Below are 47275 nucleotides of genomic sequence, written 5' to 3'. Positions count from 1 at the left end.
CAACGGCAGCGCACCGAGCGTCTGCGCCAGCTCATCGCCACCCGCCGTCGAGTAGCCGGCTGATCCGACTTTGTCAGGAATGACCGACCCTTCGGCCCAAGGACCCCCCGATTTCAAGGAACGCGAGTGGACCAGCCCGGCCGCGCCGGCATCACCAAACGTCGAATGTTATCGATAACACAGGCCCCGTCGCGGGGCCGCGAGGTGAGCCCGTGGCCCTCGGGGGCGCTGGCTCATGAGCACTCGCGACGACCGACGGCCGGGCCAGAGGTCTGACCATGGGAGCGTGGCGGCTCGGTGATGTTATCGCCAACATCATCAGGCGCCGGTGCTCGGGCGACGTCGGGCGGGCGTCTCGTGGTGGGGGAGGTGCGGTACCTCCCGCCCGGCCGATCGAGGGGCGTGCGGTAGGGGGCCGGTCCGTGCGGTAGCCCTCGTCCGCCGCGCCCGATCGGTGGCTGACACCCGGATCCGCGTGCTTTGTGCCAGTCCGCCAGCGACGCGCCCGAGTCGGCCCGGCTTCCGCGTTCCGTTACGGAGCTGTTGCGCCTAGATGTCTTGACGAGGCTGGATGTGAGCGTTAACACTATCCCCGTTAACGGTGGAGGTGAACATGAACCGTGTGGACGGAGCTGACGACCGCTACGTCGTCGGTGTCGACTTCGGCACCCTGTCCGGGCGAGCTCTGGTGGTCCGTGTCGGTGATGGTGCCGAATTGGGGACCGCTGTGCACGAGTACGGCGACGGCGTCATCAGCACGGCGCTTCCGGGAGGCCGAACGCTGCCCCCGGACTGGGCTCTGCAGAACCCGGACGACTACCGCGACGTGCTGCGTCACGCCGTCCCGGCGGCGGTGTCCGCCGCGGGCGTGGACCCCGCCGCGGTGGTCGGCATCGGCATCGACTTCACCGCCTGCACGGTGCTGCCGACGCTCGCCGACGGCACCCCACTGTGTGAGACGCCCGAGTTGCGCGACCGGCCACACGCCTGGGTCAAGCTGTGGAAGCACCACGCCGCCCAGCCGCACGCCGACCGGATCAACGCGCTGGCCCACGAGCGGGCGGAGCCGTGGATCGGCCGGTACGGCGGCAAGATCTCCGCCGAGTGGCAGTACGCCAAGGGCCTGCAGATCCTCGAAGAGGATCCCGAGGTCTACGACCGGGCCGAGCGCTTCGTCGAGGCGGCCGACTGGATCGTCTGGCAGCTCTGCGGCACCGAGACCCGCAACGTCTGCACCGCCGGGTACAAGGGCATCCTCCAGGACGGCCACTACCCGTCCGAGAGCTTCCTGACCGCGCTCAACCCCGACTTCGGCGACTTCGTGACCAAGCTGGACGGTCCGTTGCTGCCGCTCGGCGCCCGGGCCGGCGCGCTCACCGCCCAGGCCGCCGCGTGGACCGGCCTGCCGGAGGGGATCGCGGTGGCCGTCGGCAACGTCGACGCGCACGTCACCGCGGCATCCGCGCAGGCCGTGGAGCCCGGCCGGCTCGTCGCGATCATGGGCACCTCGACCTGCCACGTCGTCAACGGCACGCAGGTCGCCGAGGTGGCCGGGATGTGCGGTGTCGTGGACGGCGGCATCAGCCCCGGCGCGTGGGGCTACGAGGCCGGGCAGAGCGGTGTCGGCGACATCTTCGGCTGGTTCGTCAAGCACGCCGCCCCGGCCGGCATCGACTCGCACGAACAGCTCACCGAGCTGGCCGCGAGCCAACCGGTCGGCGCGCACGGGCTGATCGCGCTGGACTGGTGGAACGGCAACCGCTCGCTGCTTGTCAACCACGACCTCAGCGGGATGATCGTCGGAATGACCCTGGCCACCCGGCCGCAGGACATCTACCGGGCGCTGCTGGAGTCCACCGCCTTCGGCACCCGGATGATCATCGAGGCGTTCGTCGAGGCCGGTGTGGCCGTGAACGACCTGGTGATCGCCGGTGGTCTCACCAACAACGCACTGCTGATGCAGATCTACGCCGACGTGACCCGGCGGCCGCTGAACATCATCGCGTCCGCGCAGGGCCCGGCGCTCGGGTCGGCGATCCACGCCGCGGTCGCCGCCGGTGAGTTCCCGTCGATCCACGAGGCGTCGCAGGCGATGGGCCGGGTGCACGAGGCCGTCTACCGGCCGGACCCGGACCGGGCGCGCGCCTACGACGCCCTGTACGCCGAGTATCGGACCCTGCACGACCACTTCGGTCGCGGCGGCAACGACGTCATGCTCCGCCTGCGGGCGATCCGCAACGCTGCGGCCGAGACCGCCGCTGCCACGCAAGAGCCCGCGCTGGAGGTGGTGGCGTGACGATCACGCCCGCCGGCATCGACGCCCTTCAAGACCGTTGCCGGAACGTCTACGGTCGACAACCAGTCCCACCGGCGGGTTACTGACCCTACGGCCAAGCCCGACCCGCCGGTCTGCACCACCCCGAAGTAGCAGCACGCAACACCCGCGTACGCCGCTCCTTGCACATCGGCGGTTGGCGCGGTTCCCCACCACACCGAGCCAAGGAGATTCGATGCGAAAGATGCGAATGCACTCCGCTCCGTGGCGCGCTGCCACGGTCCTCGCCAGTGTGCTGCTCATCGGCAGCATGGCGGCCTGCGGCAACAGCGACACCGGCGGCGACGGCGGCACCAAGGACGACGGCAAGATCACGATGGGCTTCTCGCAGGTCGGCGCGGAGAGCGGCTGGCGTACCGCGAACACCACCTCGATCAAGGAGTCCGCGGCCGCGGCGGGCATCGAGCTGAAGTTCGACGACGCGCAGCAGAAGCAGGAAAACCAGATCAAGGCGATCCGCAACTACATCCAGCAGAAGGTCGACGTGATCGCCTTCTCGCCGGTGGTGGAGTCCGGTTGGGACACCGTGCTCAAGGAGGCCAAGGACGCCGGCATCCCGGTCATCCTGACCGACCGCTCGGTGGACTCGGCCGACAAGTCGCTGTACAAGACGTTCCTCGGCTCGGACTTCGTCAAGGAGGGCAAGCTCGCCGGTGAGTGGCTGGTCGAGCAGAAGAAGACCGCCTCCGGTCCGGTGAACATCGTCGAGCTGCAGGGCAACACCGGTGCGGCGCCGGCGAACGACCGTAAGAAGGGCTTCGGCGAGGCGATCGCCGCCAACCCGAACCTGAAGATCATCGCCTCCCAGCCGGGTGACTTCACCCGCGCCGGCGGCAAGCAGGTCATGGAGCAGTTCCTCAAGGCCAACAAGCAGATCGACGTGCTGTTCGCGCACAACGACGACATGGGCCTGGGCGCGCTCGAGGCGATCACCGCCGCCGGCAAGGTGCCGGGCAAGGACATCACCATCATCACGGTCGACGCCGTCAAGGATGGTATGCAGGCCCTCGCCGACGGGAAGTTCAACTTCATCGCGGAGTGCAGCCCGCTGCTCGGCCCGCAGCTGATGGACCTGGCCAAGAAGGTCCACGCGGGTGAGACGGTGCCGGCTCGGATCGAGACCCAGGAGACCACCTTCACCCAGGCGCAGGCCAAGGAGGCTCTGCCCACCCGCAAGTACTGATCGACGTCGGGGGGCCGCCGCGCTCGCGTGGCGGCCCCGCCTCGTCGCCCCATAAACCCGAACGGACCGGGCATGACCCGCGATGACCCGCGCCACGCCCGCCCGAGCCTGCCCGCAGGGGCGGCCGGGCGGGTGCGGTGGGAGCGCAGCGGCCCTTCCGCGTCGACAACCCCCAGAAGAGGTCTGATGGGATGACGGATAGCCGTCCGGTCCTCACGATGACCGGGATCAGCAAGTCCTTTCCCGGGGTGCGCGCACTCCACGACGTCAACTTCCGGCTCTTCCCCGGCGAGGTGCACGCCCTGATGGGCGAGAACGGCGCCGGCAAGTCGACCCTCATCAAGGTGCTGACCGGCGTCTACGACACCGACGAGGGCACCATCACGCTGGACGGCGAGCCCGTGTCCTTCAGTGGGCCGATGCAGGCCACCGCGGCCGGCGTGAGCACCGTGTTCCAGGAGGTCAACCTCTGCACCAACCTTTCGGTGGCGGAGAACATCTTCATCGGCCGGGAGCCCCGGCTGCTGGGCGCCGTCCGCTGGGGTGAGGTTCGCCGTCGCGCCCGAGCTCTGCTCAAACGCCTCGACCTCGACCTCGACGTCAGCGCGCCGCTCGGCTCGTACTCGTTGGCGATCCAGCAGATGGTCGCCATCGCCCGCGCCATCGACATCCAGGCCCGGGTGCTGATCCTGGACGAGCCGACGTCCAGCCTCGACGCCGGCGAGGTGGCCCAGTTGTTCCGCATCATGCGGCAGCTGCGCGACGAGGGCATCGCGATCCTGTTCGTGACCCACTTCCTCGACCAGGTCTACGAGATCGCGGACCGCATCACCGTGCTGCGCAACGGTGGGCTCGTCGGCGAGTACCTGACCGCCGAGCTGCCCCAGCTCTCCCTGGTCGAGAAGATGATCGGTAAGGAACTCGACGTCCTCGAGGGCATCGAGGAGCACTCCCGACGGGACCTGGCAGCGGTGGAGGAGGGCACCCCCCTGGTGGCGGTGTCGAACTTCGGCCGGGCGGGTGCGGTCGAGCCGTTCAGCCTCACCATCCACGCCGGCGAGGTGGTGGGCCTGGCGGGTCTGCTGGGCTCCGGGCGTACCGAGGTCGCGCGGTTGTTGTTCGGCGCCGACCGGACCGACGGCGGTCAGGTCGCGGTCGACGGCACGTCGAGCAGCCTGCGGACCCCCGCGCAGGCCATCGACCACGGCGTCGGCTTCTGTTCGGAGAACCGCCGCGCGGAGGGCATCGTCGCGGACCTGTCGGTCCGCGAGAACATCATCCTCGCCATGCAGGCGGCCCGCGGCTGGCTCCGGCCCATTCCGCGTCGTCGCCAGGACGAGCTGGTCGACAAGTACGTCAAGGCGCTCAACATCCGGCCCGCGGACCCGGAGGTCCCGGTCCGCAACCTCTCCGGTGGCAACCAGCAGAAGGTGCTCCTGGCCCGGTGGCTGATCACCGAGCCACGGCTGTTGATCCTCGACGAGCCGACGCGGGGCATCGACATCGGCGCGAAGACCGAGATCCAGAAGCTGGTGACGCAACTGTCCGACGGTGGCATGGCGGTGCTGTTCATCTCTGCCGAGCTGGAGGAGGTGCTGCGCCTCAGCCACAAGGTGGCCGTCATGCGGGACCGCCAGATGGTCGCGCAGCTCGCCAACGACGACAGCCTCAACGCCGACCGCATCATGCAGACCATCGCGAGTGGATCCCACCGCGAGGAGGCAGACCGATGAGCGACACCGTGAGCCGCTACCGGACGATCACCGGTCACCGGCTGTTCTGGCCCGCCGCCGTGCTGGTCGCCATGCTCGCCGCAAACACGATCTACCGGCCCGGGTTCCTGTCCATCGAGCTCAAGGACGGGCACCTGTACGGCTCTCCGATCGACATCCTGCGGTTGAGCGCGCCGTTGATCCTCGTCGCGCTGGGCATGACCCTGGTCATCTCGACCGGCGGCATCGATCTGTCGGTGGGCTCGGTCTGCGCGATCAGCGGCGCGATGGCCTGCATGTACATCAGCAAGCAGCCCGACCAGAACAGTCTCACCGTGGTGCTGACCGCCCTCGCCATGGCGTTGGGGGTCGCGCTCGTGCTGGGCGTCTGGAACGGGGTGCTGGTGGCCGTGATCGGGATCCAACCGATCATCGCCACCCTGATCCTGATGGTGGCCGGCCGGGGCCTCGCCCAGCTCATCACCCAGGGGCAGATCATCACCATCAACTCCGGGCCGTTCCGGACGATCGGGCTGGGCCACCTGCTGACCCTGCCGCTGGCCATCTTCATCGCCCTCGCCGCGGCAGTGCTCGTCGCCGCGTTCACCCGGCGCACCGCACTCGGCATGATCATCGAGTCGGTGGGCGGCAACGCCGAGGCGAGCCGACTCGCCGGCATCCGCTCCGGCCGCGTCATCTTCCTCGCGTACGTCGTCAGCGCCGTGTGCGCGGCGGTCGCCGGCTTCATGATGACGGCAAACGTCTCCAGCGCCGACGGCAACGCCGTCGGACTCTGGGTGGAGTTGGACGCCATCCTCGCGGTCGTCATCGGTGGCACGTCCCTCGCCGGCGGCCGGTACTTCCTGAGCGGCACCATCCTCGGCGCGCTGATCATCCAGACACTGACCACCTCGGTGTACGCCATGAACATCTCGCCGCAGACCTCGCTGCTGTTCAAAGCGGTCGTCGTCATCGCCGTCTGCCTCATCCAGGCACCGGCCTTCCGGGCCCGGTTCGCCCGCCGCAGGCGCAGTGTTCCGCCGCCCGCCCCCATCGCCGACAAGCCGAAGGAGCAGGTGCCGGCATGACCACTGGAACGCTTACCGCCGGTCGGACCCGGTTCCGGCTGCCGAGGAAGCAGATACCGGTCCTGGCGACGCTCGCCCTGCTGCTGGTCATGTACGGCATCGGAGTGTCGCAGTACACGGCGTTCTCCAACGTGCAGGTCATCTTCAACGTCTTCATCGACAACGGCTTCCTGCTCGTCGTCGCGGTGGGTATGACCTTCGTGATCCTCACCGGTGGCATCGACCTGTCGGTCGGGTCGGTCGTCGCCATGACGGCGATGGTGTCGGCCGCGCTGCTACAGGACGGCATGCCGGCGGCGCTGGTGCTCGTCATCGCCCTGCTCATCGGCCCGACGCTCGGTCTGCTGATGGGTTGCGCCATCCACTTCTTCGAGATCCAGCCGTTCATCGTCACGCTCGCCGGGATGTTCTTCGCCCGGGGCATGTGCACGTTCATCTCCGGCTCGTCCATCCCGATCACCGACGGGTTCTGGACCTCGATGTCACAGGAGCGGATCGGCAACCCGCAGGGCAACTTCGTGTCGATCAGCGTGCTGATCGCCTTCGTCGTGGTCGCCGTCGCCGCGTACGTGCTGGCCTACACCCGGCTGGGCCGCAACGTGTACGCCATCGGCGGCAACCCCCAGTCGGCCCTGCTGATGGGCCTGCCGGTGGGCCGGACCCGGATCGCGGTCTACACGATCAGCGGTCTGTGCTCCGCGATCGGTGGGATCCTGCTGTCCTTCTACACCCTCTCCGGTGCGCCACTGATCGCCGTCGGCATGGAGCTGGACGTCATCGCCGCCGTCGTCATCGGGGGCACCGTGCTCACCGGGGGCGCGGGTTACGTCTTCGGAACGGTGCTGGGCGTGCTGGTCCTGGGCGTGATCCAGACCCTCATCACCTTCGATGGGAGCCTCAACTCCTGGTGGACCAAGATCGTGATCGGCGGCCTGCTGTTCGCGTTCATCCTCCTCCAGCGTCTCATCGGAATCCGTTACAAGTGACCGCCCCTCTCGCGGAAGGCAACTCCATGGCACCACAAAACGCACCCGAGATCTGGTTCCTCACCGGCAGCCAAGGCATGTACGGCGAGGAGACGCTCCGGCAGGTCGCCGAGCAGTCCCGTCAGATCGCGGCCGCGCTCGACGACTCGCCGCAGATTCCCGCCCGGGTGGTCTGGAAGCCCGTCCTGACCAACAGCGGTGAGATCCTGCAGGTCTGCCGGGACGCCGCCGCCCAGGGTGCCATCGGGGTCATCGCCTGGATGCACACCTTCTCTCCGGCGAAGATGTGGATCGCCGGCCTGGACGCGTTGCAGACGCCGCTGCTGCACCTGCACACCCAGGCCAACGTCGTGCTGCCGTGGAACGACATCGACATGGACTTCATGAACCTGAACCAGGCCGCCCACGGCGACCGTGAGTTCGGGTACATCCAGACCCGTCTCGGTGTGGCCCGCAAGACGGTGGCCGGGCACGTCAGCGACCCGCGGGTGTCGGCCCGGGTCGGGGCGTGGGCGCGTGCCGCGCTCGGCTGGTCGGCGATGCGGTCGCTGCGGCTGGCCCGCTTCGGTGACAACATGCGCGACGTCGCGGTGACCGAGGGCGACAAGGTCGAGGCGGAGCTGCGGTTCGGGGTTTCGGTCAACACCTACGGTGTCAACGACCTGGTCGAGGTGGTCGGCGAGGTCACCGACGCGCAGGTGGACGACCTGGTCAAGGAGTACGAGGACACCTACCGCATCGTCGGCGAGCTGCTGCCCGGCGGCGACCGGCACGATTCGCTGCGGTACGCGGCCCGCCTGGAGCTGGGCATGCGCGCGTTCCTGGACGCGGGTGGGTTCCGGGCGTTCACCACCAACTTCGAGGACCTCGGCGGCCTGCGTCAACTGCCGGGCATCGCCGTGCAGCGGCTGATGGCCGACGGCTACGGCTTCGGCGGTGAGGGCGACTGGAAGACCTCGGTCCTGGTGCACACGCTCAAGGCGATGTCGGTGGGCGTGGACGGCGGCACGTCGTTCATGGAGGACTACACCTACGACCTCACCCCGGGCGAGGAGTTGGTGCTCGGCGCCCACATGCTGGAGGTCTGCCCGACCATCGCGTCCGACGTCCCCAACGTGGAGATCCACCCGCTGAGCATCGGCGGGCGGGAGGACCCGGTCCGGCTGGTGTTCGACGCCGCGCCCGGCCCGGCGGTGGTGCTGGGGCTGGCCGACATGGGGGAGCGGTTCCGGCTGGTGGCGAACGAGATCGACGTGGTGGCGCCGCCGCAACCGTTGCGCCGACTGCCGGTGGCCCGTGCCGTCTGGCGTCCGCGGCCCGACCTGCCCGGCTCGGCCGAGGCGTGGATCACCGCCGGGGCGCCGCACCACACGGTGCTGTCGCAGGCGGTGGGCGTGGAGGAGTTGCACGACCTGGCCGAGATGAGCCGTACCGAACTCGTCGTCATCGACGCGGACACCAAGCCCCGCCGCTTCGCCGACGAGATCCGCTGGAACCAGGCCTACTACCGGCTGGCCCGCGGCTTCTGACCCGCGCCGTCGGGGGTTACTGAAACGGGTGGTCCATCCCTGCCTGCGGGCCGGGGTGGGCCACCCGTTCGCGTGCGCGTCAGCAGGACCACGGGGCGGTTGTGTTACGACTTGACGAACAGCATGTTATCGCTCACAGTCTATAGCCAAGATGGTCGATGTCGTTGGCTGGTCCGGCCGCGCGCGCGTCCTACCCCGCGGTTTCGACACCTCGTCACCGCGACGGTCGGACGATCGGTGTTAGCGATCACATGGCCGGGCGTGGTCAGCTCGGTACCCCGCCCGGTGCCGCGGACGCCGACCCAGACCGCACGGTTCGCGTCAGCAGAGGAGGATCATGCTTTCCATCGGTCGGGTTCCCCGGGGTGCGCCACGACGGCGCGGGTGGCTGTCGAGACTCGCCGTCGCCGCGATGGTGCTTGTGGTCGGTGGCGCGGCCGCGGCCGTCGCCTCGTCGCCCGCGTCAGCGGCAACGGTCGACACGAGCGCGTGGTACGTGTTGGTGAACCGCAACAGTGGCAAGGCAGTGGACGTGTACAACTCGGCCACGAACGACGGTGCGCGGATCACCCAGTGGACGCGCAACAACGGTAACCAGCAGCAGTGGCAGTTCGTCGACTCCGGAGGCGGCTACTACCGGCTCAAGTCGAGGTTGTCGGGCAAGGTGCTGGACGTCTCGGGCCGCTCGACCGCCGACGGCGGGGCGATCGTGCAGTGGTCCGACAACAACGGCACCAACCAGCAGTTCCGGTTGGCCGACTCGGACGGCGGCTACGTCCGGCTGATCAACCGCAACAGCAACAAGGTGATGGAGGTGCAGGGCGCCTCGACCGCCGACGGTGGCAACATCGTGCAGTACGCCGACTGGAACGGCACCAACCAGCAGTGGCAGCTCGTCCGCGTCGACGGCGGGACCGACCCCACGACGCCACCCCCCACCACGCCGCCCCCGTCGAACGGCACGTACTCGAACCCGGTGGTCTGGCAGGACTTCGCCGACGTCGACATCATCCGGGTGGACAACGTCTACTACATGTCGGCGTCCACCATGCACTACTCGCCTGGCGCGCCGGTGCTGCGCTCGTACGACCTGGTGAACTGGGAGTACGCCGGGCACTCCGTACCCCGGTTGGACTTCGGGTCTAAGTACGACATGAGCGGCGGTAACGCGTACGTCGACGGGATCTGGGCGTCGACCCTGAACTACCGGCCGAGCAACAAGACGTACTACTGGGCCGGGTGCATCGACTTCGCGCAGACCCACATCTACACGGCGTCCGCCGTCGACGGCACGTGGAGCAAGCACACCACGATCCCCAACTGCTACTACGACGCCGGCATGCTGATCGACGACAACGACACCATGTACGTGGCGTACGGCAACAGCACCATCAGCGTCGCGCAGCTCTCCGCGGACGGGAAGACCCAGGTCCGTAACCAGCAGGTCTACACGACGCCGTCGAGCATCGGGACGCTGGAGGGCGCGCGCTTCTACAAGCGCAACGGCGCCTACTACATCTGGCTCACCCGGCCGGCCAACGGCCAGTACGTGCTGAAGTCGACGAACGGCCCGTTCGGCCCGTACGAGCAGCGTCAGGTGCTGCTCAACCTGCCCGGCCCGATCTCCGGTGGCGGCGTGCCGCACCAGGGCGGTCTGGTGCAGACCCAGAACGGCGACTGGTACTACATGTCCTTCGTCGACGCGTACCCCGGTGGTCGGATGCCGGCGATGGCGCCGATCACCTGGACCGGCGACGGCTGGCCCGTGCTGCAGACGGTCAACGGCACGTGGGGCACCACGTACCCGAAGCCGAACCTGCCCGCGCCGCCGCGAGCGGTCAAGCCGCTCACCGGCACCGACACGTTCGCCGGCACCACCCTCGGCCCGCAGTGGGAGTGGAACCACAACCCCGACAACAGCAAGTGGTCGGTCAACAACGGGCTGAACCTGCAGACCGCCACCGTCACCGGCGACCTGTACAAGGCGCGCAACACGCTCACCCACCGCATCCAGGGCCCCACCTCGACGGCCACCATCGAGTTGGACTACTCCACGATGCGCGACGGTGATCGCACCGGCCTGGCGGTGCTGCGCAACTCGTCGGCCTGGATCGGAGTCCGGCGGGACAACGGCTCCACCCGTCTGGTCATGCAGAACGGGCTCACGATGGACGGTAGCTGGAACACCACGAGCACCGGCAGTGAGGTGGCGAGCACCGCCGTCTCCGGTGGCCGGATCTGGTTGCGCGCCAACGCCGACATCAGACCGGGATCCGGTCGGCAGGCCCGCTTCTCGTACAGCACGGACGGGGTCAACTTCACCTCGTTCGGCAACGCCCTGACCCTGGCGAACAACTGGCAGTTCTTCATGGGTTACCGGTTCGCCATCTTCAACCACGCGACGTCGGCACTCGGCGGCGCGGTAACGGTCCGCCGATTCGACCTGACGACACCGTGACCCCAGTCACACCGCGATCGGTGTGACAGGTGGCGCCGACGAGCATCTGCCCACCGGCACATGGAGTCGGCGCCACCACGTCATGTTCCACTCGACCTGCTCCACGCTCTGTCCAGGAGCGTGGAGCAGGTCGGCGCGCCACCGCGGCCGGTGGCCGCACGCCGGTTGGCTGCGTACTCCGGGTGGGAAACCCGTTGTGCGGCCTCGGCAGGTTCCACAGTCCGGCCACAGCCATGCCGTATTCGAGGCGGTTGCTGGCGTAGACTAACGGCGATTCAGCGCTGGTCACCTGGGATTCAGCACCGGCGTGGTGGCTGAGCGAGGGCGATCGGGCCGGGCCGGGCCGCTCCAGTCGACGTCGACGGGCCGCGGGCCGCAGACGTAGCGGGGAGAGTGAAATGGCCGTCCACGGTCCCGCGATGACAGACGTCGCTCGTCTGGCCGGTGTCTCCCACCAAACGGTGTCGCGGGTGCTCAACGGGCACCCCAACGTTCGTGAGCAGACCCGGCTTCGGGTGCGGGCGGCGATCGCCGAACTCGGCTACCGCCCCAACGGCGCGGCGCGTGCCCTGGTGACCGGTCGATCCCAGGTCATCGGGGTGGTCGCGCAGAACACGACGCTCTACGGTCCGGCGTCGATGTTGGCCGCGTTGGAGCAGACCGCCGCCGAAGAGGGTTTCGCGGTGAGTGTCGGCAGCGTCCGAAACCTGGACCACCGCTCCATCTCGGCCGCCGTCGAGCGACACCTGTCGCACCGGGTCGCCGGCATCGTGGTCATCGCGCCGGTGGAGTCGGCGGGCGAGGCGCTGGAACGCCTGCCCCAGGATGTCCCGCTGGTCACGGTCGACGGCGACCCGAGCCGGCCGGTGCCGTTGGTGACGGTCGACCAGGTGGCGGGCGCCCGGGCGGCGACCCAACATCTGCTCGACGCGGGGCACCGCACCGTCTGGCACGTCTCCGGGCCGTTCGACTGGTTCGACAGCGTCGGCCGGATCGACGGCTGGCGGGAGGCGCTGCTGGCGGCCGGGGTGGACCCGCCGCCGCTGATGCCGGGGGACTGGTCCGCCGCGTCGGGTTACCAGTGCGGGCAGATGTTGGCGAGGATGCCGGAGGTCACGGCGGTCTTCACCGCAAACGACCATCTCGCGCTGGGCGTGCTGCGGGCGTTGCACGAGTTCGGCAGGCGGGTGCCGCACGACATCAGCGTGGTCGGCTTCGACGATGTGCCGGAGGCCGCGTACTTCATTCCGCCGCTGACCACCGTCCGCCCCGACTTCGACGCGGTGGCGCGGGCGAGTCTGCAGATGCTGCTGACGCAGATCGAATCGGGCACGGGCGGGGCCTTGCGACAGACCATCGCTCCGACGCTCGTCGCCCGCGGGAGCGTCGCGCCACCGCAGCGCTGACAACCGGGGCCAACCAGAGGCTGCCGGGCGCACCGCTCGCGAGCGTCACCGCCGCCCCGGTGCCGACCTCACCTCGTCACCATACGGGCTGTGACGGTCGGTAAGACGTAGCTCAATAGAGCCGGGGCATTTTGTCATCGACCGGTGACGATGCAACTGCCGGGGAGGTATTGAACCTCGTGAAATCTCGCCGTAACATGATGGACGTCTCTGTTAACGCTAACAAGAATTGGCGTCCAACTTCCGGCCCACCAGTCAGATCGTAGTCGCGGGCGGGCGCCACCGACAAGGAGGCTCGATGAACCGCATCACCCGAGGTCGACGCTGGGGGAGCGTACTAGCGGCCGGAGTGCTGGTCGCCGGCGCTCTGGTCGGCCTCCGCGCCCCCGTGGCGCAGGCACTGGACAACGGGGTGGCACGCACTCCCCCCATGGGGTGGAATTCGTGGAACTCGTTCGGTTGCAACATCAGCGAATCCCTGATCCGGCAGTCAGCGGATGCGATCGTCAGCAGCGGGATGCGGGACCTCGGTTACCAGTACGTCGTCGTCGACGACTGTTGGTTCAACCCGAACCGGGACAGCGCCGGCAACCTCCAGGGCGACCCGGGCCGGTTCCCCAGCGGGATGAAGGCGCTCGGCGACTACCTGCACGCCCGGGGCCTGAAGTTCGGCCTCTACCAGGTGCCGGTCGACAAGACCTGCGCCCAGTACTTCAACTCCTACCCCGGTGCGACCGGCAGTCGAGGGCATGAGGCGCAGGACGCCCGCCAGTTCGCCGCCTGGGGCGTCGACTTCCTCAAGTACGACTGGTGCTCCCCGGAGGGCAGCATCAACGACCAGGTGACCACCTTCGCCCGGATGCGGGACGCGCTGGCCGCCACCGGCCGACCGATCGTCTACAGCATCAACTCGAACAGCATCCACGCCAAGACCGGCCCCCAGCGCAACTGGGGCGACGTGGCAAACATGTGGCGTACCACCGAGGACATCACGAACGCGTGGGACACCGGGCAGACCAACGGCTACCCGATGGGCATCCAGAACATCATCAACGTGACGGTTCCGATGGCCTCGTACGCGCGGCCGGGCGGCTTCAACGACCCCGACATGATGGAGATCGGTCGCGGCGGCATGAACGACACGGAGATGCGCAGCCACTTCGCGATGTGGGCGATCATGGCGTCTCCACTGATCGCCGGCAACGACGTCCGGAACATGAACACCGCGACGCAGACCATCCTGAAGAACGCCAACCTGATCGCGATCAACCAGGACTCGCTCGGATTGCAGGGGACGCAGGTCTCCTTCGACGGCACCCGTCGGGTGCTCGCCAAGCGGCTCGCCAACGGTGATGTCGCCGTCGCCCTGTTCAACCAGGGCGGCTCGACGACGACGATCTCGACCACGGCCGCGGCCGTCGGCAAGTCCGGAAGCTCGTTCACGCTCGTGGAGGCGTGGTCCGGTGCCACCAGCTCCAGCAGCGGCACCATCAGCGCCAGCGTTCCGGCGCACGGCACGGTGGTCTACCGGGTCAGCGGTGGCGGAACGACCCCGCCGACGACCCCGCCGCCGACCACCCCGCCGCCGACCACGTCGAGCGCGTTCGCCAGCGTCGCCTCCGGCCGCTGCCTCGACGTGCCGGCGAGCAACACCACCAACGGCACCCAGCCGGTGATCTGGGACTGCAACGGCGCCGCCAACCAGCGCTGGACCATCAACGGTCAGACCCTGCAGTCACTCGGCAAGTGCCTGGACGCGCCCCTGAACGCCACGGCCGGCACCAAGGCGCAGATCTGGGACTGCAACGGCGGGGCCAACCAGCAGTGGACCGTCAACACCAACGGCACCATCAGCAACGCGCAGTCCGGCCTCTGCCTCGACGTCAACAACAACGGCACGGCCAACGGCACCACGGTGCTCCTCTGGACCTGCACCGGGGCGGCCAACCAGCGGTGGACGCAGCGATGACCGACCTGGTCCGTCGACCGACCAGGTCGCGGCAGCCCACCTGATCCGACCGCCCGCCAGGTGCCCGCGGACGACACCCGTCGTCCGCGGGCACCGTCGCGTCAGCCGGCCGCGCCGCCCGGGCCGGCCGGCGGTGGTCCGCGTGACGGGCGGTCGCCTCCGGGCGGTGTACGGGCGCGGCGGTTCTGCCCCGTCCACGGTCCCGGCCGGCGGCCGTCCGCGCCGTCGTCGTTCGCCGCCGTCAGCCCAGGTCCGGGGCGCTTCGACCGCTGGCTTCGGGCGCCGGGACATCTCCGTTACGAGACCGTGACACCGGTATTTCGGATCAAGTGTTGACGTGCCGTATGTGAGCGCTAACACTACCCCGAAAGGTGACAGTTTTGGCCCCGGCACTCGACGGGGGAGTCCAGAGAGGAGAAGCCCGTGGGCAGGAGATTCCTGGTTGCTCTCGGCGGCGCGATTCTGACGCTGAGTATGGCAGCGTGCAGTGGCGGGGGTGCGGGCAGCGGCGACGACAAGAGCGCCGACAAGCCTGGCGACCTGACCATCGGTGTGTCGATGCCGACCCAGACCTCGGAGCGGTGGATCGCCGACGGCAACGCGGTGAAGTCGAAGCTCGAGGCGAAGGGCTACAAGGTCGACCTCCAGTACGCCGGCGACGACATCCCCACCCAGTCGCAGCAGGTCGACCAGATGATCACCCAGGGCGCCGACGTCCTGATCATCGCCGCGATCGACGGCACCGCGCTCAGCAGCCAGCTGCAGGCCGCCGCCGACGCGAAGATCCCGGTCATCTCGTACGACCGGCTGATCCGCGGCAGCAAGAACGTCGACTTCTACGTCAGCTTCGACAACTACAAGGTCGGCGTCGCCCAGGGCACCGGGCTGCTCGTCGGTCTCGGCCTGCTGAACAAGGACGGCTCGAAGGGCACGGCCAAGGGTCCGTTCAACATCGAACTCTTCGCGGGCTCGCTCGACGACAACAACACCCAGTACTTCTTCGGCGGCGCGATGGACACGTTGAAGCCGTACATCGACAACGGCACCCTTGTTGTCAAGTCCAAGCAGACCACCCCCGAGCAGGTCGCCATCCTGCGGTGGCAGCAGGAGACCGCGCAGAAGCGGATGGAGAACCTGCTCACCTCCAGCTACAACGACGGCTCGAAGGTCGACGGCGTGCTGTCGCCGTACGACGGCATCTCCCGGGGCATCATCACCGCCCTGCAGAACGCCGGCTACGGCACCGCCGCCAAGAAGCTCCCGCCGGTGACCGGCCAGGACGCCGAGATCGCCTCGATCAAGCTGATCAACGACGGCGTGCAGAGCTCCACGGTCTTCAAGGACACCCGCCTGCTGGCCGACCAGGCCGTGAACGCCGCCGAGGCGTTCCTGCAGAAGAAGGAGCCGCAGGCCAACGACACCAAGACGTACAACAACGGTGTCAAGGTCGTCCCGGCGTACCTGCTCCCGATCGTCACGGTCTACAAGGACGACATCAAGACCGCGCTGATCGACTCCGGCTACTGGACGGCGGAAGAGGTCGCCGCCGGTCAGGCCAAGAAGTAAGCCAATCGTCGGGCCCGGCGGTCACCGCCGGGCCCGACGTCTGGGCGTACCGTGTCCAGACCTGACGGAGGACAGTGACCATGGACGACACCATCCTCGAGATGCGTCGCATCACCAAGACCTTCCCCGGCGTGATCGCGCTGGAGGACGTCACCCTCGCAGTGCGCCGCGGGGAGATCCACGCCATCTGTGGTGAGAACGGCGCCGGCAAGTCCACCCTCATGAAGGTGTTGTCCGGCGTCTACCCCTCCGGGTCGTACGACGGCGAGATCTTCTTCGACGGCAAGCCGATGCAGTTCCGTGGCGTCCGGGACAGCGAGGCCAACGGCATCGTCATCATCCACCAGGAGCTCGCCCTGGTGCCGTACCTGTCGATCGCGGAGAACATCTTCCTCGGCAGCGAGCGGCGCAATCGCCTCGGGCTGATCGACTGGAACCTGGCGAACGCCGATGCGGCAAAGCTGCTGGCGTCGGTGGGGCTGCACGAGAACCCCGTCACCCCGGTCATCCAGCTCGGCGTCGGCAAGCAGCAGTTGGTGGAGATCGCCAAGGCGCTGTCGAAGAAGGTGCGTCTGCTCATCCTGGACGAGCCGACGGCCGCGCTCAACGACATCGACTCGGCGCACCTGCTCGACCTGTTGCGGGCACTGCGCGACCAGGGCATCACCTGCATCATGATCTCGCACAAGCTCAACGAGATCACCGCCATCGCCGACTCGACCACCGTCATCCGTGACGGGCGCGCGGTGGAGACCCTCGACATGAGGGCCGACGACGTGACCCAGCAGCGGATCATCCGGGGCATGGTCGGGCGCGACCTGGACAGCTTCTACCCCGACCGTGAGTCGTCCCCCGGCGAGGAGGTCCTCCGGATCGAGGACTGGACGGTGCGGCACCCCGTGCAGGACCGGATGGTCGTCGAGGACGTCGCCCTGTCCGTCCGCGCCGGCGAGGTCGTCGGCATCGCGGGCCTGATGGGTGCGGGGCGCACCGAGCTGGCGATGAGCGTGTTCGGTCGGTCGTACGGGCGCGACATCCGGGGCCGACTCTTCGTGCGCGGTCGGGAGGTGCAGGCACGCACCGTCGCCGAGGCGATCGACAACGGCATCGCCTACGTCACCGAGGACCGCAAGAGGTACGGGCTCAACCTCATCGACGACGTCCGCCGCAACGTCTCCGCCGCCGCGTTGGACCGGTTGTCCCGCCTGGGCTGGGTGAACGGCAACGAGGAGATCAAGGTTGCCGAGGACAGCCGGCGGGAGATGAACATCCGCACGACAAGCGTCATGGCGGTGGTCGGCAAGCTCTCCGGCGGCAACCAGCAGAAGGTCGTCCTGTCGAAGTGGCTGTTCACCGACCCGGATGTGCTGATCCTGGATGAACCCACCCGGGGCATCGACGTCGGTGCCAAGTACGAGATCTACACGATCATCAACCGGCTGGTGGCCGCCGGCAAGGCAGTAATCGTCATCTCTTCGGAACTGCCGGAGTTGCTCGGGATGTGCGACCGCATCTACACCCTCGCCGCCGGCCGGATCACCGGTGAGATGCCGGTGGCCGAGGCGACTCAGGAGAGCCTCATGGAGCTGATGACCAAGGACAAGGAGCTCGTGGCGTGACCACCATCAAGACCCCCCCGACGGAGAGCCCGACGCCCTCGGACAGCACACCCGCCGCCGCTCTGCACAGCGGCACGAACGACCTGCGGGCGCTGGTGTTGAACAACCTGCGGCAGAGCGGGATCTACGTCGCCCTGGTCGTCATCGTCGCGCTGTTCGCGATCCTGACCGACGGGGTGTTGCTGAGCCCCGGCAACATCACCAACATCGTCCTTCAGTACTCGTACATCCTGGTGCTCGCGATCGGGATGGTCATCCTGATCATCGGCGGGCACATCGACCTGTCGGTCGGATCGGTCGTCGCGCTGACCGGAGCGGTGTCCGCCGTCCTGGTGATCCAGCAGGGTTATCCCTGGTGGGTCGGCGTCGTGGCCGCGCTCGCGGTCGGCGTCGCGGTCGGCGCGTGGCACGGCTTCTGGGTGGCGTACGCCGGCATTCCGGCCTTCATCGTGACCCTGGCCGGCATGCTGCTGTTCCGGGGTCTCACCCTCCGGGTGCTCGACAACATCTCGCTGTCGCCGTTCCCGGCGGAATACCAGAAGGTCGCGGCGGGCTTCCTGAACGGGCTGCTCGGCGGGCAGGGCTTCGACGCCTTCACGCTGCTGATCGGTGCCATCGCCGTGGCCGGGTACGCGGTGAGCGGCTTCCGCACCCGCGTGGCGCGCATCCGCTACCAGCAGCCCGTCGAGTCGTTCCCGCTGTTCGTCGCCCGGGTCGTGGTGGTCGGCGCGGTCCTCATGTACTTCGCGTGGCAACTGGCGCACGCCCGCGGCCTGCCGATCGTGCTGATCATCCTGGCGGTTCTCGTGCTGGTCTACGGCCTGCTCACCCGGCGTACCGTCTTCGGTCGCCAGGTCTACGCGATCGGCGGCAACCTGTCGGCGGCGGCGCTGTCCGGGGTGAAGGTCCGCACCGTCAACTTCTGGATGTTCGTGAACATGGGCTTCCTGGCGGCGGTGGCCGGTGTCATCTACTCGTCGCGGTCGAACGGCGCTCAGCCCGCCGCCGGCAACATGTTCGAGCTGGACGCGATCGCCGCGGCCTTCATCGGCGGTGCGGCGGTCACCGGCGGTGTGGGCACCGTGGTGGGCGCGATGGTCGGCGGTCTGATCATGGCGGTGATGAGCAACGGCATGCAGCTTATGGGCATCGACCAGTCGACCCAGTCGGTGGTGAAGGGCCTCGTCCTGCTCGTCGCTGTCGCCTTCGACGTCTACAACAAGCGCCGGGCCGGCACGGCCCGCTGACGTCTCGACAGTACGTATGCGTGCCCCTGTCCGCCCTGCGGACAGGGGCACGTGTCGGTGTGGCCGGCATGCCAGCCACACCGGGTCGGCCACGCGCCGCCGCCCGTCGTGCCCCTTGCGCAATGAGCCTTTTCCAAGCTGATCTCGCAGCTCAGTGCGGGTGCAGCGAGCCCGGAGATCGATGAGGGCGAGGCTCCAGGTAAGACAGCCGGTCCGCCGCGGAGGAGCCTCGCCGCTCGCCACGGGGGCGGCCAACGGCGAGGCTTGTGCGGGGTGCGGCACTGCTCAGTGATGCGCCGGGGCGGTGGCCCGGTCACCGTTGCGGGACAGGATGAACCACAGCAGCAGTGCGCCCGCGAAGGCCGCCATGCCGGTGCCGGCCTGCCAGGTGAAGGCGACCCGGAAGGCATGATGCGGGCCGGCCGGCAGGGCGCGGGCCAGGACCACGGCGTAGATCGCCGCACCGAGCGCACCGCCGATGCGGACGATGATGTTGATCTGCGAGGTGGCGTCGGGCAGCCGGTCGCGGGGCACCGCGGTGAACGCCGACACCATGAGCGGGGTGGACGCCATGCCGGTGCCCATCCCGAGCAGGAAGATCATGGCCTGCTCGAGGACCGGCTGCTGGTCGAGTCCGAGGGCGAAGGCGCCGGTGGCGACGGCCGTGCACAGCGTGCCGATGGCGGCGATCGGGCCACCGCCGTACCGGTCGGTCAGCCGGCCGCTCGGCGGCAGCATCAGCGCCGTGCCGGCACCCAGCGCGAGCGTGCGCAGACCGGTCTCGACCACGCCCTCACCGTGCAGCAGCTGGAAATAGAGCGGGATCAGCAGCGCGCAGCCGAAGGTCAGCGCCCCGTTGAACACGAACGCCACGCTCGCCGCCGTGTAGACCGGCGCCTGGTAGAGCGTCACGTCCAGCAGCGGATCGGTGCGCCGCAGCGCGTGCACCACGAACGCGGCCATGCCGGCGCAGCCGAGAGCCAGCGGCAGCAGCACCCGGGCGGGCTCGGGCGTGCCGAGCGCCCCCCAGTTGGTGAGGCCGTAGACGGTCAGCGGCAGGCCGAGTCCGATGTAGGCGAACCCGGCCACGTCGAGTGGGCGGGTGTGGGTGCCCTTCTCGTGCGGGATCCACCTCAGCCCGGCCAGGATGGCGAGGATCCCGATCGGCACGTTGATCAGGAACAGCCAGCGCCAGGACAGGCCGTGCAGCAGCAGCCCGCCGAGGACCGGGCCGAGGGCCGGCGCCAGCACCACGGCGATGCCGATCCGAGCCATGACCCGTCCGAGCCGGCCGGGACCGACGGCTTGGCCGAGGATCGTCTGACCGGCTGGCACGAGCAGGCCCGCGGTCAGGCCCTGCAGCACCCGCAGGCCGATGAGCACCGGCATCGACGGGGCCGCCGCGCACAGACCGGAGACGACGGTGAACGCCACCAGCGCCCCGAGCCAGAGCCGGCCCACCCCCAGCCGCCGCCCCAGCCACGCGCACACGGGCAGGGAGACGGCCAGGGCAAGCAGGTACGCGCTCGAGATCCACTGAGCCAGCTCGAGATCGGCCTCGAAGTCACGCTCGATGGTGTTGAGCGCAATGTTGATCAGCGAGGTGTCGAGGCCGCCGGCGAACGCGCCGAACGCGATGACCCAGGCCAGGCGCCAGGTCTCGGGGCTGATCTCCAGCGGCGGCGCGGACCGGCTGTCGACGCGGGTCATACGAGGGCTGGGCTGCGCAGCGACTCCAGCGCAGTGGACCAGGCGACGATCTCGCCGAGCATGGTGACCAGGGTCGGCTCGTTGTGGGCCCCCGGCGTGAACGAGCCGGTCTCGGTCGGCGCCGACATGGTGAAGTCGTTGAAGATCGACAGAACGACCTGCGTGCGTACGGTCGGGACCTTGAGCTCGGCCAGGATGAGCCGCAGGTGCTCGACGGCGCGAGTGCCGCCGTGCAGCCCGTAGCTGACGAAGCCGGCTGGCTTGTGGTGCCACTCGGCGAACAGGTAGTCGAGGGCGTTCTTGAGCGCGCCCGGGACGGAGTGGTTGTATTCCGCCGTCACGAAGACGAACCCGTCATACGACGCGATCGTCTGCGCCCAGCGCCGGGTGTGGTCCTTGCCGTACTTGCCGAACAGGGCCGGATGCTCCTCGTCGAGGAGCGGCAGGTCGAAGTCGGCGACGTCGACGATCTCGTAGGTCACGTCGTCCTGCTGCTTGGCGGCGACCTCGGCCACCCACTCGGCGACCTGCTGTCCCCGGCGACCCGGACGGGTGCTGCCCAGGATGATCCCGATCTTGGTCATGAGGTGCTCTCTCTCAGTCGAGGACTTCCGCGAGGACCAGGTTACAACGAACGTTACTCAAACAACGACGATCGTTGTAATGGCGCTAGACTCGGGCCGTGACCGAGAAGTCGAACAGCAAGTCAGGCGGCGGTTCCCCGGACAAACGGCGGGCCATCATCGAGGGCGCGCTGGCGCTCTTCTCGCGGGACGGCTACACGCGATCCGGTCTGGACGCGATCGCCGCCGAGGCCGGCGTGTCCAGCCGGACGATCTACAACCACTTCAAGGACAAGGCGAGCCTGTTCGAGGCGGTGATCGAGGAAAGCTCGCGCCGGCTGGTGGAGACCCAGCTCGCGATCATCGATCGCCACCTGCACAAGATCGTCGAGCTGGAGGGCGACCTCGTCGCGTTCGGCATCGAGTGGATCTCAGTGCGCAACTCGGCCAACGCCCCGCATTTCGCGCTGGTTCGGCAGATCCACGCGGAGGCGGAGCACATCCCCGCCGCGGCCATCGCCGCCTGGCAGGAGAACGGGCCGCAGCGGGTACGCCGGGAGCTGGCCGACCGGCTGTGCGCGATCGCCGAGCGGCACCCGCTCAAGATGGACGATCCGGAGCGCGCCGCGGGCCATCTGATGGTGCTGATCTCGTCGGACAATCTGCCCTACCTGGTCGGTCCGCCGGCCGAGCGCGAGGTGGCCGCGATGGTGGCGGCCGGGGTGCGCACCTTCCTGCACGGCTACCAGGCGTGACCGGGCGGCGGCCTTCCCGCCGCCCGGTCACACGCGTCAGCCCACCGACCGGATGCCCGCGTCGGGGTCGATGTTGAAGCTCAGGATGCGGCGGGGGTGGATCCGGATGAGCGCGCCGGTAGGCTCGCCCGCCGCGTTCGTCGCCTCTGGCAGGGCCTCGGCGCTGCCGCGGATCTCCAGGCAGCGCACGCTCCACGGATTGGTCGAGGTCACGTCGTCCACCACCAGCGAGACGCTGGAGCCGGCCGCTACGTTGCGGAACTTCTGGCTGCTCTCCATGCCGTGGCCGTCGATGTCGATCGTGTGCAGCGCGGTGTTGTACCCGAACGTTACCGGGTTGTTCTGCACGGTGCCGTTCCGCTGGACGGTGGCCAGCCTGCCCAGAAGTTGTTCGCTCAGGAAGGCCAGCTCCCGCTCGGTGAACACGGTCATGTTTCCTCCGCTAGCTTGTCGAACGCCCCGTGAGGCGGTTGGCAGGTGTCCAGTGCGGACGGACAAAACGCTCGGACGGTCACCTGACGGGCGTCGGCACTGTACCCGATGTCACGAAGTCGCTCCGATCGCGAACTTCGGGCCGCCCCAGCAGTCAGGACAAGTCAAAGAACTGTCAAGGAAAGTCAAACCATCGACAATGGATTGTCATTTATCAAAGTCAAAGCACACTTGATTGAAACCCGGCGTTTGCCATACTGCGTGCGGGCGGTTTCGACGTGGTGCAGGACGAGGATGGCCGGCACGATCGCGGCTTCTGCTCTGCCACGCGGTCGATCGGAATCAGCGTGCCGTCAGGATCGCGTACGCCAGGCGGTGGCGACACCGATCTCGAACCCGGCGGCGAGCCGGGTGTAGGTGTCGCCGTTGCGCAGGTGGGCCACGGCGAGCAGCGTCTGCCGGCCGGGACCGATACGCCGCCAGCCTCCCCTCATCGATCTTCGTGCTCGCTGCACCGGCTCTGAGCTGCAGGATCAGCTTGGAAATGGCTCACTGTAGAGCTGCCCCAAATACGGACCACGACCTGCGGCGGTGACGAGGGTGCGTCCTGCCGGTCTTGGTCGCCGCCGGGCAGACCGTATGGGTAGGGTGCTCGCCATGATCGAGGATTCCGCATGCCGTTGACGAATCCTTGGCTGACCGAGCCCACGCCGACGAAGCGGCTCGATCGTGAACGGCTTGAAGAGCGCATTCTCAATCTGCTGTCGTCGCAGAACATGTGCGTGCTCGCGACCACGGGTCCGGACGGGCCGCTGGCCACTCCGGTGCGGTACTACTCGCTCGGCTTCACGGTGCTGTTCACGGCCGCGTCGCGTTCGCCGAAGATGCGCAACGTCGCTGCCGATGCGCGGGTGTCCGTCGGGATCTTCGCGCCGCTGGTCGGGCTGGCCAGCAGCCGCGGAGCCCAGCTGTTCGGAACTGCCAGGGCGCTTGATCCGGGGCATCCGGACCGTGCGCACTACTGGGAGGCATTCCGATGGGAGAACGAGCACGCCGAGCGGGGGCGATTGCTGTCCGAGCCGCCCGAGGACACCCCGGTGGTCGTTGAGGCCGAGCGGATTGTCTATACGGAGCACTGGCTGCGACGTGAAGGGTTCGCGCCCCGCCAGTTCTGGCGTCGCTGAAGCAACCAATCAAGATCGGCAGGACACGCCCTGGCGCCGGATGCACGCGACAACAGCGGTGGTTCCTGTGCCGGGGCCGCAGTGGTGCTGCCCGGGGCTGTGTCTGTGGCCTGGGTTGTGGTGGTGCTTGCACCCGGGTCCGCGGTGTCCATGGCCGAGGGCTGCGGTGGTGCTCGCGCCCGGCTCGCGATTGTGCCCCAGATCTCGGGCAGCTCTACAGGGAACCGAACAGGCAACCGAGGCTCGCCAGGGCGAGCGGTCGCCCGCGGCCCGGTCCGGTCCGGCCAAGTCCAGCCGACTCCAGCGCAACCCGGGGCGGGGCGGGTGGGAGAGATGGTCCCGCTGCGCCGCGGACGGCGCAGCGGGACCATCCGGTCAGTGGCAGGTACCGGTGCCGCTGTCGTTGTAGGTCTGCCCGGCCACCGGCACGAACTGCCAGTCGTAACTGCCGGAGTGCAGGGTGAACTTCAGGACTCCCCAGGCCGAGCTGTTGCGCGCCTCGCTGTTGGGCTGGATGGTGCCGAAGCCGTAGTGACCCGCGCCGCCCATGCCGGCGACGAAGCTACGCACACCCCGGCTGGTGTCGGCGCCCCCGGACGGGTTCATCGGCGCGAAGCGCTCGTACACGTGGTTGTGTCCCCACACCACGACGTCGGCGTTGTAGTCGTAGAGCGCCTGGTACAGCGGACGCGTGGACGTCGACGGCGCGTGGTTGGAGCTGGACGTGAACAGCGGGTGGTGCCAGTACGCGAGCGTGCACGGCTTGCCGCTGGCGGCCAGGTCCGCCCGCAGCCACTGCTCCTGCGTCGAGCCGGCCGACATGCTGATGTTCGAGTTCAACGACACGACATGCCAGTTGCCGAGGTCGAACGAGTAGTAACCGCGCCCGCTGGGGCCGGCGGACGTACCGAAGTAGTTGTAGTAACCGGTCGCGCCCGACGTGTTGTAGTCGTGGTTGCCCGGCGACGGACGGGTGCGCGTCTTGTGCCGACCCCAGGTGGGCTCGTAGTAGCTGGAGAACTGCGACGCGGTGCCGCTGTCGTAGACGTTGTCGCCGGTGGTGAAGACCGTCCCCGGGATGCTGTCGAGCAGCGTCGCGGTGGCGCTGTCACCGGAGCCGGAGTCGGCGATGTCGCCCGCCCCCACGAACACCGGGTCCCCGGACGTGGGCGGCGTGGTGGTCCCGGTGCTGACCACCAGTTGCGGGGCGTCCGCGCCGCTCTCGCGCGTGTCGTAGTAGGCGCCGTCGCCGCTGGCGGAGGTCGCACCGAAGCTGTACGTCCCGTTGCCGGTGACGGCGGCCGTGACGTCGACCTCGTACCAGGTGTCGCCGCTGACCGCGCCGAGGGTGCCGAGCGTGGCCCCGTCGATCGCCGGCTGGTTGTTCCAGGTGGTGCCGGTCTCCGACCACGTCGTGTTGGACACCCGGCGGAACGTGCCACCGGCATCGCTGCCGCTGTTGCCACTGATGGTGCGCAGTCGCAGCTTGGCACCGGTCACCGTGCCGCTGACACCGCTGACGGTGAAGCGCAGGAACGAGCGCCGTACGGGCGAGTTGTCGGCCACGATCTGCGTGGACGTGCCGTAGTTGGTGGAGGCGGTGTCACTCTGGACGTAGGTGTCCGCGACCGGCGTGAACGTCACGCTCGCCGCCGACGCCGCGTCGGCGCCGGTCACCACGACGGCGGCGGTCGCGGCGACGAGCACCAGCACCGCTCCCGTCGTGACCGTCGGACGGGGGAATCGAATGTCCATCCAGGACTCCTCTGCTGCGGGTGTGAAACCCAAGGAATGTAGGAAGGTCGATGAGCCGGCGGGCGACGAGCGGATGAACACCGCATCCCGGCAGGCAAACACCTCGATGTTCGCGGCACGTTCACCGGCACCTCGCCCGGCTGCCACGCGCGGTCCGTTGTGCCCTCCCCGACGAGTACGGACGATGGCTGACCGGCAGTTGTCGACCCGAGGAGATGCTCGTGTACCTCTCGACCGTTTCCCGGCCGGTCGCCGACCCACCCGGATCCGGACCACGACGTCGACGGCTCGCCCTGGTCAGCGGCAACGTCGTCGCACTCGGCACGGTCAGCCTGATCACCGACATCTCCGCCGAGATGGTGGCCGCTGTCCTACCGCTCTACCTGGTGCTGGGCCTCCAGCTCAGCCCGGTGGCCTTCGGCGTGCTCGACGGCGTCCACACCGGTGCCACCGCGCTGCTGCGGGTCGTCGGTGGGTTCGCCGCCGACCGGTTCCGGCGGCGCAAGCTGATCGCCGGCGTCGGCTACACCCTCTCGGCGGTCGCGAAGCTCGGTCTGCTGCTCGCCGGCCGGTCGATACCGGCGATCGGCGCGGTCATCGCCGTCGACCGCCTCGGCAAGGGCGTGCGCAGCGCCCCGCGCGACGCGCTGATCACGCTCTCCACGCCGCCCGAGGCGCTGGGCCGGGCCTTCGGGGTGCACCGGGCGATGGACAGCGTCGGCGCGTTCCTCGGACCGCTCGCCGCGTTCGCGGTCCTGCTGGTCGTCGGGCAGTCGTACGACGCGGTCTTCGTCACCAGCTTCTGCGTCGCCGCGATGGCCGTCGTCGTACTCGTGCTCTTCGTCCGGGAACGCCCCGCCGAACAGGCGGCGGACGGCCCGGACGACAAGGCGGTCTCCGTCCGGGAGGCGTTCGGCCTGCTCCGCGCGGGACCGGCCCGCCGGCTCGTGCTGGCCGCGGCGATGCTCGGGCTGGCCACCATCGGCGACGGTTTCGTCTACCTGCTGCTGCAACGCCGCGAGGACCTCGGCCTGCGCTGGTTCCCCCTGCTCGCGGTGGGGACCAGCCTGGCCTACCTGCTGCTCGCCGCCCCGCTCGGCGTGCTCGCCGACCGGATCGGCCGGCTGCCGGTGGTGCTCGGCGGCTACACCGCGCTCGGTGCCACGTACCTGCTGCTGGCCGGACCGGTCGACGGGTGGCCGCTGATCGTGCTGACCCTGCTGCTGTACGGCGCGTTCTACGCCGCCACCGACGGTGTGCTCATCGCGCTCGCCGGACCGGTGCTGCCGGCGCGGCTGCGGACCACCGGGATCGCGCTGGTGCAGACCGGGCAGGCCCTCGCGTACCTCGTCTCCTCGGTCCTGTTCGGTCTCGGCTGGCAGGCGTGGGGGCCGGAGGCGGCGATCCGCGCGGCGGCCGTCGCCGTCGCCTGCGTTCTGGTCGGCACGCTGCTCCTGCTGACCGCCCCGTCCCGTCTCGTCACCCGGAGGGTGTCCCGATGACCGTGTTGTCGACCCGAGCGAAGCTCGGCGTGGTGGTCGCCTCGGCCGTGCTGCTGGGCAGCGTGGCGGCCGGCTACGTGGCCATGGCGGCGGAACCTGCCCGGACACCGCCATCCACCACCGGCGACCAGGCGGTCACCCTGACACCCGGCCCGCGCCTGCTGGCCCTCACCGACCGGCACCTGTCCACCGTCGCCACCGCCGACCCCGCAGGGCCCCGCACCGTGTCCGGCCTGGAATGCCTACGGGTGTACGCCGCGGCCGGCACCGGTGTCTGCCTGAGACCGGAGACCGCCTGGTCCTACCAGGTCGTCGTGCTCGACGCGGCGCTGCGCCAGACGCGGACCGTCGGCGTGCCGGGCCTGCCGAACCGGGCCCGGGTCTCGGCCTCCGGCCGGATGGTCTCCTGGACGACGTTCGTCGGCGGCGACTCCTACACCGCAAGCGGCTTCTCCACCCGCACCGGGATTCTCGACACCGCCACCGGCACCACGGTGACCTCGCTCGAAGAGTTCGCGATCACGCGGGACGGCCGGAACTACCGCAGCCCGGACGTCAACTACTGGGGCGTCACCTTCACCGCCGACGACAACCGCTTCTACGCGACCATGTCCACAGCGGGCAAGCGGTACCTCGTCCGCGGTGACGTCGCCGCGCGGACGGTCGAGACGGTGAAGGAGAACGTCGAGTGCCCGTCCCTGTCACCCGACGGCACCCGGATCGCCTTCAAGGAGGCGATCGACGCCGACCCGGCGAAGGGCTGGCGGCTGTCGGTTCTCGACCTGGCGACCATGCGGGTCACCGCGACCGCCGAGACCAGCAGCGTCGACGACCAGGCCGCCTGGCTGGACGGCCGGACACTCGCCTACACGCTGCGCCAGAGCGACGGCCAACCCGACGTCTGGAGTGTCCCGGCCGACGGGTCCGGTACGCCGAAACTGACGATCCCCGGCGCGGAGTCCCCGGCACCGCTCACCTGAGGAACCGGCCGTCGGGCGGCCAGGACACCTGACCGCCTTGGCGCCGACAGCTTCCCGTCATGCGGGATTACACGCCGCACCCATCGCCGTTCATCGACGGTCTCAAGGCTGTTGACCATGACAAGGCTGAGCCGTCGCATTTTCGTCCTCAGTGGACTCGCCGCCGCTGGCGTCGCGGTGACCCCCCGCCAGGGTGCCCGCGCCGCGGTGCCGTATCCCTTCAAACTCGGTGTGGCGTCCGGTGATCCGGCGCCCGACAGCGTGGTCCTGTGGACCCGGCTGGCACCATCCCCGCTCAACGCCGACGGTCAGGGCGGCATGGCGAACGCCGACGTGACAGTCGAGTGGCAGGTGTCCACCACCGACCGGTTCACCTCGCTCGTCGCCTCCGGGTCGGTGGTCGCCCGCTACGCCGACGCGCACTCCGTACACGCCATCGCGGGCGGCCTCGCCGCCGACTCCGACTACTACTACCGGTTCCGGGCCCAGGGTCAGATCTCCCCGGTCGGACGGACCCGGACCGCCCCGGCGCCCAGTGCCTTCGGCCGCGACCTGGTGATGGCCTTCGCCTCCTGCGCCCACTACGAGGCCGGCTACTACACCGCGTACCGGCGGATGGCCGAGGACAACCCGGGGCTGATCCTGCACCTCGGCGACTACATCTACGAGGGTGGCGTCGGCACCTCCACGGTGCGGCAGCACGTCGGCGCCGAGATCGTCTCGCTTGCCGACTACCGCCGCCGGTACGCGCTCTACAAGTCCGACCCGGACCTGCAGGCGGCGCACGCCGCGGCACCCTGGCTGGTGGTGCCGGACGACCACGAGGTGGAGAACAACTACGCCAACATGGTCCGCAACGACAGCAGCCCCACGCTCACCGCCGCGCAGTGGACCGCCCGGCGGACCGCCGCCTACCGGGCCTACTACGAGAACATGCCGCTGCGGCCGGCCTCCGCCGCCAACGGCAACAGCATCCCGCTGTACCGGCGGGTCCGGTGGGGCCAGCTCGCCACCTTCCACATGCTCGACACCCGGCAGTTCCGCGACGACCAGGCGTGCGGGGACGGCTGGAAGGTCTGCGCGGACGCCGACCTGGCCTCCCGGTCCCTGACCGGCGCGACCCAGGAGGCGTGGCTGCTCGACGGGCTTGCCCAGCGCTACGGCACCTGGGACATCCTCGGCCAACAGGTCTTCTTCGCCCAACAGCTCGACGCGAACGGGGCGGCGAGCATGGACGCCTGGGACGGCTACCGGGCCTCCCGCAGCCGGATCCAGACCGGCTGGCAGCAGCGCGGGGTGCGCAACCCGCTGGTGCTCACCGGGGACGTGCACCGGTCGTGGGCCAACGACCTCAAGGCCGACTACGCCAACCCCGCCTCGGCCACCATCGGCACCGAACTGGTCTGCACCTCGATCACCTCGACCGGCAACGGCAGCGGCAGCACCACGGTCCCGAACGCGGCGGCCAACCCGCACCTGAAGTTCTACTCGGACCGGCGTGGCTACGTGCGTACCACGATCAGTCGCAGCCAGGTCCGCGCGGACTTCCGCACGGTGAACACGGTGACCGAGCACGGCGCGGCGGCGGCCACCGCCCGCTCGTTCGTCATCCTCGACGGCCAGCCCGGCCTGCAGGCCGGGTAGAAGGAGACCCACCATGACCGCATTCACGACACTGCTCGCCGCCTCCCTGCTGGTCCCGAACCTGGCACCGGCCCCCGTCGCGGTCACCGCCGAGGCGATCACCTGGACCACGGCGAACAGCGTGGCCACCGGCGACCAGGATCTGCCCGGCATCGCCATGAACCGCAACGGCCAGGTCGCCGTGGTGTGGGAGGACGACCGGGACAGCACCGCGCCCGAGGACGACACCCACAGCGAGATCTACCTGCGACTGTTCCGCGACGGCACGCCCGCCTACGAGCTGAAGCTCTCCGGCGGGGGCACCAGCGGGGCCGCCTGGCGCCACATCAGCCCCGACGTGGGGCTCGACGACAGGGGCAACGCCGTGGTGGTCTGGGCCGCCGACGGCGACGGTAACGGCGTCTACAACATCCAGTACCGGGTGGTGTCGCCAAGCGGCACGGTGCTCGGCTCGGGGCAGGCCAACGCCAGCGACGCCGGACAGCAGATCTGGCCGAAGGTGGCCGTCGACCCGGACGGCGCGCCGACCACCGGAGGAGTCGGCTTCACAGTGGTCTGGGAGGACGTCCAGGGGACCGCTCCGGCCACCGTCAAGGCCGCCGGCTACACAGCGGCCACCACCAAGGCGTACGAGGTGACCGCCTCACAGACCACTGGGACGCACCACCGCCCCGACGTGGCGGTGTCCGCCACCGGTGAGGCGCTCGTGGTCTGGGACGAGGACGCCGACGCGAACGGCTCGTACAACATCGGGTTGACCCGCCTGGCCCGGTCCAACGGCGCGGTGGTGCTGTCGCGGCGGACCGCCAACGTGCAGAGCGGCGGGCAGCAGCAACGCCCCTCGGTCGCGGCCAACGTCGCCGGGGACTTCACCGTCGGGTGGGAATCCGACCACACCGGCACCCGGGGCGTCTGGGCGCGGTCGTTCACCTCCGCCGGCACCGCCCGGCACGACGAGGTCCAGGTCTCCGCCGGAGCCGGGGCCGTCGCGCCCGGCGTCGGCATCGACGACCAGGACAACGTCGTGGTGGGCTGGACGGTGTCGGGCACCAACCCGGACGTCTGGGCGCGCGGCCTCAACCCGGACGGCACATCCACCGGCCGGCTGGCGGCCCAGGCGCTGAGCCAGACCACGACAGGTCGGCAGGAGCAGTTGGCCGTCGCCGCGTCTCCCTGGGGCGAGGTGAGCCTGTGCTACACCGACGACAACGACGGCAACGCCTTCGACCAGGTGCTCCTCGGGTTGGGCGCGACGAACTCGACCTGGCTGATGTCCGCCGATGAGCTGCGCCGGCTGAAGGCGCGGGCGGGCACCACGGCGCACTGAGCCGACCGGGCCCGGTCAGGCGGCGTGATCGGGCCCGCCGCCGCCCGTGGCCACCCCGTCGTCCCCACCGACGGACGACGGGGTGGCCACGGCGCGCAGGGTGACCGACTGGTCGGCGTGGTCGACCTCGAACAACGTCCCGGCCGGGAAGGCCGCGAACGTCTCGGGCGGCAACTGGATCGTGCCGTCGCCGGCCACCACGGCGAAGTCCCGGCCGTCACGCCCCTCGGCTCCGACCCGGCCGTCGCGGATGGTGACGGCGCGGCCCAGCCGGGCACCCACCTCGCCGTCGTGGGTCACCACGACCACCGTGGTGCCCCGCTCCGCGTTGACGGTGGCAAGCGCCGTGAGCACCTCGTCCCGGCCGGACGCGTCGAGCTGGCTGGTCGGTTCGTCGACCAGGAGCAGCCCGGGCCCGGCCGCGAGACCCTGCGCCAGGGCGGCCCGCTGACGCTGCCCCGGAGTCAGGTCGCCCACCCGCCGTGCGCCCGCACCGCCGAGGCCGACGAGGTCCAGGATCGCCTCCGGCGGGTCGAGCCGACGCCCGGCGATGCGGGCCGCCGGTCGCTGCGCCAACCAGACGTTGCGCGACAACGACACGTACGGCAGCAGGTTGCGTTCCGCGCCCTGGAGCACCGTGCCGACAGTGGCCCCGCGAAGGGCCGCCAGGCCCTTGGACGAGAGCCGGGACAGCTCGTGGTCACCCACCTGCACCCGCCCGGCGGACGGTTGCATGAGCCCACCGAGGATCGCCACCAGAGTGGACTTTCCCGAGCCGGACGGCCCCACCAGCGCCAGCATCTCGCCCGGTGAGATCCGCAGGTCCACGCCGGAGAGCGCGACGACGTCGCCGGTGCCGGTGGAGTAGATGTGGATCAGCCGGTGGCAGGTGACGGCCACACCCCCGGCCGGCCGGGCGACGGTCGGCGGCTCGGCGGTCGTCGGCCGCTCCGGCGGCGTACCGCGGCGGCGACGACCCGACCGAGGACGAGCGCGGTGACGGCGAACAGGGTGACCGTGGGCACCGCGAACACCAACAGACGGCCGACGTCCGGCCACTCGGGTATCGGAACCGGGGAGCGGCCGTCACCGAACAACCGCTGCCCGCTGCGGGTGAGCAGCCAGATCACCAGGGTGACGAGACCGCCCGACACGGCGGCGAACGCCACCGGCCACCCGTAGCCGCCACGGACGGCGCGTGGTGGCAACCCCTGCCGACGCAGCGCCACCAACATGGATACCCGGGCACGCTGCTCGGCCGCCGCCATCGCGATCAGGCCGGCCGCCCCGATCAGCACCCCGGCCAGCGCGGCGAACAGGTTGAAGCGCAGCGCCAACGCCGGAGCCTGTCGATCGAAGTCCTGGCGAACTCCGGTGATCGTCCGCTCACCGACGACCGCCAGACCCTGGGCGCGAAGCCGGTCGAGGACGTCGGCGGGCGCGGTCGCGGCCAGCCACACCTCCTTGGTGCCGCTCTGGCCGGAAACCGCGATCCGATCGGCGTATTCCAGGTCGACGATCAGGCCGGCACCACCGAGCTGCGGCAGACCGTCGGCCACGCCGGCAATCCGGGCCGTGGTCGGTGCCCCGTCGATGCCTTCGTGTGGATGAGTCCCGCCGAGCAGCGTCCCCTCCGACCGGGTCAGGTAGACGGGCAGCGGAAACGGTGAGTCGGCAACACTGATGCCGGCTGGCGTCGAACGCCCGTGCGACATCTGGACGGCCAGCGCCGGGGACGCACCGCCCGTGGCGCTGATCTCCGAGTCATCCGTCGGCACGGAGCGTCGCCACCGCTTCAGATCGGCGAACTGCGTACCGGTCAGCACCACCGTCTCGGCGTTGTCATCGCCGATCCGCAGCTCCTCGAAGTGCACCGTCAAGTCCTGCCACCTCACCGGAACGACGACTTCTATCTTGACCAGGCGGCACTGCGGTACGCACTCGGGCACCTGAACGACGTACTCGTCGCGCCCCGGCCGAATGTCCGGGCCTGCGGCTACCACCCGGGTGCCATTGGCGCTGGAGACGGTTACTGCGAGTTGCACCTGATATCCGCTGAAGGCCTCGGCGTCGAAGTTGGCCGACACGACGACGGTGAGCAGTCGCCCCCGTAGCAGCACCGGCTCTCCGGGCGGGGCGGGGCGGATGGCACGCGTGATGTCCGCGAAGGACACTCCGTAGGACGGATGCGGCGCGGCCACCGCCGCCAGCCGGGCGGAGTCCACGGCGAGCACCGGTGTGCCGCCGTCAGGGAGCCTTTTCGTCACGACCGCGGCCATCGCGAAGCGACCCTCGGGATCAGCCTTCCGCACGGCCGTCAACAGGTGCGAACGGGACGGCGCGTCGACCTCCACGACACGCGGCGCGCCGACCTCCACGACCGCCCGGTCGCGGTACGCGGCCGCGGCGACCTCGCTCGTCGCCGCCGTGAAGGCGAGCATGGCGACAGCGACGGTGAGCAGCGCGATCAGCGGCCGGAACCGTGGTTGCCGGGCCACCTGCACCAGGGCGAGGCCGACGGCGGTGCGCCCCCGCGCCAGCAGCGCCGCACCCACCGCGGCGCCGGCCATCATCGCGACCCGTGCCAGCACCACACCCGCGGCGAGCGCCCCGGCGACCGGTGCCACGAGCGCCAGCCCGCTGGGCGAACCCCCTGAGCGCAACTGCACCACGGCAGCCACCGCGATGGACACCGCGACGACGTCACCGATTGTCGCCCGCCATCCCCGTACCCGAGCCGGCACCCGACGCAGCAGGTCGACGACCGGTGCGGACAGCATCCGCGCCTGGGCCAGCAGCACCGCGGCGAGCGCGCCGGCGGCGCCGATGGCGGCGAATGCGACAACGCTGGCGTCAAGCGTGACGTCGGCGCGGGCCGGGAGGGTACGCGCGGCGAGCAGTGTGGCAGCGGCGAGGCCACCCAGGCAGCCGAGGGGGATCGCGACCAACGCGGGTACGGCGTGTTCGCCGATCGCCAGCGCCCACAGTCGTCGACGTTGCACCCCGCGGAGCAGGAGCAGGCCCTGCTCAGGTCGCCGCTGGTCCGCCGCCGAACCGACCGCGACGAAGAGCACCAACCAGCAGAGCAGCACGAGCAGCCCGGCGCCCAGCGTGACGCCGTCGGCCAGCTGCCCGCGTTGCCGCTCGATGCGATCAAACAGGGTGGTCGTGGTGGTGCCGGCCCCGAAGCCCTCGCGGTTTCCGTCCCGCTGCAACCGCATGACCGCGGCCCGCAGCTCCGGCATGGACCGGCTGTCCAGCAGCTTCTCGCTGACGTAGAGGTCGGCCGTCGACCGGTGCAGAATGACGTCGTCATCGGGCAGGGGAGAAGCCTCGGCGGTGAAGATGGCATCCTCGGCGCTGCCCGGGATCGACGTGCCGGGGGAGCCTCCGGTGGCCTGCCGAATGAGTTCCCCACCGAGCCAGAACGGATCTGTCACGTCCAGCGGTCGGTAGATGCCGGTCACCCGCACCGGCACCGCGCCGAAGGTGAACCGATCCCCGACGGCGACACCCAGCCGCGCAGCGGTGTGCGTGCTGACCATGACCTCGGGGGGCTGATCCCGCGAGGTGGCCCGGGGGCAGGCGCCGACCACGGCGACCCGCTCACACACCCCCGCTCGGAAGATCAGGCTGGAGGTCACGGTCCCGGCTCGACCGGCGGCGACGCCACCGCTCTGAGCGCCCAGGACGATGTCGAACCCGGCCGGCGTCAGTCGCTTGACCCTGGTGGTGAAAACGGTGCGGGTGGGGTCGGTGGGCAGCCCCGGATATTCGGCACCCTCGGCGAGCCGGACGCGCAGCTCGTTGGGCTCCGCGGTGGACATCTCATACCGGGCCAGGGCCTGCCCGGCCGCGGCGACGTAGCCCGGTGCGGCCGCCGCGGCGGCACTGGCGAGCACCGCGAGCAGGAGCACCGCCAACGCCTGTGCCCGGCGGGCCGCGATCGCACCCCAGATGACGGTCAGCATCGACGCCGACGGTATCGACCCGGCCGCCGGCCCGCCGCCCCGTGCGGGTGGACCGAGACCTGCCGGTTATCCGGGGCTCAGTCGCGCAGGATCTCCGCCCGCCCCTCGACGAGGTGCAGCTCCGCTTCGCAGGCGGCGGCCACCTCCGAGTCGTGGGTGGCGAACACGACGGCCGCGCCCCGCCGCGCCTCGTCGTGCAACAGGTTCAGAACCCGCTGCCGGTTACCCGCGTCCAGCTCGCTCGTCACCTCGTCGGCAAGCAGCACGCCTGCGCGCAGGGCCAGACCGCGGGCGACAGCCGTCCGCTGCTGTTGGCCGCCGGACAACTCCTCGACGAGTTGGTCGGCCTGGCTGGCGAGGCCCAGCAGGTCCAGCATCGCGGAGGTCTGCCGGCGGGCCTCGGGTGGTGTCACGCCGTCGGCCACGAGCGCGACCTGAAGGTTCTCGGCGGCGGTGAGGATCGGGGCCAGGCCGTTGTCCTGTGGGATGAGCACGATCCGGTGCTCGACGGCGTGATCACGGTCGCGCAGCGGCTGCCCGTCGACGGTCACCGACCCGTCCCGGGGTCGCAACAGCCCCGCCATGGCGTGGAGCAGGGTCGTCTTGCCCGCGCCCGACGACCCGGTCAACGCCAGGACCCGACCAGGTCGGACCGTCAGCGAGATCTCCCGGAGGACGGCCGGCGCGTCGCCGTAGCCGACTGACGCCCCGTGCATGCTCAGCATGTGCCACCGCCCCTTTTCCAGCACCCAAGGATCCGCAGACTGCCACGGCGGGCGGGACCCGCACAATCCCGTCGATGCGTCAGCGATCGCGAGGTGGTCAGTCGACCCGGGGTCGCCGCTCGTAGCCGACCAGGGCGGCGAGGAAGGCCGTCAGCAGCCCGAGAGCGGCCAGCGCGGGCAGGGTCCGGGCGAGGGGGATCAGGACCAGGACGATGCCGATCGCCACGAGGTGGCCCGGCGAGCTGCGTACGGTCAGCCGCAGGAACAGCAGGCGGCCGGTGAGATAGAGCGCGGCGCCGCCGTAGAGCACGAGGATCGCCGACCAGCTCATCGGCTCTCCGCTGGCGTGCCAGGGTCGTGTCTGCTCCGTCGGGTTCGCGAGGATCAGGTGGATGCCCAAGGCGAAGTAGACGACCCCGGCTACCAGCGGCAGGTGCGCCAGCGTGTACGCGTCCGACGCCAACTGCTGGCGACGCCGGGAGCGCGGCGAGGCCGAGGTCAGCACCTTCGCTGCGGCCGGCGCGACGCCCACGAAGTAGAGCCACCACAGGCAGACGGTCGCGGCGAAGCCGAACAGCGCAGCCAGCAGCACCGGCCAGGCGATCACGGCCAGACCCGCGCCGGCCCCGGCCGACAGCAGAGACTCACCGAGCACGATGATCAGCACCAGACCATGGCGTTCGGCGAAGTGCGCCCCGCTGCGGACCTCCCCGAAGCTGGCGGCGGTGGCGATCCGGCCGACGCCGTAGTCGACGAGGAACGCCACAGTCCAGAGCACGGTCTGCGCGGTCCCGCCGAGGATGGCGCCCACCAGCAGCGGAACCCAGGCGATCGTGGTGGACACGGCAAAGCGCATGGTCTGCCGGCGGTACTGCCGGTTGCCCGATGAGGAGTAGGTCATCAGGCCGAGATGCAGCCCGCGGACCACGATGTAGGCGATGGACAGGGTGAGGGGCGGGCTCAGCGCGCCGTCGTGGCGCTGCCACGCCTGCGGGATCGCCAGCGCGGCCACGAAGATGGCGCCCATCGCCGCGAGCATCCCGGCCAGCACCGGACCGTTGTCGGCGCGGACCTGATTGCCGAGCCAGGCATAGCAGCTCCACGCGTACCAGAACCAGAGCAGGAGCAGTAGCCCCTGGTAGAGGGTGAGCGGCCCCAGCGACTCCGCCATGAAATCGATGAGCCGGGTCAGCGCGAACACCAGGACAAGGTCGAAGAAGATCTCGAAGGTGGTGGCCCGGTGTGCCTCCTCGACCAGCACCGGCCGAGACCGGTGGACGCGGCTCATCCGCTCATCCTGGTCTGTTTCGCACCGCGTCCGAGGGGTAACGCCCAGCTCCGACGGAGTCAGCCGAAGAGCAGGTCGAGGTGGGCGTCCAACGCGGCCAGTGCCTGCTCGGCGGTGTACTGCCCACCCAGCAGGTAGACACCGAGCCCTTCCATCAGCGCCAGCAGGCCGGCCGCGGCGGCGTCGCCGTGCCGGTCGGGCAGGACGCTGGCGATGAACCCGGTGAGCTGCCCGGTGCCCTCGCGGAGGCTGGGCGCGGCGGCCGGACGCACCGCCGTGTAGGCGAGGAACGCGAGCGCCACCCGCCCGTCGTCGCGGGTCCCCTCGTCCAGGGGCAGCAGTGCGGCGATCATCGTCCGCAGCAGCAGCCGGGGCGGCGGGTCCGCGCCCAGTCGCGCCAGCGCCTCGGTGACCCGGATCTGGCTGCGTTCCCGCACCACGCTCAACGCGAACGCCATCATCTCGTCCTTGGTCCGGAAGTAGTGCTGGACCATGCCGGCGGACACGCCGGCCTCGGCGGCCACGTGGCGGAGGCTGACGGCCTCCAGGCCCTGATCCGCGGCGACCCGCATCAGCGCGTCCGCGATGAGGGTGCGTCGCTCCTGGTGATCGACCTTCTTGGGCATGGCCTCGATCGTTTCACAGTGGGTGACCCGGACAGTCCGCCAGCGGCGGCGGCTACCGGCTGGCGGCGGTGCTCGCGGGGGCGCCCCGCGCGCTGCGCAGGAGGCCGTCCGGGTCGTCGGCGTACAGGCGCAGCTCGTTCACGGGCAGAGACCCGGTCTTCGCCAGATCGAAGGTCAACGGCCGGCGCAGCAGGACGTCGATGCTTGTCTGGCTGCCGACCGAGATGGACACCACCCGGCGCTCACCCTCCTGCTCGACCTGCACGGACCTGCTCGACGGCAGGGAGCGGTACCGCTTGCGCAGGGCCTCGATGTCCGTCCACGGGATCCAGATGTCGATGCCCCAGCTGAGGCGGACGCGCAGGCCCCGGTCGCCCACCACGTGGGGGTGGATCGTCATGCTGGCGAACAGGCCGATCATCCAGAGCAGCCCCCAGATGCCGAGGCCGAGCACGATCCAGCGGGCTGGCCGCCACGGCACCACGTGGGTGACGACGACGTCGAAGATCGGGATCTCCACGACCGACAGGCCGATGAAGATGCCCAGGATCGGCTTGACCACGCCGAGGTAGCCGAACGGTTCGTCGCCCGGCCCCAGTGGCAGGGGGCGGCGTCGGGTCCAGACGTACAGGCTGCGCCACGTCGCGGCCTCGGCCTCGGCGGCCCGGCGCAGCAGTGGGCCCACCCGCGCCCCGGTCGGTGCCTTCGTGTCGGTCATTGTCATCCTTCTCGTTAGCGGGCCGACGGTCAGTGGACGGTGATGGTTCCGGCGCCACCGTCCACGGTGACGAGCTGCCCGGTGGAGATCGTCCGGGTGGCGTCCGGGACGCAGATGACGGCGGGGATGCCGTACTCCCGGGCCACCGTCGGGCCGTGCGCCATGATCGCGCCGGTCTCGGTGACCACCGCCGCGGCGGTGAGGAACAGCGGGGTCCAGCCCGGGTCGGTAGTCGCGGCGACCAGGACGTCGCCGGGTTCGACGTGGGCGGTGGCCGGGTCGTGGACGACCCGGGCCGGGCCGGTCACCCGGCCCGCCGACGCGCCCACGCCGACAAGCGTCCCGTCGGCGGCGGGAACCGCCGGCAGGACTGTCTCGACGTCGGTGCCGTCGGAGAGCAGTGCCACCGGCACGCTTCGGCGGCGCAGCTCCCGGTGGTGCGTCGCCCGTCGGGAGGTGACCGTCGCGCGCGGGTCGACACCCTGGTGTACGGCGGCGTGCACCTCGTCGAGGGTCAGGAACATGATGTCGTCGGGCTGGTCCAGCAGCCCGGAGTCGTGCAGGTCGGCGCCGACGAGCAGCAGTTGGCGGCGCGTCTCGCGCAGTGGGTACAGCCCGGCGAACTTGCCTGCCTCGCGCAGGCCGGCAAGTGCCCGCGCCCGGCGCAGCAGGAACCCGGCGATGGTGCCCCGCACCGGCCGCCGACGGCGGGCTCGCCCGACCAGCTTTTCCAACGCCACCTCCGCTGCCGCGCTGGCCCGTTGGAAGCGCTGGTCGGGGCCCTGCTCCGGATCGGTGACCCGCAGGTAGTTGGCAACCGCGGCGAAGACCGGGGTGGGGTCCTCCGCCCAGCGCGGCACGCCGAGGTCGACCTCGGCGACGCCCCGGTGACCGTAGGCGTCCAGGAAGGCGGTCATGCCGATGTCGGGCAGCGTGCCGTGGAGGTGGCGCGCGGCCAACTCGGTGGGCGGGGTGTCGAGCAGGAGTTGACGGTGCTCGCCCGCGTCCTGGGCGAGCCGCCAGAGGGCCAGGTCCATCTCGATGGTGACGTTGTGCGGCATCCCGCCCAGCACGGTGTGGATCTCGTCGGGGCCGGCGATTCCCTTGAGCAGCGCGCCCGGCAGCGTCGCGGCGAGCATTCCCGCGACGATCGGCCACATGATCGCATCGGCGCTGTCGTCGGCGTCCCGCGCCTGCACGAACCTCAGCCGGTCGGCCGCGGTTCGCAGGTCGCCGGGGGCGGCTGAGCGCACCCTCATCTGCTCGATCGTCTCGAACATCCGGATCCGCGCTGCCTCCGGGCGGGCCAGGGCCCGCAGGATCCCCACCACCGCGCGACCGGCCGTCCGCAGCGACGCGGCGCCCTGTGCCCGGTCGCGGCTGGCGCGGCCACCGGTCGCGGCGAACCGGGGGTCCGCCAGCACGTGCTGCATCACCGCCTGGGCACGCGGACCGAAGTCGACAGCCATGAGCTTCACCAGTCGCCTGCGGGCCGAGGAGTCCCGCGCCAGGTCGGTCAGGTCGCCGTAGAGCCGGCCGCCGATGTCGACGATCTCGACCCGGATGCCGAGCGCGGCGAGCATCCCGGCGATCTGCGCCCGCAGGGTCGACATGCCCATCGGGGTGACCGGTTGCAGCATGCCCTGGACGTGACCGAACTCCAGGTAGACGCGGGGGAGGGGCTTTCCGCTCGCTGGCGGGAGGGGGAACAGGGTGGTGATCGGCCGCGACTGTAGAAGCCACCGGACGCCGTCCGCGTCGATCGCCCACTCCACGTCCTGGGGGCAGCCGAAGTGGGCCTGCAACCGTTCGCCGGTGGCGCGCAGGTCGGCCAGGTGTGCTGACGTCAGGCAGCCCGTGTCGGCTCGGGTGACCCCGTCGAGGATGTAGTGGTCCACGTTCGCCGCGCCGTCCACCACTGTCGTGCCGAGGCCCGCGGCGGCGTCGACGGCCATCTCGTCGCGGCGGCCGGTCAGCGGGTTCGCGGTGAACAGCACCCCCGCCACGGTGGGTGTGATCATGCGTTGCACGATGACTGCCATCCGTACCGTCTGGTGGTCGATCCGGCGGGCGTCGCGGTACGCGGTGGCGCGCTCGCTGTGCAGCGAGCCCCAGCAGGTCTCGATGGCCGCGATCAGGTCGGCGGTGCCCGTGACGTCGAGGATGGTGTCCTGCTGCCCGGCGAAGCTCGCGTCCGGCAGGTCCTCGGCGGTGGCGCTGGAGCGGACCGCGACCGGGCCCGCCCCGAGCCGCTCGTACGCGGCGACGACCTCGGCCGTGGGGATGACGCCGAGTCGGTGCGCCTCGGTGGTGACGCAGAAGCCCGCGGGCACCCGTTCGCCGTGCCGGATCAGCTCGCCCAGCCCGGCCGCCTTGCCGCCGACCAGGTCGACCATGTCGGCGGTCGCCTCGGACAACGCGATGACCTGCATCGGGGCCTTCTCTCTTTGCAATGCAATCGTATTGCATCCACCGTAACGCCTTTACGATGCAACTGCAATGTCACGGTGGTACGGGTGTGACCCGGCACCGGGGCGTTGCCGGCGTCTGCCATCCTCAGGACGGTGACGACCGGCCGCCCGACCACCGCCCGCTCCCACCGCCGCGCCCGCAGCCGCAGCGTCCGTGTCCTCGTCGCGCTCGTCGCGGCCGCTGCCGTCCTCGGCATCGCACTCGTCGTCGTGCCGATGCTGCGACCGGCCGGGCCGCGCCCGCTCTTCCAGTTGCCGGTCGCCTGCGGCGAGACGTGGCAACTGGGCACCTACCCCGGTCACGACGACTACGACGTCGACCTGTTCCCCACCGAGGGCGAGGCGTGGGGGCGGCCGGTGCTCGCGTCCTACGGCGGCACGGTCACCGAGGCGGGCATCAACGGGTCGCTTGGTGGCCGTACCCCGGACAACCCGGAAGGCCCGCGCGGGCGGGGCGGCGGTTACTGGGTGAAGATCGACCACGGCGGCAAGTGGGAGACGCAGTACCTGCACATGCTCGAACCGCCGCTGGTCACGGTCGGGCAGCGGGTCGGTCAGGGCGACCAGATCGGGCTGCTCGGCAGCACCGGCAACTCCGGCGCGCCGCACCTGCACTACGAGCAGCGGCGCGGCTGGGAGAAGGTCGAGACCCACTTCGACGGGGAGCCGTCGGGCATCACCACCGACGAACGCGAACACACGGTCAAGCGGACGAGCGGCAACTGTCGCCCGGGGGTCTCCTGAGGACGGCGTTTTGCCCGACCCGACTGCGGGCACTGAGGTGAGGAACACTTCGGACGCAGGGAGGAGCCGGCCATGGTCAAGGGTGACGTCGACACGTACCACGAGGACGGGCAGTGGAAGAACAAGGCGGAGGGCAACGAGCGGGCCAGCAGCACGCATGACGTGAAGGCGGACGCGCAGGCCCAGGGCCGCGAGATGGCCGCCGACCGGGGCGTCGAACACGTGATCAAGAAGCAGGACGGCACGATCGGGGAGAAGAACACCTACCCCCGCAGTCGGGACCCCCGCGACATCGAGGGCTGACCGCTTCCAGTCTCAGCGGACCGACCTCCTCGGCGTGACCGAGGAGGTCGGTCCGCTTTATGCGGTCGGACCAACCCAGCCTGTCCCCCCGGCAAGATGCCAGCTTGTCTCCTTGAGCGGCATATGCGCCCTTTGAGGAATATAGTCCGGATCGGGACTGGAGTGAACGTTGGGAGTGCGCATGTCGTTTCGGGGCCGTCGTCGGCCGATCAGGAGCGCGGGGCTGGTCGCGGCCGTGACCGCGGCGGCTCTCGCGTTCGCGCCGCTCCCCGCGTGGGCTGCCGGGTCCGTCCTGTTCGACCAGCCGTTCCACAACAACACCCCGGACGGCGTCGGCGCGGTGACGGTGCCGGGCGTGCCGGTCGCTACCGCGACAAACGTCGCCTGCCTGAGCGCCGCCGGCAACTCGACAACCGGCCCGCTGCTGAGCTGCCCGACGGCAACCGACCCACAAGGCTCGGGCAAGCTACGCCTCACCCCGGCCGTCGCGAACCGGCAGGGCGGCGTGTTCGGCGCGGTGAGCGTGCCCACCTCCCAGGGACTGCACGTCTCCTTCAACACCTATCAGTACGGCGGTATCAGCACCGGAGCTGACGGTCTGGCGTTCGCGCTGGCCGCGGTGGACCCCGCCAACCCGCGGTCCCCGGCGGTGATCGGCCAGTCGGGCGGATCGCTTGGCTACTCGGCGGCGTTCAACGGTGGCTCGGTGGGTCTGTCCAACGGCTACCTGGGCATCGGGCTGGACGTCTTCGGCAACTTCAGCAACAGCCTCTACCAGGGCACCGGTTGCACGAATCCGCCCTACATCTCGACCACGAACACGCGGGTCCCCGGCCAGGTGGTAATCCGGGGGCCGGGCCGCAACGGGGTCGGCTACTGCGCGATCAACAGCACCGCCACCACCACCTCGTCGCCCGCCGTGGCGTTGCGCGCCAGCACCAGGGCCGCCTCGGTGGTGCCGGTCGAGGTGGTTGCCAACACCACCTCGTCCTCGTTCACCACCGACACCGGCATCACCGTTCCGGCTGGGGAGTACCGCGTCCGGTTCACCCCGGTGGGCGGTACGGCGCGAACCTTGGCCGGCAGCCTCCCGGTCGTGTCGCCGAGCCTGTATCCGTCGCCGACCTGGTTGAACGCCAACGGATACCCCCGGCAGCTCGCCTTCGGTTGGGTAGGCTCCACCGGCTCGGTCACCGACTTCCACGAGGTCGACAACGCCCGCGCGGTCACCTTCAACCCGGTGCCGGACCTGAACGTGGCACAGACCAGCGCGGTGGGGGCCAGTCCGCAGCCCGGCGACCCCGTCACCTACTCGATCACCGCCGGGGTCGATCCCGGTGCGACCGAGACAGCGCCGATCTCGGTCACCCAGACCGTGCCGACCGGAGTCGTGCCACGGGCCGCCTTCGGCTCCGGCTGGGTCTGCGCCGTACCGTCCGGGCAGAGCATCACCTGCACCAACAGCAACGGGCCCTTCGCCGGTGGAACCTCCCTGCCGCCCATCACCGTCGTCGCAACCGTGACCGGGACCGGTGTGACGCCGGCACTGATCCAGACGGCCACGGTGGCGACCTCGTCCTCCATCGACGCGAACCCTGGTTACTCCACTGTCACCACACCCGTGGCACCGGCCGCCGCACCGAGCGGCGTCACCGTCACCCCCGCGCAGAGCGCCATCGCCGGGGGCGTCGCGGTCACCGTTGGCGGCAGCAACCTCACCGGCGCGACAGCGATCACCATCGGTACGGCCGCCGAGCAGCAGGCCGGCACCTCGGTGCTGCTGCTGCCCTGCACGTCCGGCCCGGCCGCCGGCTGCTTCACAGTGAATCCGGACGGCACACTCGGCATCTCCTCGATGCCCGCCCGGTCCAGCCCGGCGACCGTCACCGTCAGCGTCGTCACCCGGGGCGCGGCCGGATCGGCGACCTACGTCTACGCGTCCGCGCCGGGCACGCCGGCCACGCCCACGGCGGTCGCGGGCATCACCAGCGCCACCGTGAGCTGGACCGCGCCCGCGAGCAACGGCAGTCCGATCACCGGGTACCTGATCACCCCGATCCGGGACGGGATCACCCAGCCGACCCTCTCCTTCGACGCCTCCACGACCAGCCGCACGTTGACCGGGCTGACCGCCGGCGCCTCGTACGCCTTCCGGGTGGCGGCGGTGAACGCGTACGGCACCGGCGCGGCCAGCCCGGCGTCGGCGGCGGTGGTGCCGTACACCCTGCCGGGAGCGCCGACGATCACCTCCGCCACGGCGGGGACCAACGCCGCCACGCTGAGCTGGACGGCCCCGGCCAACGGCGGCTCGGCGATCACCGGCTACACGGTGACGCCGTACCTCAACGGGGTCGCGCAGACACCGCAGACCTTCACCGGGACCGCCACCACCCAGGTCGTCACCGGGCTGACCGGCGGCGCCACGTACACGTTCCGGGTGGCCGCGAACAACGCCGCGGGGACCGGCCCACAGTCGGCGCCCTCGGCGTCGGTGACCGTCAATCCGCCCCCGACGCTGACGTTCGCGCCGCCCCCGCCCGGCCGGGCGTACGACCCGTACCAGTACCAGCTCACGGTCGCCGGCGGCACGGGTCCCTTCGCCTGGTCGGTAAGCGCCGGAAGCCTGCCCGCCGGGCTGACCCTCGACCCGGTCAGCGGTCTGCTCTCCGGCACGCCCACCGCGTCCGGGACCTTCTCGTTCACCGTCCGGGTGACCGACTCGTTCAACCAGTCCGCGTCCCGGCCGGTCGAACTGGTCATCAGCCCGCTCGGCGGGCTCTCGATAAGCGTCCCGGCGATCTCCGCACTCGGCACCGTCACCTCGGACGCGACAGGCGTCTCCGGCCAACTCGGCCCGGTGACAGTGACCGACGACCGCGGGCCGTTCTCCGGAAACTGGGTAAGCGTCGTGTCCAGCACGAACTTCACAACGGGTTCCGGCTCGGGTGTCGAGACCATCCCCAACAGCAACATCACGTACGCCTCCGGGCCGGCCCTGGCCACCACCGGCGTCGGAACCTTCCTCCCGCAGCCCGGCGCGGTGCTGGACACCCCACGCACGGCCGCCGGGTGGTCCGGCCAGACCGGGGGCCCCAACTCCGCCACCTGGAATCCGACCCTGTGGGTGACGATCCCGTCCGGGGTGGTGGTCGGCGACTACGTGGCGGTCGTGACGCACTCGGTCATCTAGGGTCGGGGCGCTGCCGCTCGCGGACCGGTGGCCGCCGGGTAGGGACGGACCGGTGACACGTCACTGCCCGGCCGTACCCCTGACGGGGACGGCCGGGCAGTCTGTGCGGCCCGCCTCGGTCAGGCCAGCCGAGGGCGTTGCCGGCGGACGAGATACCAGCCGGCGAGGGCGATCAGCGCCAGCAGGGCGATCCCGCCGACCGCGTAGACCAACCAGTTCGGCCCGCTGGCCGCGACCGCCATCGGCGCCGCGACGGGCAGGCTGATCTTCCCGGTGGCGGTGCGTTCCACGATGCCGCTGGCGAGCTTCGCGTGCACGTCCCAGACGCCCGCCGGCAGGGCCTGGTTGATCTCGATCCGGACCCGGCCGCTCTGGCCGGGCAGGATCGTCACGCCGTTTGTCACCTTGAACGGTCCGGCCTGGACCGCCTCCTTGCGCAGCGACAGCGTGCCCGTCATGTCCAGCGCGCGCTGGCCGGTGTTGGTGACCTTCGCAATGACCACGGGAAACTCGCCGGTCCCGGGCTCCGCGACCAGCCCGTCGACGCGGAAGTCCGTTGGTGGCTCACCACCCGGACCGATGTCGAGGTAGACCCGGATGCCCACCCGGTGGACCTGGGTGACATTGCCGGTGCGCTCCTTCGCGCTGGTGACCTGCGCCCAGATCGCGCCGTACCGCTCGCCCTTCGATGCCTTCTTCGGTACGGCGATCTCGACCTCGACCGGCCGTCGCTCGCCCGGATCCAGCTCCATCGCGGCGGTCTTCAGCCGGATCCACCCGCTGAGTTCGTTGCCGGTGCGCCCGTCGGGCACGGTGAAGGCGTTGTTCTCGACCGACGCCGCGCCGGAATAGAACTCGATCTTCTGTGACTCACCCGAGGTGTTCTGCACCTCGACCCGGCGGTTGATCGTCGTTCCGGGCTTCAGGTGGTCCACGATGTAGACCCGGGCACGGGGGTCCTGCACCCGACTGGCCGGGATGTCCAGCATCCGGATACTGATCGCGGCTTCGTCGGCGGGCTCCTGGCGCTGCTCCCGCACGGCAACGGCTGGCGCTGCCGAAACCCCGAGCGCCACGAGGGCGACCGAGGCCAGCAGCACCAGCCGGCCGAGCGGGTCAGAACACCGAATGTGTCACCGTCCCGGTGTAGACACCCTCGACGGTGCCGACCGGAATGTTCACCGCCAGGGTGGGGTTCCAGGTGGCGAAGTTGTTGCCCGTGCCGCCGGTGTGGCTCATCGCCGTCCGGGGCACGTTGATGATCACCTGCTGGGCGGCGGTGGGCTGGCCCGGCGTGAAGGTGCCGCCACCGGCGGTCCCCGTCGCGGGGCCGGACCAGTACAGGACGTTGATGGCCGGGATCGTCTCCCCGGAGGTGCCACCGCCCGTGGTGAAGTCGGTGGAGACGACGGTGGCGGTCCAGTTGGGGGTGAGCGAACCACGCTGGTCCAGCACGGTGACCGGGCCGAGCTGACCGGTGACGGTGGAGCCCTCCACGCCGTGCCCGATGTTCGCGGTCGCCGGCACGGTGATCGAGAGGCCGCCGGCGGCGTCGACGGTGAGGGTCACGATCGTTTCGCCAGTGGTGTCCGCGGCGGCCGGCCCGGCGAGCGCCAGGACGGCGGCAACGCCGGCCAGGCCCGCGAGAATCTTTCTACGCATCGAGTCTCCCTTGTCCTAAATGCCCTTTGCTAGCAGCTCAGAGCCTATCTAGGGCGAAAGGGTCATATCGGACGAACAGCGCGATCGTTGCGATCTCCACCTGGGCTGACGCCTGGCTGCGGGCGACGCGTCGGTGGATCGCTCAGGCCGGCACCACGTACGGGAAGCTGGCGGCGCGGGCGGCCTTGGTGACCTCCGAGGTGAGGCCGGACGTGGTGCCCGTGTTGAGCACCAGGGAGAACATCACCTCGGGTGCGTTGTCGGCCATGCTGCGCCCGTTGCGGACCGCGAAGCCGTAGTTGGCAGCCGTGCCGACCTGGTAGGACAGCAGGTCGGGGTAGAGCTGTCGGGCGACGCTCCACCCGTACGCCTGCGGGTCGGGGGCGGTGCCGTTGGCGGCGACGACGCCCGCGACGGCGCTGGCGATCTCCTCGCCGTCCTCGGAGAGGTCCCTGCTGGGGTGCCGGAAGTTGGCGGGGTCGGAGAAGTCGGTGTCGTGGGGCCAGAACAGCGGCCACATCATGGGGTGGCCGGCGCGGTTGATCTGTCGCCACCCACCGGCGTCGGTGGCCAGCATCGTGCGGCACCAGACGCCGATGTCGGTGCCGTCGCGCAGCAGCGGCTCGT

General features: G+C 70.1%; 35 protein-coding genes and 1 pseudogene (1 of these 36 only partly in view). 21 read left to right on the top strand and 15 right to left on the bottom strand.

The genetic code is table 11. The annotated features are described in order from the left end of the window. Positions 1-613 precede the first annotated feature (613 nt). The 12 genes from araB (at position 614) to mmsB (ending at position 19098) form a co-directional block, all read left to right on the top strand. Positions 614-2296 (top strand): ribulokinase, encoded by a 1683-nt coding sequence (gene araB / locus AB0F61_RS04495; RefSeq protein WP_357803207.1) that lies wholly within the window; start codon positions 614-616, stop codon positions 2294-2296. A gap of 214 nt (positions 2297-2510) precedes the next feature. After that, positions 2511-3518, top strand: a complete 1008-nt coding sequence (locus AB0F61_RS04490) for an ABC transporter substrate-binding protein (RefSeq protein ID WP_357803205.1) — start codon at positions 2511-2513, stop codon at positions 3516-3518. Between the two features lie 191 nt (positions 3519-3709). Further along, positions 3710-5251, top strand: a complete 1542-nt coding sequence (locus AB0F61_RS04485) for a sugar ABC transporter ATP-binding protein (RefSeq protein WP_357803203.1) — start codon at positions 3710-3712, stop codon at positions 5249-5251. Then, complete coding sequence (locus tag AB0F61_RS04480; protein ID WP_357803201.1) at positions 5248-6318, top strand: ABC transporter permease; 1071 nt, start codon at positions 5248-5250, stop codon at positions 6316-6318. Before AB0F61_RS04485 ends, AB0F61_RS04480 begins: the two co-directional genes overlap by 4 nt. Beyond that, the gene (gene yjfF / locus AB0F61_RS04475; RefSeq protein WP_357803199.1) at positions 6315-7304 is read left to right on the top strand and encodes a galactofuranose ABC transporter, permease protein YjfF; all 990 of its coding nucleotides are present in this window, start codon (positions 6315-6317) and stop codon (positions 7302-7304) included. Before AB0F61_RS04480 ends, yjfF begins: the two co-directional genes overlap by 4 nt. A gap of 26 nt (positions 7305-7330) precedes the next feature. Then, on the top strand, positions 7331-8833 hold the full coding sequence (araA, locus tag AB0F61_RS04470) for an L-arabinose isomerase (protein ID WP_357803197.1): 1503 nt from the start codon (positions 7331-7333) through the stop codon (positions 8831-8833). A 337-nt stretch (positions 8834-9170) separates the two neighbouring features. Then, positions 9171-11291 carry a family 43 glycosylhydrolase gene (locus AB0F61_RS04465; RefSeq protein ID WP_357803196.1) on the top strand — a complete coding sequence of 707 codons (2121 nt, stop codon included), beginning with the start codon at positions 9171-9173 and terminating at the stop codon, positions 11289-11291. Positions 11292-11710: 419 nt separating this feature from the next. Continuing rightward, positions 11711-12697 (top strand): LacI family DNA-binding transcriptional regulator, encoded by a 987-nt coding sequence (locus AB0F61_RS04460; protein ID WP_357803194.1) that lies wholly within the window; start codon positions 11711-11713, stop codon positions 12695-12697. A 298-nt stretch (positions 12698-12995) separates the two neighbouring features. Continuing rightward, positions 12996-14666, top strand: coding sequence for a ricin-type beta-trefoil lectin domain protein (locus tag AB0F61_RS04455; RefSeq protein WP_357803193.1), 1671 nt, complete (start codon positions 12996-12998; stop codon positions 14664-14666). Positions 14667-15089: 423 nt separating this feature from the next. Next, complete coding sequence (chvE, locus tag AB0F61_RS04450; protein WP_357803191.1) at positions 15090-16232, top strand: multiple monosaccharide ABC transporter substrate-binding protein; 1143 nt, start codon at positions 15090-15092, stop codon at positions 16230-16232. Between the two features lie 80 nt (positions 16233-16312). Then, the gene (gene mmsA, locus AB0F61_RS04445; protein ID WP_357803189.1) at positions 16313-17851 is read left to right on the top strand and encodes a multiple monosaccharide ABC transporter ATP-binding protein; all 1539 of its coding nucleotides are present in this window, start codon (positions 16313-16315) and stop codon (positions 17849-17851) included. Next, a complete protein-coding gene (gene mmsB / locus AB0F61_RS04440; RefSeq protein WP_357803187.1) occupies positions 17848-19098 on the top strand; it encodes a multiple monosaccharide ABC transporter permease in 1251 nt (416 codons plus the stop codon). The genes mmsA and mmsB overlap by 4 nt, the downstream gene beginning before the upstream one ends. A 285-nt stretch (positions 19099-19383) precedes the next feature. Here the strand turns inward: mmsB and AB0F61_RS04435 are convergent, their stop codons facing one another. Next, entirely contained in the window at positions 19384-20808 is a 1425-nt protein-coding gene (locus AB0F61_RS04435; protein ID WP_357803185.1) for a DHA2 family efflux MFS transporter permease subunit, read from the bottom strand. Beyond that, positions 20805-21392: an NAD(P)H-dependent oxidoreductase gene (locus AB0F61_RS04430; RefSeq protein ID WP_357803184.1), complete on the bottom strand. Its 588-nt coding sequence runs from the start codon at positions 21390-21392 to the stop codon at positions 20805-20807. Before AB0F61_RS04430 ends, AB0F61_RS04435 begins: the two co-directional genes overlap by 4 nt. A 98-nt stretch (positions 21393-21490) precedes the next feature. On the opposite strand from AB0F61_RS04430, the gene AB0F61_RS04425 reads away from it, so the two are divergent. After that, positions 21491-22126, top strand: a complete 636-nt coding sequence (locus tag AB0F61_RS04425) for a TetR/AcrR family transcriptional regulator (protein WP_357803182.1) — start codon at positions 21491-21493, stop codon at positions 22124-22126. A gap of 36 nt (positions 22127-22162) precedes the next feature. Here AB0F61_RS04425 and AB0F61_RS04420 read toward each other — a convergent pair whose 3' ends face one another. Both AB0F61_RS04420 and AB0F61_RS04415 read right to left on the bottom strand, forming a co-directional pair. Then, entirely contained in the window at positions 22163-22558 is a 396-nt protein-coding gene (locus AB0F61_RS04420; protein WP_357803180.1) for a PPOX class F420-dependent oxidoreductase, read from the bottom strand. Between the two features lie 365 nt (positions 22559-22923). Beyond that, positions 22924-23073 (bottom strand): annotated as a pseudogene (locus AB0F61_RS04415) (transposase family protein); the annotation flags it as partial. A gap of 159 nt (positions 23074-23232) precedes the next feature. Between AB0F61_RS04415 and AB0F61_RS04410 the strand changes: the two are divergent. After that, on the top strand, positions 23233-23742 hold the full coding sequence (locus AB0F61_RS04410) for a pyridoxamine 5'-phosphate oxidase family protein (protein WP_357803178.1): 510 nt from the start codon (positions 23233-23235) through the stop codon (positions 23740-23742). A 375-nt stretch (positions 23743-24117) separates the two neighbouring features. Here AB0F61_RS04410 and AB0F61_RS04405 read toward each other — a convergent pair whose 3' ends face one another. After that, positions 24118-25497, bottom strand: coding sequence for a DNRLRE domain-containing protein (locus AB0F61_RS04405; protein WP_357803175.1), 1380 nt, complete (start codon positions 25495-25497; stop codon positions 24118-24120). Between the two features lie 221 nt (positions 25498-25718). Between AB0F61_RS04405 and AB0F61_RS04400 the strand changes: the two genes are divergently transcribed. From AB0F61_RS04400 to AB0F61_RS04385, 4 genes are all read left to right on the top strand, one after another. Beyond that, the gene (locus AB0F61_RS04400; RefSeq protein ID WP_357803173.1) at positions 25719-26999 is read left to right on the top strand and encodes an MFS transporter; all 1281 of its coding nucleotides are present in this window, start codon (positions 25719-25721) and stop codon (positions 26997-26999) included. Further along, positions 26996-27979, top strand: coding sequence for a hypothetical protein (locus AB0F61_RS04395; RefSeq protein ID WP_357803172.1), 984 nt, complete (start codon positions 26996-26998; stop codon positions 27977-27979). The genes AB0F61_RS04400 and AB0F61_RS04395 overlap by 4 nt, the downstream gene beginning before the upstream one ends. Positions 27980-28096: 117 nt before the next feature. Then, a complete protein-coding gene (locus tag AB0F61_RS04390; RefSeq protein ID WP_357803171.1) occupies positions 28097-29623 on the top strand; it encodes an alkaline phosphatase D family protein in 1527 nt (508 codons plus the stop codon). 13 nt (positions 29624-29636) lie between these two features. Beyond that, positions 29637-30950, top strand: coding sequence for a hypothetical protein (locus AB0F61_RS04385; RefSeq protein WP_357803169.1), 1314 nt, complete (start codon positions 29637-29639; stop codon positions 30948-30950). A gap of 15 nt (positions 30951-30965) precedes the next feature. On the opposite strand, the gene AB0F61_RS04380 is transcribed toward AB0F61_RS04385, so the two are convergent. The 7 genes from AB0F61_RS04380 to AB0F61_RS04350 form a co-directional block, all read right to left on the bottom strand. After that, positions 30966-31850, bottom strand: a complete 885-nt coding sequence (locus AB0F61_RS04380) for an ATP-binding cassette domain-containing protein (protein WP_357803167.1) — start codon at positions 31848-31850, stop codon at positions 30966-30968. Continuing rightward, positions 31826-34921, bottom strand: coding sequence for an FtsX-like permease family protein (locus tag AB0F61_RS04375; protein WP_357803166.1), 3096 nt, complete (start codon positions 34919-34921; stop codon positions 31826-31828). Before AB0F61_RS04375 ends, AB0F61_RS04380 begins: the two co-directional genes overlap by 25 nt. A 77-nt stretch (positions 34922-34998) precedes the next feature. After that, complete coding sequence (locus tag AB0F61_RS04370; RefSeq protein ID WP_357803164.1) at positions 34999-35646, bottom strand: ATP-binding cassette domain-containing protein; 648 nt, start codon at positions 35644-35646, stop codon at positions 34999-35001. Positions 35647-35743: 97 nt separating this feature from the next. Beyond that, the gene (locus AB0F61_RS04365; protein WP_357803162.1) at positions 35744-36934 is read right to left on the bottom strand and encodes a low temperature requirement protein A; all 1191 of its coding nucleotides are present in this window, start codon (positions 36932-36934) and stop codon (positions 35744-35746) included. A gap of 59 nt (positions 36935-36993) precedes the next feature. Further along, the gene (locus AB0F61_RS04360; RefSeq protein ID WP_357803161.1) at positions 36994-37560 is read right to left on the bottom strand and encodes a TetR family transcriptional regulator C-terminal domain-containing protein; all 567 of its coding nucleotides are present in this window, start codon (positions 37558-37560) and stop codon (positions 36994-36996) included. 52 nt (positions 37561-37612) lie between these two features. Beyond that, positions 37613-38278: a hypothetical protein gene (locus tag AB0F61_RS04355; RefSeq protein WP_357803159.1), complete on the bottom strand. Its 666-nt coding sequence runs from the start codon at positions 38276-38278 to the stop codon at positions 37613-37615. Positions 38279-38307: 29 nt separating this feature from the next. Further along, positions 38308-40710, bottom strand: a complete 2403-nt coding sequence (locus AB0F61_RS04350) for a PEP/pyruvate-binding domain-containing protein (RefSeq protein WP_357803157.1) — start codon at positions 40708-40710, stop codon at positions 38308-38310. 132 nt (positions 40711-40842) lie between these two features. Here AB0F61_RS04350 and AB0F61_RS04345 point away from each other — a divergent pair, with 132 nt between their 5' ends. The 3 genes from AB0F61_RS04345 (at position 40843) to AB0F61_RS04335 (ending at position 44986) form a co-directional block, all read left to right on the top strand. Then, positions 40843-41493 (top strand): M23 family metallopeptidase, encoded by a 651-nt coding sequence (locus tag AB0F61_RS04345; RefSeq protein WP_357803155.1) that lies wholly within the window; start codon positions 40843-40845, stop codon positions 41491-41493. 72 nt (positions 41494-41565) lie between these two features. Continuing rightward, positions 41566-41796, top strand: coding sequence for a DUF2188 domain-containing protein (locus AB0F61_RS04340; RefSeq protein ID WP_357803153.1), 231 nt, complete (start codon positions 41566-41568; stop codon positions 41794-41796). A gap of 181 nt (positions 41797-41977) precedes the next feature. Then, positions 41978-44986 carry a fibronectin type III domain-containing protein gene (locus AB0F61_RS04335; protein WP_357803152.1) on the top strand — a complete coding sequence of 1003 codons (3009 nt, stop codon included), beginning with the start codon at positions 41978-41980 and terminating at the stop codon, positions 44984-44986. Positions 44987-45105: 119 nt separating this feature from the next. Here AB0F61_RS04335 and AB0F61_RS04330 read toward each other — a convergent pair whose 3' ends face one another. From AB0F61_RS04330 to AB0F61_RS04320, 3 genes are all read right to left on the bottom strand, one after another. After that, positions 45106-46086: a hypothetical protein gene (locus AB0F61_RS04330; protein ID WP_357803150.1), complete on the bottom strand. Its 981-nt coding sequence runs from the start codon at positions 46084-46086 to the stop codon at positions 45106-45108. 16 nt (positions 46087-46102) lie between these two features. Continuing rightward, positions 46103-46648 (bottom strand): hypothetical protein, encoded by a 546-nt coding sequence (locus tag AB0F61_RS04325; RefSeq protein ID WP_357803148.1) that lies wholly within the window; start codon positions 46646-46648, stop codon positions 46103-46105. A 142-nt stretch (positions 46649-46790) separates the two neighbouring features. Further along, a protein-coding gene (locus AB0F61_RS04320; protein ID WP_357803147.1) for a DUF4331 family protein crosses the window boundary here: on the bottom strand, positions 46791-47275 show its 3' portion. The gene runs 538 nt beyond the window's last position; 485 of the gene's 1023 nt are visible here — the last part of the coding sequence; its start codon lies off the right edge, out of view; its stop codon occupies positions 46791-46793.

Source organism: Micromonospora sp. NPDC023888, from assembly GCF_040639415.1.
Classification (GTDB): domain Bacteria; phylum Actinomycetota; class Actinomycetes; order Mycobacteriales; family Micromonosporaceae; genus Micromonospora.
Note: the sequence above shows the minus strand (reverse complement) of the source record. Positions and strands in the feature narration are given on the sequence as shown.

Excerpts from the sequence above, each read along its gene's own strand:
- AB0F61_RS04420 (WP_357803180.1), bottom strand. The coding sequence starts at position 22,558 with ATGACCGTGTTCACCGAGCGGGAGCTGGCCTTCCTGAGCGAACAACTT.
- AB0F61_RS04355 (WP_357803159.1), bottom strand. The coding sequence starts at position 38,278 with ATGACCGACACGAAGGCACCGACCGGGGCGCGGGTGGGCCCACTGCTG.
- AB0F61_RS04485 (WP_357803203.1), top strand. The coding sequence starts at position 3,710 with ATGACGGATAGCCGTCCGGTCCTCACGATGACCGGGATCAGCAAGTCC.
- AB0F61_RS04360 (WP_357803161.1), bottom strand. The coding sequence starts at position 37,560 with ATGCCCAAGAAGGTCGATCACCAGGAGCGACGCACCCTCATCGCGGAC.
- AB0F61_RS04430 (WP_357803184.1), bottom strand. The coding sequence starts at position 21,392 with ATGACCAAGATCGGGATCATCCTGGGCAGCACCCGTCCGGGTCGCCGG.
- AB0F61_RS04410 (WP_357803178.1), top strand. The coding sequence starts at position 23,233 with ATGCCGTTGACGAATCCTTGGCTGACCGAGCCCACGCCGACGAAGCGG.
- AB0F61_RS04405 (WP_357803175.1), bottom strand. The coding sequence starts at position 25,497 with ATGGACATTCGATTCCCCCGTCCGACGGTCACGACGGGAGCGGTGCTG.
- AB0F61_RS04490 (WP_357803205.1), top strand. The coding sequence starts at position 2,511 with ATGCGAAAGATGCGAATGCACTCCGCTCCGTGGCGCGCTGCCACGGTC.
- AB0F61_RS04375 (WP_357803166.1), bottom strand. The coding sequence starts at position 34,921 with ATGCTGACCGTCATCTGGGGTGCGATCGCGGCCCGCCGGGCACAGGCG.
- AB0F61_RS04435 (WP_357803185.1), bottom strand. The coding sequence starts at position 20,808 with ATGACCCGCGTCGACAGCCGGTCCGCGCCGCCGCTGGAGATCAGCCCC.
- araB (WP_357803207.1), top strand. The coding sequence starts at position 614 with ATGAACCGTGTGGACGGAGCTGACGACCGCTACGTCGTCGGTGTCGAC.
- araA (WP_357803197.1), top strand. The coding sequence starts at position 7,331 with ATGGCACCACAAAACGCACCCGAGATCTGGTTCCTCACCGGCAGCCAA.
- AB0F61_RS04365 (WP_357803162.1), bottom strand. The coding sequence starts at position 36,934 with ATGAGCCGCGTCCACCGGTCTCGGCCGGTGCTGGTCGAGGAGGCACAC.
- AB0F61_RS04350 (WP_357803157.1), bottom strand. The coding sequence starts at position 40,710 with ATGCAGGTCATCGCGTTGTCCGAGGCGACCGCCGACATGGTCGACCTG.
- AB0F61_RS04390 (WP_357803171.1), top strand. The coding sequence starts at position 28,097 with ATGACAAGGCTGAGCCGTCGCATTTTCGTCCTCAGTGGACTCGCCGCC.
- AB0F61_RS04335 (WP_357803152.1), top strand. The coding sequence starts at position 41,978 with ATGTCGTTTCGGGGCCGTCGTCGGCCGATCAGGAGCGCGGGGCTGGTC.
- AB0F61_RS04340 (WP_357803153.1), top strand. The coding sequence starts at position 41,566 with ATGGTCAAGGGTGACGTCGACACGTACCACGAGGACGGGCAGTGGAAG.
- AB0F61_RS04395 (WP_357803172.1), top strand. The coding sequence starts at position 26,996 with ATGACCGTGTTGTCGACCCGAGCGAAGCTCGGCGTGGTGGTCGCCTCG.
- yjfF (WP_357803199.1), top strand. The coding sequence starts at position 6,315 with ATGACCACTGGAACGCTTACCGCCGGTCGGACCCGGTTCCGGCTGCCG.
- AB0F61_RS04370 (WP_357803164.1), bottom strand. The coding sequence starts at position 35,646 with ATGCTGAGCATGCACGGGGCGTCAGTCGGCTACGGCGACGCGCCGGCC.
- AB0F61_RS04385 (WP_357803169.1), top strand. The coding sequence starts at position 29,637 with ATGACCGCATTCACGACACTGCTCGCCGCCTCCCTGCTGGTCCCGAAC.
- AB0F61_RS04325 (WP_357803148.1), bottom strand. The coding sequence starts at position 46,648 with ATGCGTAGAAAGATTCTCGCGGGCCTGGCCGGCGTTGCCGCCGTCCTG.
- AB0F61_RS04480 (WP_357803201.1), top strand. The coding sequence starts at position 5,248 with ATGAGCGACACCGTGAGCCGCTACCGGACGATCACCGGTCACCGGCTG.
- AB0F61_RS04455 (WP_357803193.1), top strand. The coding sequence starts at position 12,996 with ATGAACCGCATCACCCGAGGTCGACGCTGGGGGAGCGTACTAGCGGCC.
- AB0F61_RS04460 (WP_357803194.1), top strand. The coding sequence starts at position 11,711 with ATGACAGACGTCGCTCGTCTGGCCGGTGTCTCCCACCAAACGGTGTCG.
- AB0F61_RS04465 (WP_357803196.1), top strand. The coding sequence starts at position 9,171 with ATGCTTTCCATCGGTCGGGTTCCCCGGGGTGCGCCACGACGGCGCGGG.
- mmsA (WP_357803189.1), top strand. The coding sequence starts at position 16,313 with ATGGACGACACCATCCTCGAGATGCGTCGCATCACCAAGACCTTCCCC.